Raw genomic sequence first — 57,671 nt, 5'->3', positions numbered from 1 at the left:
TGCGGTACAGGACCGCCGCCGGGTCGCCGGTGCCGAACGGCCGCCGTCCGGTCGCCGCGTACGCCAGCACGCAGCCGAGGGAGAACACGTCGCTCGGCGGCCCCACCGCGCCCCCCGAGGTGCGCGCCTGCTCCGGGGAGAGGTAGCCCGGCGTGCCGATGACCGCGTCGGGCGCGGTGAGCGCGGTGGTCCCGGCGCCCTGGGCGATGCCGAAGTCGATCAGCCGGGGCCCGTCCCGGGCGAGCAGGATGTTGCCGGGCTTGACGTCCCGGTGGACCAGTCCCGCCGCGTGCACCTCGGTCAGCGCCGCCGCCAGCCGGACGCCGAGGGTGAGGACGGTGGCCGCGGGCAGCGGACCGTGCCCGTCCACGGCCTCGGTGAGGGCGGGGCCCGGCACGAAGTCGGTGGCGAGCCACGGCTCGCGCGCCTCCGTGTCGGACGCCGTCACCGGCACCACCCAGCGCCCGTCGAGCCCGCTGGCCAGCCGCACCTCACGGCGGAACCGGGCCCGGAACGCCGGGTCGGCCGCGTACTCGGCGCGGATCATCTTCAGCGCCCGCAGCGCACCGTCCGGAGTGCGGGCCAGGTAGACGGTGCCCATGCCGCCCGCGCCGAGCCGGGCCAGCAGCCGGTGCCCGCCCAGCGTCTCGGGGTCGTCGGCCCTCAGCGCGCGCATACCGCTCCCGCCGTCACGTGGCGTTCACCGGGCCGACGTAGCCGAACCGCCCGCCGTCGACGCGGAAGTGGTGGACCGTGTTGGCCTTGAGCCGGTTGCTGTCGTTGAACTCGTAGGTGGCGACCTTCCCTTGGTAGCGGGCCTTGGCGACGGCGTCCGCGATCCGGGCCCGGCTGGGCCGTCCGTCGCCCTCGGCGGCGAGGGCGGAGAGCCGGTTGACGAGCAGCCAGGTGGTGTCGTACGCCTCGGCCGCCCAGACGCCCGGCGCGTCCCCGTAGCGCTTCCGGTAGGCGGCGGCGAAGGCGCGGACGGACTTGGCGTCGGGCGGGATGTACGAGGTCAGGGTCTGCCAGCCGTCCGCCGCGTCGCCCGCCGCGGCGGTGAAGTCGGCGGTGGCGGAGTCCGCGTCGAGGAACCGCGGCCCCGTGAAGCCGCGTTCGGCCAGGGCCCGGGCGACCGTGGCGGCGCGTTCGGCGGTGCCGGTGTAGTAGAAGCCGTCGATGCCGTGGTCCAGCATGTCGTCGAGGACGGACGTCACGTCGGGGGCGGCTGCGGGCACGACCCGGGTGTAGAGGTTCAGCCGCACGGTCGTCGCGGCGCTCCGGGCGATGAGCACGTACTCCATGCCGATGATGCCGCCCGCGCGGTCGACCAGCAGACCGGGGCGGAACGACCCCTGGGTGCCGAGGGTGGTGACGGTGGTGTAGGCGCCGTACGCGGCGACGGGCGCGGTCTGGAAGTAGCGCTTGGTCTGGATCAGGGTCGACACCGTGGCGCTGGTCGAGGTCTCGGAGACGGTCAGCAGGGGCAGTCCGGCGGCGTTGTAGATCTCCAGGGCGGCAGCGGCGGAGTCGTAGCCGGTGGGGCCGATCGCGGCGAGCAGCGCGCGGTCGCCGGTCAGGTCCCGGGCCACCTGCCGGGCGCGGACCGGGTCGCCGCCGTCGTCGGCCACCCGCAGTTCGAGGTCGAAGGCCCTGTCGTCCCGGGCGTTGAACTCCGCCACGGCCAGCCGCGCGGCCCGCTCCTGCGCCTGTCCGGCCCGCCGCCGCGGTCCGCTGAGGTCGGCGTGCAGCCCGATCGTCCAGGGCCGGGCCGCGGGCGGCCCGTCGTCGTCCCCGCTCAGCGCCGCCCACAGTCCCGCGCCGCCGCCCGCCGCCAGCAGCAGCGCGCCGCCCGCGCCGAGCGCGAGCACCCGGCGGCGGCCGGGCGCCTTCGGTCCGTCGTCGGAGAGCTGGGTCGGTTCGATGCCGGGCAGCGCCAGCATCTCGGCGGCCCGCGCGGCGACCATCGCGACCACCGGGTCGGGCAGCCAGCCGATGGACCCCTCGGGGGCGTCCTCCACCAGCGCCTCGTCCACCTCGGCGGCCGAGGGCCGGTCCCCCGGCTCCTTGCTGAGACAGCGCCCGAGCAGCTCCCGCAGTTCCGGGTCGGGTACGGCGTCCAGCTCCGGGTCGTCGTGGACGGTGCGGTACAGCAACGCGTCAACGACGTCGGCCCCCGTGCCGAACGGCGCCTGTCCGGTGGCGGCGTAGGCGAGCACGCAGGCCAGCGAGAACACGTCGCTCTCCGGGCCGACCCGCTGCCCGCGCGCCTGCTCCGGGGAGAGGAAGCCGGGGGTGCCGACCACCAGGCTCTCCGCCGTCAGCGCGGTCTCCTCGGCCGCCGTGGGCCGGGCGATGCCGAAGTCGATCAGCCGGGGGCCGTCGGGGGCGAGCAGGACGTTGCCGGGCTTGACGTCCCGGTGCACGAGTCCCGCCGAGTGCACCGCGGCCAGCGCCCGCGCCAGCACCTTGCCCAGCACCCGCACCGCCCGTCCCGGCAGCGGCCCGCAGGCGACGACCGCCTCGGCGAGCGAGGGTCCGGGCACGAACGCGGTCGCCAGCCACGGCACCTCGGCCTCGGTGTCGGCGCCGAGCACCGGCACCACCCACGGGCTCTCCACGCGCCGCGCGGAGGCGGCCTCACGCCGGAACCTGGCCCGGAACTCCCGCTGGTCGGCGTACTCGGGCTGGATCGCCTTGACGGCGGCGAGGTCCCCGCCGTCCTCCGTGCGGGCGAGGTACACCACGCCCATCCCGCCCGCGCCGAGCCGCCCCAGCAGCCGGTGGCCGCCGAGCCGCGAGGGATCGCTGGGAAGCAGCCGCTCCATCAGGCGCCCCCGTCCCCGGCGGCCGAGGAGTCCCCGGCGTCCTTGGTGGCCTCGGCGTCCTTGGACTCCGTCGACCCCGTCGACCCCGTCGACCCCGTCGACTTCTCCGACTTCTCCGACTTCTTGGAGTCCTCCCCCGGGTCCTCGACCGGCCGTCCGATCGCGTCCTGCACCCGGACCATCATCATCGGCCCGGCCGTCCCGGCGAGGGTGTTCAGCTCGTCCTCGTCCTGCCCCCGGCCCCCGCACACCGAGGTGCTGACCACCACCGGCCCCAGCTGCAACTGGTTCCACCAGTACGGATACGGCCCGCCGCGGGTGTCACTGACGCACTCGCCGGTCTCGTACAGCATGTCGTCGCTGTGGTTGTTGGCCCCCTCGCCGCCCGCCTGCGCCTGCGACGTGAGCCCGGTCAGCCGCTCCCCCTCGCGCAGGGTCTGCTCCTCGCAGCCGAGGGCCTCCTCCAGCATCCCGGCCTGCTCCCACGCCGCGTCCAGCGCCGTGCGGTGCACCGTGACGGTGGCCGACATCCGGGCCTCCCCCTTCTTCCCCGCGGCGGGCACGACGTAGTGCCGGGTCAGGGTGGCGAGTACGTCGTCGGGCAGTTCCTCGCGCTGCCACACGCAGTCCTCGCCCAGCACCGCCCAACGGCTCGGATCGCTCTCGTACGGTGTCCCGCGCACCGCCTTGGAACCGAACATCTCCGGCCCGCCCAGCACCTTCCGGATGAGCGCCCGCGCCTCGGCCGCGGTGCCGGGCAGCTTGGCCGGATCGGCCTCGACGGTGGGCGCCGTGACGGGCCGCGGCTCGGCCTCGGCGCCGGGTGCCGCGGACGCGCTCGCCCGTGGGGACCCGCTGGCCGTGCCGCTGGACCCGCCCTTGGCACCGTCCCCGTCCGTGCACCCCGCCGTCAGCGCCCCGCACACCGCCAAGGCGCAGCAGACGCCGAGCACCCGTGTGCGCTCCACGTCCTCACCCCCTCTTCCGGTTCCCCGACGACCGCGGTCGGCAGCCGCCCCATGCCGGTACCGATGCCCCGGGGGTCCCCCGCGGTTCCGCCCCCCCGGACGCCAGTACGGCCCAACTCTCGCTGAGCGCAGGTGAGTTCGGAAGACACGGGGAGATGAAGGGGGGCCAACCGCGCGGCCGTCGCCCCTCCCGTCCCACCCGTCTCTCACGTCACGGTTTGATCACGTGACGTTTTCTTTACATGTCCATGGCAAATGTTGCCCCGAGCAAAAGTTGTGGTGGGGACTTCGTGAACTCTGGGGTGGGGTCGTGGGCGTGAGACGGGTGCGCCGCTTCGGCGGCGGACGGGGCGGACGGATACGGGCACTGGTGTCCACGGCGACCGCGGCGGCGGTCCTGGTGGGGCTGCCCGCCTGGGCGCCCCTCGCCCAGGCCGCGGCGGCGGACGAGGTCAAACCGCCGCTGTCGGAGGGGCAGAAGGCGCTCGCCGAGGCCGCCGAGTCGGGCCAGCGGGTCGAGGTCGTCGGGGAGCGGTCGGAACGCACGACCGTCTACGCCAACCCGGACGGGTTCACCTTCACCCTGGAGGAGTCGGCGGTCCCGGTACGGGTCCCGACGCCCGACGGCGGCTGGCGGGCACCCGACGCCACCCTGGAGGTCCGCGCCGACGGGACCGTGGCGCCGAGGGCCGCCGCCGTCGACATGGAGTTCTCCGGCGGGGGCAGCGGCACGCCGCTGGCGAGGATCACAGCCGAGGGCCGGTCCCTGGAGCTGGGCTGGCCGGGCAGGCTGCCCGCGCCCGAACTCGACGGCACCAGCGCGCTGTACCCGGAGGTGCTGCCCGGCGTCGACCTCAGGGTCACGGCGTCGGTGGAGGGCTTCCGCCACGTGCTGGTGGTCAAGACGCCCGAGGCCGCCGCGGCACCGGAGCTGAAGGAGATCGACTACGCCCTGGGGACCACCGGTCTGGACGTCGTCAAGGGCGCGGCGGGCAACCTGACCGCGGTCGACGACGACGGCAACCGGGTCTTCCGGGCACCGCCCGCGCAGATGTGGGACTCGGCGGGCACCGAGGCACCGGAGACTTCCGGCACCCGGACCACGTCCCTCACCGAGGCACCGGAGACCCCCGGCACCCGGACCATGTCCCTGAGCGAGGCCAGCGAGGCACCCACCGCCACGGAGGAGGCCGACCTCGCGGCGGAGACCGAACCCACCGCGGGCGACAACGTCACCACCATGGACGTCAAGGTCTCCGAGTCCGCGCTGACGGTGGTCCCGGACGCGGAGATGCTCACCGGCACCGGCGCCGCCGACTTCCCGCTCTACATCGACCCGACCGTGACCTGGGGCGAGTCCGAGCGCACCCTGCTGCGCAGCGACGGCTACGAGTCGTACGGGTGGAGCAACGGCGACGACGGCCTCGGCAAGGGCGTCGGCAAGTGCGGGAGCTGGTCGGGCTACTACTGCGGTCCTGGCTACGTGCAGCGGCTGTACTTCGAGTTCTCGCCCGCCAGCCTGAAGGGCAAGCAGGTGCTGGACGCCACCTTCCGGGTGACCGAGCCGTGGGCGTTCCAGTGCGACCCGCGGTGGGTGGACCTGGTCCGCACCAACAACATCTCCTCCTCCACCACCTGGTCGTCGCGGCCCACGCACCTGGACCTGATGGGTGACCGGCACGTCTCGGCGGGCCGTGGCTCGCTGTGCGACCCGGACTCCCCGGACGCGCCGATCGAGTTCAACGACAACCCCGAGGAGACCGACGAGAACCTCACCCCCACCGTGCGGAGCTTCGCGGCGGGCAAGTTCTCCCGGCTGACGCTGATGCTGAAGGCCCACGACGAGACGGACACCGCGGCGTGGAAGCGGTTCAGGAACGACGCCGTGCTCGCCGTCGACTACGTGGGTCTGCCCGCCAAGCCCACCGGCATCGGCCTGGTGACCGGCACCGGCACGGTGTGCGAGACGGCCGAGTCGGACCCGGCGGTCGTCTCGGACCCGACCCCGAGCCTCACGGCCACCACCCAGACCGCGTCCGGCGGCGAGAAGGACGCCCAGCTTCGGATCTACTTCGACGTCGACCACAAGAACACCGACGGCACCTGGTCGGACACCACCGCGGGCAACGGCGACCTGCGCCCCTCCAGCGGCTATGTGGGCGACGGGGTGAAACTGTCCATGTCCTGGTCGACGCTGACCGAGGGCAAGCTCTACCGGTACCGGGCGTGGGTGCGCTCGTACTACGACAACGGCGGCAGCTACCTGTCGGGGCCGTCGAACGCCTCGACGACCGGCTGGTGCTACTTCAAGGTCGACCCGACCGCGCCGAAGGCGCCGAAGATCACCCTGGCCAGCCCGTACTCCGTGTGCACGGACACCGCGTGCGCGCCGGGCGGCGGCCCCGGCCAGAAGGCCACGCTCACCTTCGCGCCCGCCACCGGCGACACCAACAACGTCGCCTACCAGTACAAGCTCTCCTCGGCGGACGCCTGGTCCACGGCGGTCAACGGCTCGACGGTGACCCAGGGCGTCACCCCGGCCCGCTCGGGCACCTACAGCGTGTACGTCCGCGCCAAGGACAACGTGGGCCGCTGGGGCGCCCAGGGCGTGGTGGACTTCCTGGTCGCCTCGGGTGAGGGACCGGTCGGCCGCTGGCACTTCGCCGAGGCGAGCGGCGTCGCCGTCGACGCGGCCACCGCGGACGGCAACGACGACGCGACCCTGTACGGCGGCGCCGTACGCGACGACCGGGGACGGCGCGGACTGCTCACCCACGACGCCGAGGGCCAGCCCCTGCCGGAGCTGGTCACCGACAAGGGCCTGGCCCTGAACGGCACCACCGGCTACGCGGAGACCAGCGCGCCCGCGCTGGAGACCCGCTCCGCCTACACGGTCTCGGCGTGGGCGCGGCTGGACCGGGGCGACACCAACGCCTCCGTGCTCGCGCAGCCGGGCGCGAACGGCAACACGTTCATGCTCTGGTACCTGGCCGACGTCAAGCAGTGGTTCTTCGGCGTGCTCGACCCGGACGGCTCGACCGTGCGCGGGCGGTACTCGGTCTTCCCGGCCCAGACCGGCGTGTGGACCCACCTCGCGGCCAGCTACGACCCGTCCTCGGGCGAGCTGATCTTCTACGTGGACGGCCGTCGGCAGGGCCAGCCCCTGACGGTCACCAGCTCCTGGGCGTCCAACGGCGGCCTCCAGATCGGCCGTTACAAGTTCCCGAGCGGCAACTCCACGTACTACTTCCCCGGTTCGATCGACGAGGTCGCCGTCTGGCAGCGGGTGCTGACGCACGAGGAGGTCGCGGACGAGACCCGGCTGCTGGTGTCGGAGAACTACGCGGGCGTCGAGCTGGTGGCCGACTGGAGCGCGGCCCGGGGCAGCGGGACGACCGTCGCGGACACCACGTCCGGTTACGGCCGCTCCCTGACCCTGACCGGCGGAGCGTCCCTCGCGGACGAGGCCATCGTCCTGGACGGCGTGGACGACGCCGCCACGACACCGGGCCCCCTGGTGTACGACCACGCGCCGTTCACCGTGACCACCCTCGTCGAGCTGGACTCGGCGAAGCTGCTGGCCAAGGACGTCGGCTACACCGGCCAGGTGCTGGGCCAGCGCACGGCGGACGGGTCGGCCTGGGGCTTCTGGTACGAGCTGACCGGCAAGGACACCGTCCTCGACGAGGAGACGCTGGAGGAGCGCACGGTCCCGGTCGGCCTGTGGCACTTCGGTCGGCGCAACGCCGACGGCACCTGGTCGTCGGTGGTCTCCGACGAGGTGGCGGCGCTGGACAGCCCGGTTCGGCTGACCGGGATCTACGACTCGGTCTACGGCACGATCAGCCTCTACCTGGGCTACGGGCGCAACGGTGAGCCGAAGGCGTACACCGTGCAGCTCGGCACCGGGGACTTCGCCCTCGGCAAGGGCTTCACGGGCGGTGCGTGGAAGCACTTCCTGCCCGCCCGGATCTCCGAGGTCCGGCTGTGGGCGGGGGCGATGGCGAGCCCGGAGCAGATCGAGACCCGCGTGGGCGACTGAGGACGCCGGTGCGGCGCCGCCTCGTACCGGCGGCGCCGCACCCACCACGGGCTCACCTTCACGGACTACGGGACCACGGGACCACGGGACCACGGGACCACGGGGCAGGGACGGACGGCTGGCATGGCTTTTGGCATAGGCACATCAACCCGACGCATCAGACGACGAGACGACGGCATCCGGCGAGACGGCAGACGGGGCGTCACGGCGACCGTGGCCGTCCTCGCCCTGTCCGTCCTCGTCCCGACCGGCCTCGTGGCCCCGGCCGCGCAGGCCGCGCAGCAGGCCCTCGGCCGCCCCGACCTGCCCGACCAGCGCGTCAGCGAGGTCAGGGCGGTCGAGGGACCCGGCGCCAGGAAGGCCCGCGCCAAGGTCGCCAAGGAACGGAAGGCGGACGCCGAGCGTGCCCGCGAGGCCCGTACGGAACGCGAGGCGTCCTGGCCGGGTCCGGGCGCCGCCCGTCTGGAACTGACCGCCACCGACCGCACCCGCGCCACCCCCGGCGGCCTCCCCGTCACCCTCGCCCCCGCCAAGGGCGCCCGCGCCGCCGACCCCGGCACCACGGCCCGCGTCACCGTCCTCGACCAGCGGGCCGCACGCGAGGCGGGCGTCACCGGCGTCCTCCTCACCGCCGAGGCGGACGAGTCGGGCCGGGCACAACTCACCGTCGACTACGGCGACTTCGCCTCCGCGGTCGGCGGCGGCTGGGCCTCCCGGCTGCGCCTGGTGAGCCTGCCCTCCTGCGTCCTGGACAGCCCCGGCACGTCCGCGTGCCGCACGGCGACCCCGCTGCCGTCCTCGCACAACGACCTCGCCGACCAGACCGTCACCGCCACCGTCTCCCTGGCCGACGCCGCGGTGTTCGCGGTCACCGCCACCGACCCCGGCGCGGGCGAGTCCCCGTCCGGCTCCGGCGACTACTCCGCCACCGAGCTGTCGGAGTCCGCGTCCTGGGAGGCGGGCGACAACTCCGGCACGTTCACCTGGAGCCACGACTTCACCATGCCGCCCGCCGCGGCCGGACCGACGCCCGAGCTGACCCTGAACTACGACTCGGGCAGCGTCGACGGCCGTACCGCCGCCACCAACAACCAGGGCAGCGCGGTCGGTGAGGGCTTCAGCGTCACGGAGTCGTACATCGAACGCTCGTACAACTCCTGTGACGACGACGGCCACGACGGCGTCTTCGACACCTGCTGGAAGTACGACAACGCCCAGCTCGTGCTGAACGGCAAGGCGAGCCGTCTGGTGAAGGTGTCCGGCACCTGGGACAGCACCTGGCGGCTGGCCAACGACGACGCCTCCGTGGTGACCCGCTCCACCGGCGCCGACAACGGCGACGGCAACGGCGAGTACTGGACCGTCGTCACCGGCGACGGCACCAAGTACGTCTTCGGCCTGAACAAGCTGGACGGCGCCACCGACCAGCGCACCGACTCCACCTGGACCGTCCCCGTCTTCGGCGACGACTCCGGCGACCCCGGCTACGGCAACGGCGACTCCTTCGGCGACCGCGCCGTCACCCAGGCGTGGCGGTGGAACCTCGACTACGTCGAGGACACCCACGGCAACGCGTCGACGTACTGGTACGCCAAGGAGACGAACTACTACAAGAAGAACAAGGCGACCACCGCCAACGCCGCCTACACGCGCGGCGGCTACCTCAAGGAGATCAAGTACGGGCTGCGCAAGGGCGCCCTGTTCACCGACACCGCCGACGCCAGGGTGACCTTCGGCCACGCCGAGCGCTGCACCGCCGCCGACTGCTCCTCGCTGACCAAGGACACCGCGAAGAACTGGCCCGACGTGCCGTTCGACGCGCTGTGCACCGACGGCGACACCGACTGCCTGGCGTCCGGACCGTCGTTCTTCTCCCGCAAGCGGCTGACCAGCGTCGCCACCTCCTCCTGGAACGCCACCACCAGCGCCTACGACCCGGTGGACTCCTGGACGCTCACCCAGGAGTACCAGGACGGCGGCGACATCGGGGACACCTCCGACCACGTCCTGACGCTGCAGTCGATCCGCCGCACCGGCAAGGCCGACGACACCGCCATCACCCTGAACCCGATCACGTTCACCTACCAGTGGCGGGAGAACCGCGTCGACGGCACCGACGACATCCTGCCGCTGACCCGCCCCCGGATCTCCACGGTCACCTCGGAGACCGGCTCCATCACCACCGTCACCCTCTCCTCGCCGGAGTGCGTGCGCGGTGAGGTGACGGGCGCCGCCGAGGACACCAACACCCGCTCCTGCTACCCGAGGTACTGGAACATCAACGGCTCCTCCGAGGCGTCGGTGGACTGGTTCCACAAGTACCGGGTGCTGGCCGTCGTCGTCTCCGACCCGGCGGGGCACAACGACGCCGTCGAGTACGCCTACGAGTACAAGGGCGCCGCCTGGCACCACAACGACGACCCGCTCACCCCGAAGGCGGAGCGCACCTGGTCCGACTGGCGCGGCTACCGCGAGGTGACCGTCCTGACCGGCGCCGTCGGCACCACCCGCTCCAGGACCGTCTCCCTCTACATGCAGGGCATGGACGGCGACAAGAAGAAGGACGGCACCACCCGCTCGGTCTCCCTCGCCCCGCTGGCGTCCCCGGCGGTCGGCGCGGCGAGCATCACCGACAGCGACCAGTACGCGGGCACCCGCCGCGAGCACGTCACCTACGACGGTGCGACGCCGATCACGGTGGAGGTCAACGAGCCGTGGTCGAAGGAGACGGCACGGCAGACCGCGCCCGACGCCCCCGACCACGTGGCCCGCTACGTACGCTCCGCGAAGTCCACCACCCACACCTATCTGACCGGCTCGCAGACCTGGCGCGCCCGCACGGTCGCCACGACCTTCGACGACTACGGGATGCCGGTCACCGTCGACGACTCGGGCGAGGTCGGCAAGGGCGGCGACCAGACCTGCACCCGCACCTGGTACGCCCGCAACGCCACGGCCGGGATCACCGACCTGGTCTCCCGCACCCGTACCGTCGGCCAGTCCTGCTCGGTCGCCGACACCAGCCTGGACCTCCCGGCGTCCTCGGGTTCCCGCGGTGACGTCCTCACCGACACCGCCACCGTCTACGACGACCCGTCCGCCACCACCTGGACGGCGGCCCAGACCCCGACCAGGGGCGCGGCGACCTGGACCGGCCGGGTCTCCGGCTACTCCGCCACCGCGGGCGCGGACGGCCTGCGCCCGGCCACCGGCTGGCAGCGCACCACGGCCACCACGTACGACGCCCTGGGCCGCCCCGTCGACGTCACCGACGCCGAGGGCAACACCACCAACACCGCCTACACCCCGGCCACCGCGGGCCCGCTGACCAAGACGGTCGTCACCAACCCGCTCGGCCACAAGATCACCACCTTCCTGGACCCCCGGCACGGCCAGGAACTGCGGGTGTACGACGCCAACCTGAAGAAGACCGAGACCACCTACGACGCCCTCGGACGGCTCACCGCTGTCTGGCAGCCCAACCGCAACCGGGCCGCGGGCTACGGCGCCAGCACCAAGTACGCGTACCGCGTCAGCGCCACCGAACCGTCGTACGTCTCCACCGCGACCCTCAAGCGCGACGGCGAGACGTACAACACCACCTACGAGTTCTACGACTCGATGATGCGCCCGATCCAGACCCAGTCCCCCACCCCGGTCGGCGGCCGCGTCCTCACCGACACCCGCTATGACACGCGCGGTCTGGAGTACGAGAAGTACGAGGACATCTTCGACAGCACCAGCGCACCGAACGGCACGTACACGCGTGAGGAGTACGGCGAGGCGCCCCGGCAGACCGAGACCGTCTTCGACGGCGCCGAGCGGGAGATCAGCAGCACCCTGTACGTGTACGGGGTGAGGAAGTGGTCGACGACCACCACCCACACCGGTGACTCCACCGCCACCAGCGCCGTCCAGGGCGGCTCCGCGACCCGCACCATCACCGACGCCCGGGACCGGACCGTGGAGACCCGCGAGTACGCGGGCCCGAGCCCGGCCGACCCGCAGTACGGCGGCGGCGCGGGCACGGCCTCGTACACCAGCACCCGCTTCCAGTACACGCTGGACGACATGCAGACCCAGGTCACCGGCCCCGACGGCGCCAAGTGGACCTACGGCTACGACCTGTTCGGCCGCAAGACCACCGCCGACGACCCCGACAAGGGCCTCACCGAGATGGCCTACGACAAGATGGACCGCCCCACCCGGACCACCGACTCCCGGGGCCGGTCCGTCATCACCGGCTACGACGCCCTCGGCCGCACCACCGGCACCTGGAAGGGCTCGAAGACCGACGCCAACCAGCTCACCGCCTACACCTACGACGGGCTCCTCAAGGGCGAGGCGGACGCCAGCATCCGCTACGTCGGCGGCAAGGCGGGCAAGGCGTACACCGAGACCGTCACCGCCTACGACAGCATGAACCGCCCCACCACCACCGAACTGACCCTGCCCGCCTCCGACCCGCTCGCCGGGGCGGGCGCGGCCACCGTCCAGTTCGAGACCACCTACAACATCGACGGCAGCCTGCAGAGCGCCAGGGAACCCGCCCTCGGCGGCCTGCCCTCGGAGATCATCGACTACGGCTACACCGGCACCGGTCAGCTCACCTCGCTGGGCGGCAGCACCGGCTACCTCCTGGACGTCGACTACTCCCCCCTCGGCGAGGCCCGGCAGGTCGTCCTCGGCACCGCCAACACCGAGGACCACAAGAAGGCGTACGTCACCAACACCTGGGAGGAGGGCACCGGACGGCTCCTCGGCAGCCACGTCACCGACCAGACCCACCCCTACAAGCTCCAGAACCTCCTCTACACCTACGACCAGTCCGGCAACGTCACCTCCATCGCCGACACCAGCACCCTCGGCGGCACCGCCGCGCCGGAGACCCAGTGCTTCACCCATGACGGCCACCGCCGTCTGACCGCGGCGTGGACGCCCGCGTCCCAGAACTGCTCCGACGCCCCGAGCGCCAGCACCCTCGGCGGCCGGGCCCCGTACTGGACCAGCTACACCTACAACGACGCTGGCCAGCGCACCTCGGAGACCGCCCACACCAGCGCCGCCACCACCAGGACGACGTACTGCTACACCAAGACGGCCCAGCCGCACGCCCTGACCGGCACCAGCAAGACCGCCAACTGCACCACCCCGGACCGCGCCTACGACGTCGACAGCGCGGGCAACACCACCACCCGGGCCGACGGCACGACACCCCAGTCCCTGACCTGGTCGGACGAGAACCGCCTGGCGACCCTCACCGAGAACTCCAAGACCACCGACTACCTCTACGGCGCCGACGGCACCCTCCTGATCCGCGCCACCGCGGGCGGCGAACGCGTCCTGTACGCGGGCGCCACCGAACTCCACCTGCGCGCCGACGGCACCACCTGGGCGCAGCGCCACTACGGCTCCGACGATCTGACGGTGGCCGTCCGCTCCAACGAGGGCGGCGGCAGCCAGCTCAGCTACCTGGTCGCCGACGAGCACGGCACCGCGTCCCTCGCCATCGACGCCACCGACCAGGCGTACTCCCGCCGCTACCTGACGCCGTTCGGCGCCGAGCGCGGCACCGCCACCGGCACGGCCTGGCCCGACGACAAGGGGTTCCTGGGCAAGACCACCGACCCCGGCACCGGCCTCACCTCGGTCGGCGCCCGCCAGTACGACCCGGTGATCGGCCAGTTCATCAGCGTCGACCCGCTCCTCCAGACGGGCGTGAACCAGACCCTCAACGGCTACAGCTACGCCGTCCAGAACCCGGCGACGGTCGCCGACCCGTCCGGGCTCGGCGTCCCCGAGTGCCAGCAGCCGCAGAAGTACGGCATCACGTGCCGGGGCGGCATCCCGGTCAGCACCAGCAAGAAGAAGTCCGGCAACTCCGAGGGCCCGGTCCGCGCCTGCCGCTGCGGCAGCCGACCCCCGCTGGTCAAGGGCAACACCAGGCCCACCGGCCTCGGCGGCATCCCCGGCCGCCGCAACATCCAGCTCCCGTCGACGCCCGCCCCGAAGGGCTGGCTCAAGACGGTTCCGCCGACCAACCCCGGCCCCGCGCCGAAGAAGGACGACGGCTTCTGGGGCAAGCTCAAGGGCGCGGCACGCGGCACGGGCGGCTGGCTGAAGGAGACGTTCACCACCTGGGACGGCTGGAAGAACAGGGTCATCCCAGGGCTGGCGTTCGGCACCTGCGTGGTGGTGTCGGCGGGCGTCTGCACGGTGGCGGGCGTGGTCGGCGTGGGCGCCACCTTCGTCGGCGACGGCCTGACCACCGGGAGCTGGAACTACGCCGCGGCGGGCAAGAGCCTCGCGTGGACGTTGGCGGGCGGCGGCGTGGCCCGCGGCCTGGCGGGCAGTTGGCGCGGCTCGGCCTTCGTGACCCGGACCCGGGTCAAGACCGTCTCGGAGATGGAGAACGTCACGATCTACGGCTACCGCAAGACCGTCGACTGGGGCGCCACCCAGGCCAACATGACCCTCAACGTCGGCAACTCGCTCACGTTCTGCGGGGTGGGCGCGTCCAGTCCGGGGGTGGCGGCGGGCTGGTGCTGAACACGACCGTGAGAGCCTGAGGCGCCGTCGAGGGCCGGGAACGGAGGAGAGCGACGATGACGAGAACACCAGCACCAGGTCGGGGCCACACCGTGCTCCGCCGCCGTTCGTGGCCCGTCCTGTGCGGGATCGCCCTGGTGGCCCTCGGCATAGGCATGGCGGCGGCCGTCCTCAAGGTCACCTCGGTGAACGGCTTCCGCGGCGGCTGGCAGGGCATCCCCGTCTACCTGGCCCTGGCGGGCGTCCTCGGCAGGATCGCCAACTGCAAGGTGGTCCTGCGCGAGGACGACGTCCTCGTCGTCAACCCCCTGCGCTCCCACACCCTCCCGAGGTCCGCCATCACCGCCGCCGAGGTCGACGACCACGGAACCCTGGAGCTACGGCTCGACGAGGACCACACGGTCGGGGCGTTCGCGTTCGGCGGCTCGCTGGTCGACCGCGTCAGGGGCACGAGCGAGCAGGCGGCCCGCACCGTCACCGCCTGGCTCGACGCCCCCCACTCCCCACCCCCCACCGCCACACCCCGGGCCCACTGGACCCGCGCCCCCTACGCCGACGCCGCCCTCACCGCGTGCGCGGTGACGGCCGCGGTGGGCGCGGTGTGGATGGGGCTCAGCGGGTGACGTACGGGACTTACGGAAGGACGGGAGGCCGCGTCAGCTCGGCCAACAGCTCCCGGTAGGCGGCGGGATCCCGTGCGAAGTCCGTCGCGCCCGCGAGGGCGGCCTCGTCGTCGCCCTGCCCGCGGAGCAGGTCGACCGAGGTCTGCGCGAACCGCTCGCGCAGGCCGCCGCGGTCCGCCTCGGCCAGCAGCGGGCGCAGCGCGGCCACCGCCTCGGCGGCGTCGCGCCGGGCGACCGGGCCAGCCCGCAGCATGGTCCGCAGCCCGGCGGCGGGGGCGGCGGCCTCCAGCAGTCCGTCCAGCCGGTGCGTGAGCTTGCGCGCGAGTGCCGCCGTCTCGCGTGCGCCCGGCCCCGCCTCGCGCAGCACCCACAGGGCGGTGACCAGCTCGGAACCAAGACCACGGTCGGCACGCAGCGGGTCGTCGCCGCCCCGCGCTTCCCGCACCGCCGAGACGGCCCGCGCGTAGTCCTCGGCCGTCCGCGCGGCGGCCTGCGACAACTCGGTCGCACGACGGACGAGCCGGGCCTGTACGCCGATGACCCGGGGGACGGCCCGGAGGTTCCCGCCGACCAGCCCGACGGCGACGAGCAGCGTCCCCGCCAGCAGGAAGGCGTCCGACAGCTTGAGGTCCTGATCGTCGGCGAGCTCCTCCAGGTTCCCCCGCTCCGGCCCCTCGGTGAGCATGTACGCGGTGTCCCAGCCGTAGGGACTGCCGTCCCACCGCGGCGCCTTGAGCCGGTCGGACCGACCTGCGTCGCACTGGTAGGAGGCTTCCCTGGACCGCCCCAGGTACGGATCGTGCCAGCGAACCCGACACGCCCCGTCGGGCTCCTCCTCCAGCACCATCAGGTCGATCTGACGCGCCTCGGGCAGCTCCGACCCGGCGGCGTACAGCCCCACCGAACACGCGAAGAGCACGAACCCGACCGTCAACACCCACCGAAAGAAAGGCACATGCCTCATCCCGCTCCCCCTCCCGTGTGCCCCCCAGGGTTCCAGGAACCCGCGGGGAGCGCGAGGGGCACCCCCGCCACCCGGTAGACCGCCGCCGTGGGACCGCGGTAGTGCGTACGCACCAGGACAGCCAGGGATCTGGTCCCCCCGCACCACACCAAGACGGCGGCAGCGGACGATGCCCCGCCCCGGTGCCGGAAGGAAGGGTGAAGGGCGCGGCGGAAACCCGCCCTTCCCATCCCGCCCCCTTCCCGCCCCCGGCGTCTGGAGTGATCAGTACATGGCGACAATTCTCTACCGGCTAGGACGGTGGGCGTTCCGGCGCCGTCGACTCGTGGGAGGTGTGTGGCTGACGGCCCTGCTGCTGGCCGTGGTCGCCGCCGCCGTGGCCCCCGCCGCGGAGGACGAGGACCTCTCCATGCCCGGCACCGAGTCACAGCGGGCGTTCGACCTGCTGGACGAGCGCTTCCCCCAGGCCAACGCCCAGGGCGCCGAGGCCCGCCTGGTGTTCCAGGCCCCGGACGGCCAGCGGATGACGGCCGCACAGCACCGGACGGTCGTCGAGGACACCCTCGACTCGCTCGCCGACGGCGACCAGGTCGCGTCGGCCACCGACCCCTACGACACCGGCGCGGTCAGCGCGGACGGCACCATCGCCTACTCCACGATCACCTACACCGCGGACGCCGTGGACCTCACGGAGCCGACGAAGACCGCCCTGGAGGACGCCGCGGACCAGGCCCGGGACGCCGGTCTGACCGTGGAGATCGGAGGCTCGGCCCTCGACGCCGACGAGGCGCTGGGCGGCACGACCGAACTGGTCGGCGTGGCCGTCGCGGCGGTGGTGCTGGTCCTCGCCCTCGGCTCCCTGGTCGCCGCCGGACTGTCGCTGCTGACCGCCTTCGTGGGCGTCGCCATCGCCTTCGGCCTGGTCTCCGCGCTGGCCGCCCCGCTGGGCCTGACGTCCACCGTCGCCATCCTGACCCTGATGCTGGGCCTCGCGGTCGGCATCGACTACGCCCTCTTCATCACCTCCCGCTTCCGCGACGAACGCGCCCGGGGCCGCGACCCGGAGGACGCCGCCGGCCGGGCGGTGGGCACGGCCGGGTCCGCGGTCGTCTTCGCCGGTGCGACCGTGTTCATCGCCCTGGTGGGGCTGGGCGTCGTCGGCATCCCGGAACTCACCAAGATGGGCCTCGGCGGCGCGGGCGCCGTCGCCCTCGCCGTACTCGTCGCGCTGACCCTCGTCCCCGCGCTGTTCGGCTTCTTCGGCCGCCGGGTCCTGTCCCGCGCCGCCCGCAAGGCCACCGGGCACCCCACGCCCACCGCCGCCGACCGCCCCGGAGGGCTGGGCGCCCGCTGGGCCCGCTTCGTACTCCGCCGCCCCGCCGCCGTACTCCTGACCGCGGGACTCGGCCTCGGCGTCGTCGCCGCACCCGCCCTGGGCCTCGAACTCGGTCTCCCCGGGGACGAGTCCAAGTCGACGCAGACCACCCAGCGCCGCGCCTACGACCTGCTGTCGGAGGGCTTCGGCCCCGGCTTCAACGGCCCGCTGACCGTCGTAGTGGACATGTCGGCGGCGGCGAAGCCGTCCGACCCCCGCGCCACGACGGACCTGGTCGCCAGGACCGTACGGGAACTGGACGGCGTGGCGTCGGTCGGCGACCCGGTGCTCAGCCGGACCGGGGACACGGCCGTGCTCACCGCCGTCCCGCGCACCGCCCCGAACAGCGGAGCGACCAAGGACCTGGTCCACACGATCCGCGACACGGTCTCCGGCGTCGAGGCCGACACGGGCGCCGCCGTCCTGGTCACCGGCACCACCGCGATGAACATCGACATCTCCGAGGCCATGTCCGACGCCCTGGTCCCGTACCTGACGGTGGTCATCGGGCTGGCGGTGCTGCTGCTGACGGTGGTCTTCCGCTCGCTGCTCGTCCCGGTCAAGGCCGCGCTCGGCTTCCTGCTGTCGGTGGGCGCCGCCTTCGGCGTCCTGGTCGCCGTCTTCCAGTGGGGCTGGGCGGCGGACCTGCTCGGCATCGAGCAGACCGGACCGGTGATGTCCCTCATGCCGATCCTCATCATCGGCATCGTGTTCGGCCTCGCCATGGACTACGAGGTGTTCCTCGTCAGCCGGATGCGGGAGGCGTACGTCCACGGCGCGTCCCCCGGCGAGGCGGTCGTCAGCGGGTTCCGGCACAGCGGACGCGTGGTGGCCGCCGCGGCGATCATCATGATCAGCGTGTTCGCCGGGTTCGTCGGGATGAGCAACCCGACCATCCAGACGATGGGCGTCGGCCTGGCCTCCGCCGTCGCCTTCGACGCCTTCGTGGTCCGGATGGCGATCGCCCCCGCGGTCCTGGCCCTGCTGGGACGCCGGGCCTGGTGGCTGCCTCGTATCCTGAACCGTGTGCTGCCGAACGTGGACATCGAGGGTGAGGCACTGAGCGGGCGCGTCCCGGGCCCCGCGACCGAACGGGACGCGGCGGTGCCGCGGCTCCCGCTCGGCCGCCGCTGAGCCGCCATGACGTACGAGGACGGCCGCGCCCCCTCCTGGTGGCGGGAGGTGGCGCTCACGGCGACGGCGTTCGCGTTCTGCCTGTTCGGCGGCGCGCTCAAGGAAGACGGCGACGGGCTGTCCGCGCCCTCCACCGCCGCCTACCTCATCGCCGTGGTCTCCTGCGCCGTACTCCCCGTACGCCACCGGGCGCCGCTCACCGCGATGGCGGTCACGACCGCGACCGGCGTCCTGGTGCCGTTCGTCGGCCTGCTGCTGAGCCCGCTCATGGTCGCCCCGGCCGTGATCGCCGCCTACTCGATCACCGCGCGTCCCCCGCGCCGGGAACGGCAGGCGGCGAGCGCGGTGGCGCTCACCTCGCTGGCGCTGCTGGTCGCGTTCACGCCCGTGATCGGCGCACTGTCCTGGAAGGACGCCAGCAGGATGGGCGCGGTGGCGGCGTTCCCGCTGGTGGCGGGCGTCCTCGGGCACTCGGTGCGGAACCGGCGGGCCTATCTGGCGGCGGTGGAGGAGCGGGCGCGGCGGGCCGAGGAGAGCCGGGACCGGGAGGCGCGCCGCCGGGTGGCCGAGGAACGGGTGCGCATCGCCCGCGAACTCCACGACCTGGTCGCCCACCAGATCACCCTCGCCAACGCGCAGGCCACGGTCGCCGCGCACCTCTTCGACACCCGCCCCGAGCAGACCCGCAGGAGCCTCAGCGAACTCGTCGAGACCACCGGCCACGCCCTCGACGAACTCCGCGCCACGGTCGGCCTGTTGCGCCAGTCGGGCGACGCGACCGCACCGGCCGAGCCCGCCCCCGGCCTGTCCCGTCTCCCCACCCTCCTCGAATCCTTCCGCCGCGCGGGACTGGAGGTGTCGCTGACCCACGAGGGCACGGCCCGCCCGCTGCCACCGGGCGTGGACCTCACCGCCTACCGCATCGTCCAGGAGGCCCTGACCAACGTGACCAAGCACGCCGGTACCGGCACCGCCCGGGTCCACCTCGCCTGGAGCCGCGACCGGGTGACCCTCACGGTCACCGACGACGGCGGAGGCACGGCCACCCCGCCCCCGAGGGACCACACACCCGGCTACGGCCTGATCGGGATGCGCGAGCGCGCCACCGCGGTGGGCGGCCACCTCTCCGCGGGCGCCCGCCCGGAGGGCGGCTTCCGGGTCACCACGGACCTTCCCGTCCCGCCCCCGCGAACGCGGGACGCGGAGCCCGGCCGGAAGGAGGCCCCATGACCCTCAGGGTGCTGCTGGCGGACGACCAGGCCCTCCTCCGGAGCGCCTTCCGCCTGCTCCTCGACAGCGCCGACGACATCACCGTGGTCGGGGAGGCCGCCGACGGCCGGGAAGCGGTGCGCCTCACCCGCCAACTCCAGCCCGACGTGGTGGTCATGGACATCCGGATGCCCGAGATGGACGGCCTGGCCGCCACCACGCGGATCTGCGCGGACCCGGACCTCCGCGCCACCCGCATCCTGATCCTCACCACCTACGAGACCGACGAGTACGTCGCTCAGGCGCTGCGCGCGGGCGCCAGCGGGTTCATCGGCAAGGGCATCGGGGCCGAGGCCCTCCTGGACGCGGTCCGCACGATCGCCGACGGCGACACCCTGCTGTCGCCCGCCGCGACCCGCTCCCTGGTCACCCGCTTCCTGGCCACCCCGGACGCCCCCTCACCCCACGCCCCGCCGGAACTCGCGACCCTCACGCCCCGCGAACGCGAGATGGTGGCCCTGGTGGCGACGGGCCTGTCCAACCAGGAGATCGCCGACCGCATGTACCTCAGCCCCTTCACGGTCCGCGCCCACGTCCAACGCGCCATGACGAAGCTGAACGCCCGCGACCGCGCCCAACTGGTGGTCATCGCCTACCAGTCGGGCCTGGCCCACCCCACCCCCGGCACCGACCCTCCGCACTAGCGCCCCAACCGCGCCTGCTCCTCCTCCACGATCCGCCGGGCCATCGCCGTGTCCGAGACGTCGACCGCGTCCGGCGTCGACTCGGCGACGGCGCTGCGCCGCGCGTACGCGTCGAACAGCCGGGTCTTGTTGTTGAGCATCTCCACCAGCCGCTCGTCCACCCCCCGGGTGGCGAGCAGCCGGTGCACCTGGACGGACCGCACCTGCCCCATCCGGTGCACCCGGGCCACCGCCTGGTGCTCCAGGGTCGGTTTGACCTGCGGCTCACAGAGGACCACGACGGACGCGGCCTGCATGTTGAGCCCCACCCCCGCCGACTCGATCTGCGCCACCAGCACCGCGTGACCCGACACGGCGGCGAAGTCGTCCACCAGCCGCTGCCGCCGCGCGGGCGGCAGGCTCCCGGAGATCGGCCCGAACACCGCGCCGTGCGCCTCCTCCAGCGCCTGCTTCACCACCCCCAGCACCTCCCGGAACTGGGAGAAGACCACCACCTTCAACCCGTTCCCGGCGGCGTCCTCGACGATCTCGCACAGCCGGTTCAGCTTGGCCGACTTCTCGGGACGCGCGTACGCCGCCCTGCGCATCGCCATGAAGTTGCCCGCACGCACGGCCTCCCGGTAGACGTCCTCGTCCGACGCGCTCAGCTCCTCCCACTCGTCGGTCTGCTGAAGGCCGGGCAGTTCAGCGAGCACGTCCACTTGGTTACGGCGCAGGTAGACGGGCGCGACGGCTTTCCGGAACGCCTTGGACCCGGCCACCCCGTCCCGGTCCCCGACAGCTTCCGCCACCTCCGGCTGCAGAATCCGCACGAGGTTGCGGAACTCGGCGACCCGGTTCTCCATGGGCGTACCGGTCATGAAGAGAACGCGCTCACACCGCCCAGCCCACTCGGTCACGACCTGCGATCGACGCGTCTGCGGATTCTTCACGTAGTGCGCCTCGTCCACGACGAGCATCCCCAGCTCCCCACCCCCGGGGACCGGAAACCCGGCCAGCACGTCGAAGGTCGTCACCCCGACCCCACCCCGCCCCTTCCAGTCGGCGTACGCCTCCTGCCGCTCCGGCCCGTGCAACGGAACAACCCGCAGCCTGCTACGGGCCTCGATCTCCCGAGTCCAGTTGATCAGCACGCTGGCCGGACAGACGACGAGGAAGTGACTCTCCCCTTGGGCAGCGAGGTGACTGATCGCGGCGATGGCCTGGATGGTCTTGCCGAGCCCCATCTCGTCACCGAGGATCACCTTGCGCTGCGCGAGCGCGAAGCGCGCCCCGAACGCCTGGTACCCACGCAACGACACCCGTCGCCGACTGTCGTCCAACCCCTGCTCACGCACCCGCCCGGCGACCTCGTCCGGCAGGAACCCCTCGGCCGCGGCGGTATCGGGCCGACGCCCGGAGATCTCCGCGAGCAGGCTGTAGTACTCGGCGGACCGCAACTCGAAGTCAACCCAGGCCGCGGCCTCGTTCGAAACCCCCCGCAACAGATCCACCGACGCCTGCGCGAACAACTCCGGTACGCCGTCCCGCACGGCGTCCTCCGTCAACCGACGCACCTCGGCGACGGCCGCCAACGCCCGCTCCCTCCGCGCCCGCCCGGCCAGCAGCATCCGCACCACCCCACCGGCGGGCCTGGCCTCCTCCACCAACGGCCCGAGCCGCTCCGCCAGCTCCCGCGCGACATCAACGGCCCGCCGCGCGTCGGGCCCCGCCTCCACCAGCACCTGGAGCGCCATGACCAGCGAGGTGGTACGCGGCTCCGGCCGGTCCACGTCAATGTGCACGGCAACGGTCTCCCGCACGGCGTCAGCTATCTGCCGCGCCGCCGCGACCACTTGATCAGCGGTCCGCTGCCCCACCCCGGGAATCTGCCGCAGCCGATAGGCTCCGGCCTCCAACACCTCCCGAACCGTCCGCAGCCCACCCCGCTCCACCTCCCCCACCCTGAGCCGCCCCTCGGTGACCTCCTTCAACCGCCCCACGGCGATCCCGCCGAGCGCCTCCTCCACCGCCGCGTCACATATCGGCTCCAGGGCCCCCCGAACCACCTCAACGGCCCGCTCGTAGTCCCCCACCACCCCCCGCGCCGCCTCAACCAGCCGCCCACCCCCAACGACCACCTCCCGCTCACCGCGACCCATCCCCACCCCGCCTCTCTCCTTGCGTCCCCCGCATACTGCCACCGCGGACAGCACGACGGCCTGCCCTGCTTTGGGCAAGTCAGGCCGCCTTCCCAGGGCGAGGACCGCGCGAACAGCGGGCGGTTGTCCGTACGGTCCGGCACGCGCCGAGACGTCTCGCCGACTGCGCCGGCCGGAGATCAACACCTGTTGGGGCCCGTGGGAGCAGATCCCCGACCAGGCCAGGTTGGGGCCACTGATCTCTCAGTGGACAGCGCATCCAACAAGCTGCCCCAGACACCTGCCCGAGCCGATAGTGATAGCGCGCTGCGAGGATCACGATCTCCTTGTCGGTGACCAGGTAGCCAAGTCGGCGCTCATCGTCGATCCGCCTCGACCACGCCCCAGGCAAGTGGTACTTGAGTGGCTCAGGCTTGCTGCAACACCCTCATGTGCAACGTCCAGCGAGTCCGGGTCGATCAGCTCTCGCTCCGACGCGTTGGGGCTTGCGGGCTTCGCTCCCGAGGGAGCTGATCCCTTCTGACCTGCACGTTCAACCACGCTGCCCGATGGTCGGTCAGCGTGACAAAGCACGAACGGCTGGGCCCTGCTCGCGGTGCACGACAGCCACCACATGTGATGCGCTGCTTACAGCGGCCAGGCGGTCAGCAGATCGTCGGGGCCGTAGGTGGCATCGAGCCCCGGACAGTCGACCCCGCTGCGCGAGACCGCCACGACCGGGACGGGTTCGGTGGTGAGCGCAGCCCGGTGGCGGTGGAGGGCTGCCAGATCGTGCCGGTCGAAAGGTGATTTCTCCAGCCACTTGATGGAACCGACGAACAGCAGTTCCTTGGCGATCGGGGCGCGGTCGGCCCCGACGATGTCGATCTCGACGTGGTTCGTACGGGTCCAGTAGCCGCCCACCGCGGGGGCCGCGGGTAGCTGGTCGTCGGGCAGTATCCGGGCGAGTGCCTCGCGAATGAGCGGCTCGACAGCCCGACCGCGCCAGCTGGTCCAGTTCTCCCGGATTCGTGACAGCGTCAGGTCACCCCGTCCCCGCTCGATCTCCTGCATGGAAGGGCCGAGAAGGTGCAGCCAGAACCGCAGGTAGGGATCCGTCACCCGGTAGCGGCGGTCCTTTGACGGTCGCAGGGACACGGGCAGCTCCGCGGCGACGATCCGCTTGTCCGTGAGCAGCTCCAGCGCCCGCTGCAGCGGTGTGGCACCGATCCCACCGGCCGCGCGGGCGATGTTGGTGAAGGTCCGCTCACCGCTGCCGATCGCCGCCAGCACCGCACGGACCTGGGCCCGTGGCGGGAATTCCGCGGCCAGCGAGCGCTCAGCGGACACCAGCAGTGCCGAGACGGGATCGTTCAGCGCCTCGCCGAGGAAGTCCCACACTCCCGCGCCGTGCGGCCACTCCGCGCAGATCAACGGCAGCCCACCCGTGACCAGCGCGGCATCGAAGGCTTCGGCCGAATCCAGTCCCAGCATCCGCCCGACCTCGGCAGGGTTCAGCGGGCCGAGCACCATCTCCCGGCCACGTTGATGGAAAGGGCGTCCGTAGCTGTTCAGAGCCTCCATCATCGACAGATCCGAGCCAATGAGGACCAGCAGCACCGGCTTGTGCTCCAGCACCCGGTCCCAGGCCCGCTGCAGCATCCCCTCGAAGGCCCCACCAGCGTCCATCAGGTACGGCACCTCATCAATGACCAGCACGCTCGCCCGGTCGGCGGGCAGCGCCGCGGCCAGCACATCGAACGCGGCATCCCAGCTCTCCGGCCGTGCCGCGGCCACGAGCTGCGCCAGCGGCAGCGTCGATGCCTGAGCGTCCCGGACCAGCCGCGCCAGATCATCCGCAGGAGACGCGCCGGTGGCCGCGTAGAACAGGAACGGTGCCCCGGAGCGCTCCACGAACCGCTCGACCAACCGCGACTTGCCCACCCGGCGCCGCCCGCGCAGCATCACGCACCGCCCAGGTCGCTCCCCGCCAACCCCTGCCGCCACCTTCTGCAGCTCTCGTTCCAAGGTCGCCAGTTCCTGCCGACGACCCACGAAGTCCACCATGTCGCCGACCTCCATGCCTGACACTAACCGCAACGTTACTAACCTAGATGTTAGTAGGTTGCCTCGCTAGTTGCCACTCGTGATCACGCGCCATCGCATCCCGAGCGCGGCCGACCCCAGTCACAGCAAGGAGAGACGGAGAACAGAAGAGGCAACGGGCAACCCCGCCGAACCGCGATTCTCGGGGCGCACCTCGTGCCAGACTCGCTCTCGGCTGCGAAGCGAGACGGCTTGGTCACGAAGGGCGTTCGCCGCCGGTCTTCGCGTCGGCCCGTGAACGCCGAACGAAAGTTCCCTGTGAGGGCTCACGGCTCTCACGGTCACTGTTCAAGGGAAGGTTAATGGTGAGTACGACTTTATGTTTCGGCCCAGAGCTGCGCCGTTTACGACAGGAAGTGGGGCTTACTCTGACCGAGTTCTCCATGGCGCTCAACTACGACAAGGGGCACCTCAGCAAGGTCGAGCGCGGGGAGCGTTCCGCGTCTCCCGAACTTGCCCGTCGGTGCGACGCCTTCCTCGGCGCGAACGGCGAGTTGGAGCGCCTGGTGGTCCGCCCCGAGACCGACTCGGACACCGCCGAAGCCCTCGCCACCCCGAGCAACTGGCGCGTCGGGCGCCGGGCAGTCCTCTCGGCGGGCACGGGTGCGCTGATCGACCTCGGCCTGAAGCTCGGCGGTCAGACGTCCTCTGCTGCCGACCCCCTTCTTCCCTCCTTCCGCGCGCAGTTCCACCAGCTACGCAAGCTCGGCCAGTCCACCGCGCCGAAGGTCCTGCTTCCTCTGCTGGAGACGCAGACGCGCACGGTCGCCGGGCTGGCCACCGGCACCCCGTCCGCCACCCAGGCCCCCGCGCTCCTGCTCGCGTCACGGGTCGCGGAGTTCACCGGCTGGATGGCCCAGGAGGCCGGAGACAGCGACGCGGCGCTCGGCTGGACCGGTGAGGCCGCCGAACTGGCGCGCGTCGGCGGCGATCCGTACCTCAGTTCCTATGCGCTCGTGCGTCGCGCCCTGATCACGCTCTACGGCGGGGACGCCGCGTGGACCGTCGCCCTGGCCCGCCGGGCCCAGTGCGACGGACTCCCGCCGCGCATCCGGGGACTCGCGGCCCAGCGGGAGGCTCAGGGACACGCGCTCGTCGGCGACGAACGCGACTGCCTCCGCAGCCTCGACAGGGCGCGGGAGCTACTCGACAGCGACGATGCCCGCAACGGCGCCGAGCCCGTGATCGGCACCACCAACGTGAGCGATCCGGCAGCGATGACGACCGGCTGGTGCCTGCACGACCTCGGTCGCCCCAAGGCCGCCGCCGAGGTCCTTGACCGGGAGTGCCGCCGCCTCCCCCCGCACGCGCTGCGAACCCGCGCCCGGTACGGCTTCCGCAGGTCCTTGGCCCACGCCGCCTCCGGAGAGGTCGAGCACGCGTGCACGATCGCCGGGGAGCTCCTGGGGGTGATGCCGGCCGTGCCCTCGGCGACAGTGAACAGCGACGTCCGGCGTCTCGCTCGGGAACTCTCCCGGTTCCGGAGCAACCGGGCCGTACGCGACCTGCAACCGGCACTGGCACAGGTACTCGCCCCCGTGCACGACTGACACCGGCTTGAGCCGCCCGGCTCGCCGAACCACCCGGTCCTCCGCCCCTCTGAAGTCCCACGATCCCCAACGGGGCCCTCTGAGCCCGCCCGACGCGTCGCATCGCGCCCCCGGCTTCTTCGGGCCGCCCGCGACCAGTGACGCACGGGGCGGCGCACCTCCATCCGTACACCCTCCCGTGGACGCGCCATGTCGTCACACGGTCGGGACCTCACGGCCCGAGTGAACCGGAGCCTCGGAGTCCCGGTACGTAGCCCCCGCGCTCGCACCCTTTCCCCCGTCTTCCTCTCAGAAGGGAATCTTCATGCCCGACGTCTTCGTCAACTACCGCACAGGCGACGAGGAATCCGCAGCGACGATGATCGCTCGGGAGCTCGCCCGGCGATTCGGCAGCGAGCGGATCTTCTTCGCCAGCAACTCGATCGAGCTCGGACACCGTTTCCCGGCAAAACTGCTCAGGGCGGTGGAGGAGTGCCAGGCGCTCCTCGCCGTGATCGGCCCGCGCTGGACGGAGGTGCGGGGGGCCGACGGCCGCCCCGCCCTTGAAGCCGATCAGGACTGGACTCGTCGTGAGCTCCAGACCGCGCTCGACCGCGGGATCCTGGTGATCCCCGTCCTCGTCGGAAAAGCTACGCGGATCGACCGGGCCGTCCTTCCGGACGATCTGCGGGAGCTGGCGGACTGCCAGTACAGGCGGTTCGATCACCGCAACGCCGAATCGGATCTGACGGCACTCGGCGATGCCCTCGCCCGACTCCTGCCGGAGCTGGCTGCGGCGGACGGCGACGCCGGTGCGGCGCGGGAGCGTGCGGAGACGAAGTCCCGCAAGAAGTCAGCCAAGGAAGCCGGACACCCCAGGATGCGGACGCGCGATGTCGAGCAGCGCGTGCGTGGCGGTATCGGAAACCTCAACGGAGACCTGTCCGGCACCTTCGTCAACGAGCCGCAAGGACCCGTGAACACGGGCCCGGGCCACCAGTACAACGCTCCCCACTTCCAGGGCGACAACACCGGGGTCCAGTTCACCGCGGGCGACAATAGCGGTACGGTCCACCAGCGCTTCGAGCACGAGCGCCGGCGCTCGGACGACGGACGATGACCGAACAAGGCCGCGTCACCGTCAACGATCCGCGTGGCGCGGTGAACAACGGCTCGGGCCCTCAGACCATCTACTACGGTGTCGGCCCGGACTGGATGATCCGCAAAGGGGTCGAGTCGCTTCGGATCGTCCGCGAGGACCGGCTGCGCCTGGCTGACCGGTTCGTTCCGCCGCTGGGCTACCGCATAGCCGCCGACCTCCTGGAGAAGCCCGGATCGGTGGTGCTCCTGGAGGCTCCTCCGGGCAGCGGACGCCGCGCCGCGGCGATCAGGCTGCTGCACGGGCTCGGGGAGGACGGGAGCGCCAACGAGGAGAGGGCCCGGTTCGAGGAGCTTTCCTCCACGGACAGGGACGAGGTCGCTCTCGCCCCCGGCGAGGGGGACCGTTTCCTCCTCGACCTCTCCGGGATCACCGACGAGGAGTCGTACGCCAAGGCCCAGCACCACCTGGCCGTGCACCGGTCACAGGTCCAGGAGGCGGGGGCCCACATGGTCGTCGTGCTGCCGTCGGGCATGGAGCACGCCCACGCGCCGGACCTCGAACCGCACACGGTGACGTTGGGGCGCCCCCGAGGCATCGCGGTGGTCACCCGGTACCTCCGCATGGACCGGCTGGCCTTCCGGCCCGCGGACTTGGGAAGCGCCGACCTCCAGCCCTTGTTCGAACGCTCCCCCATGCGGGACCTGGTCCGCCTCGCGGGTCTCATCCGGAGCGCTCGTGACAGCGGCCGGTTCGGCACCGAGTTCACGGGATGGCTCAACCAGGCGACGCACGCGGTGACCGACCGTGCCGGTGACGTGGGCCGACAGGTGGCCACCGTGCGCACCGCACCCGAGCGAGCCCTGCTGCTCGCGACGGCGGTGTTCGAGGAGGCCCGCGCCGACACCGTCTACGAGGCATGGCACAGCCTGATGAGGACGGTGAGGCACGAGGAAGAGGCGACGACCGAGCTCGCGCGGACGGACTTCAGGGAGCGCTTGGTGGCGCTCGGGATCGAGCGGGACCCGGACGGACGGCTCCACTTCGAGCGCCTGGCCTACGCCGACGCGGTACGGGCCTACTTCTGGGCGAACTTCCCCGGCCTGCGCGGCCACCTCAGGGACTGGATCGGCGATGCGGCCGGCCTCCGCGGTCTCACCACCGACGACCGGGTGAACGTCGTCATCCGCTTCGGCGAGCGGTCCCTGGCCGTCGGTCGGCCCGACCACCTCTTCGGGCTTGTGGAGCTCTGGGCGCGCGAGGCAGGCGGGGCGTCGTGCGATCCGCGGGCCGTCGCAGCCCTCGAACTCGGCCTGAGTCACGAGAGGTTCGGGGGATGGTTCCGCAAGCGGATGTACGAGTGCGCGACGTCCGGCACCTCGTCGGACGGTCTCGCCCGCGCCCTGACCGCCGCCTGCGTCCAGAGCCTCGGCGCGACGCACCCGGATCAGGCGCTGGTGCGGCTCCATCATCTCGCCGTACGGAAGGGGGAGGCGGCGCGCTCGGCCCGGAACGCGCTTCTCGACCTCGCCGGCCGTGACCGTCGGCTCTACCGGCTGCTGATTGACCGCCTGCGGGGCCGGACGCGGCGGGGTCCGAGCGGGGCGGAGCCCCATCTTTCGCTGCTCACGGAGCTGTTGAGGAGCGCCCGGGCGCCGGAGCCGCCGCCTTGGCCGGACCTGTTCCTGGGCTGGGAGGCGGTCTTCTCCCAGCGGCCGACGGAGCTCTGGAACCCGCTGGTGAGGAGTTGGCTGGACGCCGCGGCAAGCGACAGTACGCGGGAGATGGCACTGGGCGTGATGGTCGGGGCGGCACGCGGCCGCCCCGCCGCTCTGCACCGCCTGTACGCCATCGCCTGCGACTGGGCGGGTCCCACGCGCCGCCCGTCCCAGGCGGCTGTCGCCGCCCTCTTCTGGCAGCACATCGATCATGCGCAGTACGCCCGCACGGAGAGTACGGAGCGTGCGGACGCCGGACCACGGACCATGGAAGAGGCACGATGAAACACCGCTTTCCCAGCCTGCTGTTCGTCGCTCTCTGCGGCCTCGCACCGGCTGTGATCGGAAACCTCATGCACTGGTCGGCGGTGCTGTGGGGCTTCCTGTCCATGGTCACGGCCTCGGGCTCCCTGCTGCTCGTGATGACGGTCCTCAGCGGTGTCCGCGCGTCGGTCGGTCCGTACGAGCCCAGCGAACCCGAGCCACCCGCGGCGCCGACGGAGCAGCCGTACCAGGAGACGCGGGTGGTGGACGCGCCGCTGCCGAGCGCGGCGGACGGCTACGACTTCCTCTTCTCCGCCACCGTGTGGTGGAGGCCGACCCCCGGCCATACTGACCGGCACGACGGGGCCTTCCCGGCCCTCGCCGTCTCCTCGATCGTCAGCCGGGCCCTAGAGGTCGTCTGTCACGAGGAGCCCGGCCGGGCGAGCTTCGCACGGTATCTCCTGGAAGGGGAGCTCGGCGTCCCTCTCCAGGACAGGAGTGGACGGGTGGAGGCCCAAGCGGCCGATGTGACGCTGCGCCTCGCCCCCGCCGACCGCGAGCGCCTGCGGAAGTTGAACGAACTTCGCAAGGACGAGGAGATCTGGGGGTACGAGCGTCAGCACGAACGCAACAAGCGGCGCTACCTCGGTGACGACGTGCTGAAGAGCGCAGGAAGCGCGGTGGTGTGGTGGCTGGCCCGTCACGAGGATGAGATCGAGAAGGCGGTCGACATGATCGGTCCGCTCGCCCAGATCGCGGCGGCGGCCAACGACGAGGAGGTCCCCGAACTCTTCCGCCACCTGCTCGTCCCGCCCGTGAGCGCGCGGAGCGAAGCGACCGTCGGGGGACCGTTGTCGGACGGACCCGGCCCGGGAGGAGGGACGTTCGACCGCGAGGAACCAGGGGCCTCGGACCGGCTGCTCCTGTTGCTCGCGGCGGTGGGCCTGAAGCCGGACATGGACGAGTACACGGTGTTCGTGCACCGGGTGGTGCGGAGCCTGGAAGCGGCCGGGCTGGACGAGGCCGCCGAGGAGATCAGGCGGACCCTTCTCTCGGCGCCCAACGAAGGCGGGGGCGAGGGGCCGGAGGGTGGGCCTTCGGGTGAGGGGGACACCACGGACACCACGGGGCCCTGGTCGCCGCGCTTCCCAGCCTCTGAGGGCTCGTTGCCCACCGACACGGGCACGGCCACGTTCAGGCCGGAGGCTGCGGAGGGCAGCGCGGGCGAACGGAACCTAGGCGGGCGGGAGACGAGCGAGAACGACATGGCACCTCCGTACTCCTGGGACACCTCGCACAGCCCGCACCGGCCCGCCACGCCCCGCCCACCGGACGAGGACGGGAGCTGATCAGGTAGGTGGTCGCCTCTCCGAGGCTCCCCTCCTGGGCAAGACCACCACTCGCTGGAAGGCGCGAGCGCAGGCCATTCGGCCGCCCCCGCAGCCCTTCCTAGCAAGGGAACCCACCAGGGGGCTGACTTGAAAAGATCGGACCCTCCTGACCTGCTTGTTTGTCAGGTCAGTCACGTGGTGCCACGTCACGCCCTACACGTTGAAGCGGAATCTGTAGTGCAGGGCTCCCACCTGCGGAAACACACCTTGCGAAGATCGTATCCAGCACAGATCCAGCACGGTGGCGGTTTATCCAGCACGTTCGAGCGATCCAGAGCCATTGTGTACACATGAGACACTCGGTACCCTTGAGCGCATGACGCAGCCACAGCCTATAGAGTCCATCCGCGATGTCCGGGCACACCTCGCCGAGGTCGTGGAGCGAGCCGATCGGGACGACGTGCCCACCGTCATCACTCGCCGCGGCAAGCAGGTCGCCGCCGTAGTGTCCATCGAGGTGCTGCGCAAATACCAGGAGTGGGAAGAGCGCGAGATCAACCGGATCATCGACGAGCGCATGGCCAACCCGGCACCCGGCATCCCGATCGAGGACGTCATGAGGGAGACGCTGGCGCGCAGTGAGTGAGTACCGCACCGTCTTCCGACCCGAGGCTCAGGCCGAGCTGCGCAAGGTCCCGCGAGACATGGCCCTCCGCATTCTGGCCAAGCTGACTGAGCTGGAGAGCGACCCGCTGGGGTTCAACACGACGGCCCTCGTCTCCCAGCCCGACCGGCGCCGCCTACGGGTGGGCGACTACCGCGTGATCTACACGATCGACAACGGTGAGTTGGTGGTGTGGGTCGTGCACGTCGGGCATCGCTCCACCGTCTACGACACCTGAGCGTTCCTGACATCAGGTCAGGAACTCCAGCACCGATCCAGCACGGGATCAGCGAAGCGGCCGGTCCCTGACGAGCCCGGCCCCTTCTGACCTGCATGTTTGCCGCGTTGAGCGACGTGGTGTTATTTCATCCGCTCACACATTGAAGCGGAATTCCACCACGTCCCCGTCCTGCATCACATAGTCCTTGCCCTCCATGCGGGCCTTGCCCTTGGCGCGGGCCTCGGCTACTGAGCCTGCTTCGACGAGGTCGTGGAAGGAGATGACCTCCGCCTTGATGAAGCCCTTCTGGAAGTCGGTGTGGATGACTCCGGCGGCCTCGGGGGCGGTGGCGCCGCGCTTGATGGTCCAGGCCCGGGACTCCTTGGGGCCCGCCGTGAGGTAGGTCTGGAGGCCGAGGGTGTTGAAGCCGACGCGGGCGAGGGTGGCGAGGCCGGGTTCCTCGGCGCCGACGGATTCGAGGAGTTCCATGGCGTCCTCCTCGTCCAGCTCGGCCAGGTCCGCCTCCAGCTTGGCGTTCAGGAAGATCGCCTCGGCGGGGGCGACCAACGCGCGCTGTTCGGCCTTGAACGCGTCGTCCGTCAGTTCGTCCTCGTCGACGTTGAAGACGTAGAGGAAGGGCTTCGTCGTCAGCAGGTGCAGGTCGTGGAGGAGTTCCGCGCGCTCGCTGCCCTGCACGATGCCGTGGGCGAAGAGGGTCTCGCCCTGGTCGAGGATCTCCTTGGCCTCCTCCACCGCCTTGACCTTCGCGGCCAGGTCCTTCTTGATCCTCGACTCCTTCTGGAGGCGCGGGAGGACCTTCTCGATGGTCTGGAGGTCGGCCAGGATCAGCTCGGTGTTGATCGTCTCGATGTCGTCCTTCGGCGAGACCTTGCCGTCGACGTGGACGACGTTCTCGTCCTTGAAGGCGCGGATGACCTGGCAGATCGCGTCGGACTCGCGGATGTTCGCGAGGAACTTGTTGCCCAGGCCCTCGCCCTCGGAGGCGCCGCGGACGATGCCCGCGATGTCCACGAAGTCCACCGTCGCCGGAAGGATGCGCTCCGACTTGAAGATCGACGCAAGCTGCGCGAGGCGGGCGTCGGGGACGCCGACCACGCCGACGTTGGGCTCGATCGTGGCGAACGGGTAGTTGGCCGCGAGCACGTCGTTCTTGGTCAGGGCGTTGAACAGGGTCGACTTGCCGACATTCGGCAGACCGACGATTCCGATCGTGAGCGACACGTTCTCGACTTCCCGTGCGTGAGGAGGGGCCCAGAGGGTCAAGGGGCGGGCAGGGGCCAGGGCTGGCCGATCCCCCAGTCTACGGGGTGGCCGCACCGGACTCCGCGATCAGTCGAACGTCTGGCCAAGGTTGCGGCACCGGCGTGTCCGAGAGCCGATTCGGCATATTGAACGACCTAAGTTGGTCGGGTGGAGCAACACAGGACGCGACCTGCCCAGCACGGACCGCGACGCGGGACGGCTCCGCTGCCGCCACAGATGGGGCGGGGTGGGGTCCGGCCCGCACGGCCGGTGGGGAGATCCGCGGTGGCCAGGGCCGGGTCATCCGGCTCCGCGAGGGGCGAGCGGGTGCCCCGGTCCGCCCCGACCGCGGTCCGCGCCGCGCGTCGGCTGCCCGGCCCCCGGCTCACCGGGCTCGGCTGCGGGCTGTTCTGCGCGGCGGTGATGCTGCTGCTCGGGTCTCTGGTGCGGCTGCTCTTCGGGACCTCCCCCACCCTCTACGGCGTCCTCTTCCTGCCGGTGTGCCTGCTGGGCGCGCTGTGGGTGCGCGACGGGGACCTGACCAGCGCGCCCGTCGTCGTGCCCATCGCCTTCGCCGCCGGGCTGCTCTTCGTCGCCGACGGCGGTGACGGCGGCTTCGGCGGGCGGGTCGTCGGGCTCGCCACCGCCCTGGCCACCGAGGCGGGGTGGCTGTACGGCGGGACGCTCGTCGCCGGGGTGATCGTCACCGTGCGGAAGGTGCGGCTGATGGGGCGCGCGCGGCGCCGGGTTCCCGTCGACCGGCGCCCCCCGGGCTGAGTCCGTCTCCAGCGGGGTCGGGTCCGGCCTCAGGCCGCGCCCGACGCCGCCCGCATCGCCGCGCCCACGATCCCCGCGTTGTTCTGGAGCTGGGCCGGGACGATCTCCGCCTTGACGCCGTCGATGTAGTGGAGGAACTTCTCCGACTTGCGGCTCACCCCGCCGCCGATGATGAACAGCTCCGGTGAGAACAGCATCTCCACGTGGGCCAGATACCTCTGCACGCGGTGCGCCCAGTGCTCCCACGTCAGGTCGTGGTCGTCCTTCGCCTTGCTGGAGGCGCGCTTCTCCGCGTCGTGCCCGTGCAGTTCCAGGTGGCCCAGTTCCGTGTTGGGCACCAGGACGCCGTCCGTGAAGACGGCGCTGCCGATGCCCGTGCCGAAGGTCAGCAGGATGACCGTGCCCTTGCGGTCGCGCCCGGCGCCGAAGGCCATCTCCGCGACGCCCGCCGCGTCCGCGTCGTTGACCACCGTGACCGGCAGGCCGCCGAGCCGGTCGCCCAGGAGGGTGCGGGCGTCGGTGTCGATCCAGCTCTTGTCGACGTTGGCCGCGGTGCGGATCGTGGCGCCGCCGGTGACGACTCCGGGGAAGGTGATGCCGACCGGGCCCTTCCAGCCGAAGTGGTCGACGACCTGCCGTACGCCGTCGGCCACCGCGTCCGGCGTCGCCGGTTGCGGGGTCAGCACCTTGCACCGCTCAGCGGCCAGGTCGCCCCTGTCCAGGTCCACAGGGGCGCCCTTGATCCCTGACCCGCCGATGTCCACACCGAAGATCTGCATGGCCCTACGTTACGACGGAGGACTGACAGTCACGCCTGGGCGGTGCCGGTCCGCTCCGCGATCAGCGCCGCCGCCTCCTCGCGCAGGTCCCTGCGCAGTTCCTTCGGGAGGGAGAAGGTGATCGACTCCTCGGCCGCCTTCACGATCTCCACGTCCGCGTAGCCGCGCTGCCCGAGCCACTCGAGGACCTGCTCGACCAGGACCTCCGGCACGGACGCGCCCGACGTGACGCCGACCGTGGTCACGCCTTCCAGCCACGCCTCGTCGATCTCGTCCGCGAAGTCCACCAGGTACGCCTCGCGCGCGCCCGCGAGCTTGGCGACCTCGACCAGCCGCTTGGAGTTGGAGGAGTTCCGGGAGCCGACGACGATCACCAGCTCCGCCTCCGCGCCCATCTGCTTCACGGCGAGCTGGCGGTTCTGCGTGGCATAGCAGATGTCGTCGCTCGGCGGGGAGATGAGCTGCGGGAACTTCTCCTTCAGGGCGTCGACGGTCTCCATCGTCTCGTCCACGCTCAGCGTGGTCTGGGAGAGCCAGACGACCTTGGAGGGGTCGCGGACCTCGACCTTCGCCACGTCGTCGGGACCGTCGACGAGCTGGATGTGGTCGGGTGCCTCGCCGGAGGTGCCGATGACCTCCTCGTGGCCCTCGTGGCCGATCAGCAGGATGTCGTAGTCCTCACTCGCGAACCGGACGGCTTCCTTGTGGACCTTGGTGACCAGCGGGCAGGTGGCGTCGATGGTGGCGAGGCGGCCTTCGCGGGCCTCGTCGTGGACGGTCGGGGCGACGCCGTGCGCGGAGAACATCACGATGTTGCCCGGCGGGACCTCCTCCGTCCGCTCGACGAAGACGGCGCCCTTCCGCTCCAGGGTCTGCACGACGTACTTGTTGTGGACGATCTCGTGGCGGACGTAGACCGGGGCCCCGTACTGTTCGAGCGCCTTCTCGACGGCGATCACGGCGCGGTCCACACCGGCGCAGTAGCCACGGGGGGCGGCGAGCAGGACACGGCGGCCAGGCGAAGCAGTCATGGCACCCATCGTAAGGCCGCACCCCCTGGCTCCGGGTCGACCGCCCCGGGCTGTCGGTGACTGTCAGTGGCTGCGACTACGCTCGCGGGCATGGCTGCCAACACGTCCGCGCAATCCCCCCTGCCCGTCGGTGAGGTGTCGCGGCTCATCGGGGGGTGGATCGACCGGCTCGGCGCCGTGTGGGTCGAGGGGCAGATCACGCAGTTGTCGCGGCGGCCGGGCGCGGGGGTCGTGTTCCTGACGCTGCGCGACCCGTCGTACGACATCTCGGTGAGCGTCACCTGCTACCGGCAGGTGTTCGACGCCGTGGCCGACGTGGTGAGCGAGGGCGCGCGGGTCGTCGTCCACGCGAAACCGGAGTGGTACGCGCCGCGTGGGCAGCTCTCGCTGCGCGCCGCGGAGATACGGCCGGTGGGGGTCGGGGAGCTGCTCGCGCGGCTTGAGCGGCTGAAGAAGGCGCTGGCGGCGGAGGGGCTGTTCGCGCCGGAGCGCAAGAAGCCGCTGCCGTTCCTGCCGCAGTTGGTCGGGCTGGTCTGCGGCCGGGCCTCGGCGGCCGAGCGGGACGTGCTGGAGAACGCCCGGCACCGCTGGCCCGCCGTCCGCTTCGAGGTGCGCAACGTGGCGGTGCAGGGCGTGCACGCGGTGCCGCAGGTGGTGCAGGCGGTGAAGGAGCTGGACGACCTCGACGACGTGGACGTGATCATCGTCGCGCGCGGCGGCGGCAGCGTGGAGGACCTGCTGCCGTTCTCCGACGAGCAGTTGGTGCGGGCGGTGGCGGCCTGCCGTACGCCGGTGGTGTCCGCGATCGGGCACGAGCCGGACAACCCGCTGCTCGACCACGTCGCCGACCTGCGGGCCTCGACGCCGACCGACGCGGCGAAGAAGGTCGTACCGGACGTCGGCGAGGAGTACGAGCGGGTACGGCTGCTGCGCGACCGCGCGCGGCGGTGTGTGCGGGCGTACGTCGACCGGGAGGAGCGCGGGCTGGCCCACGCGCTCGCCCGGCCGTCCATAGAGGACCCGCACCGGATGGTCGACGAGCGTGCCGAGCAGGTCACGGCGCTGCTCGACCGGGCGCGGCGTTCCTTCGGGCACCAGCTCGACCGCGCCCACTCGGATCTCACGCACACGCACGCGCGCGTGGTGGCCCTCTCCCCCGCGGCCACCCTGAAGCGGGGCTACGCGGTGCTCCAGAAGGCGGACGGCCATGTCGTCCGCGCCCCCGACGAGGTCACCGGCGAGGAGCCGCTGCGGGCGCGGGTGGCCGAGGGCGAGTTCTCGGTACGAGTCGACACCAAGGTGAGCGAATGAGTGGCAGGGTGGGCGAATGATGAGCAAGGTGGGCGAATGAGCAGCAGGGTGGACGAGGCACTCGGGTACGAGCAGGCGCGTGACGAGCTGATCGAGGTCGTACGGCGCCTGGAGGCGGGCGGTACGACGCTGGAGGAGTCGCTGGCGCTCTGGGAGCGGGGCGAGGAGCTGGCCAAGGTCTGCCGACGCTGGCTGGACGGCGCGCGGGCGCGGCTGGACGCGGCACTGGCGGAGGAGGAGGCCGCCGCGGGCGACGACTCCGAAGGCGACGGCGTCGACGAGTAGGGCGGCCCGCAGGCGAGCAGGGCGGTCCGGCCGAGGGCGAGCCGGGCGGTCCGGAGGCGAGCCGGGCGGTCCGGCGGCGGCAAGCAGGGCGATCCAGCGACGGCCCGGCTGTGAAGCGGATCACCGTCTCCCACTTTTGGTTGAACGTTGAACTTCCACGGCGTAGTGTCGGTGTCACGTCAGCCACTCCCCCGGGCTGGCGACCGCAGACACGAGAAAGCCGAACCATGTCCCTCGTTCTTGACCCCGCCGCTCAGGACCTGCTGTTCCGTGAGGCCCGCACCGCGAACACCTTCACCGACGAGCCCGTCACCGACGAGCAGCTCAAGGCCGTCTACGACCTGGTCAAGTACGGCCCCACGTCGATGAACCAGTCCCCGCTGCGCGTCACGCTGGTCCGCTCGGCCGAGGCCCGTGAGCGCCTGGTGACCCTGATGGCCGACGGCAACAAGGAGAAGACCGCCAAGGCCCCGCTGGTCGCGATCCTCTCCGCGGACAACGAGTTCCACCACGAGCTGCCGACCCTCTTCCCGCACTTCGAGGGCGCCAGGGACATGTTCGAGGGCTTCGGCCGCGAGGCCCGCGAGGGCAGCGCCACCCTGAACGCCGCCCTCCAGGCCGCCTACTTCATCATCGGCCTGCGCTCCGCCGGGCTGGCCGCCGGTCCGATGACCGGTGCCGACATGGACGCCGTGCGCAAGGAGTTCCTGGACGACGACCACACCCCGCTGATGATCGTCAACATCGGCAAGCCGGGCGAGAACGCCTGGTTCCCGCGCTCCCCGCGACTGGCGTACGACGAGGTCGTCACCACCGTGTGAGACCCGCCCGCGCACACCGAGAGGCCCCCGGCATCCGCCGGGGGCCTCTCCCGTTCCCGTGGTCCCCGCGCTACGACATCTTCAGCGCACCGGCCATCTGCGCGAGCTGCTCGAACGAGCCCGTGCCCGCCACCACCGTCGTCGCGCCCTTGCCGTCGGCGGAGTCCTCCAGCACCAGGGCGTCGTACCGGCCGCCGGTGTACCGGGTCCAGGTGCGGCCGTCTATCCGCTCGGTGGTCTCGGTCGCGGTGGCGCCCTGGCTGGCCTCCTTGATGAACCGCTTCCGCTGCTCGGTCGACTGCCCGATGGCCACGTACTCCCCGTCGGGGGCGTGGTAGCCGAGGTGCCAGGTGGCGTACGGCTCGCCCTTGAAGCGGACGGAGGTGGGCTTCCAGCTCTCCGGCAGCCCCTCGGGGGCGGCCACCGGGTAGTCGGCGGCGCGGCGTGCCGTGAGCAGTTCGATGCGGTAGTCCACCCGGGGGAGGTCGGGCTCCTTGTCGTCGTGCGGGGTGAAGAGGTAGATCACCCCGGCCGCCAGCAGGCACACCAGGAGGGAGAGCACCATGCCGCGGATCGTCTTCTGCTTGCCATTCGTCCCTGCCACGCCCCCTATCGTCGCAGGTGGCCCACTCCGCTCATCCGTGGGGTGCCCTGCTCATTTTGTCGACCTACGGCTAGAGTCATCGCCAACACCCTCATCCGGCCGTCGTCGTATCAGAAAGGTGCGCTCCGATGACCGAGCATCATCTGCCGTCCGAACTCGATGTCCCCTCCGAGGCCCCCGACCGCAACCTCGCCCTGGAACTCGTCCGGGTCACCGAGGCCGCGGCGATGGCCGCCGGCCGCTGGGTCGGCCGCGGCGACAAGAACGGCGCCGACGGCGCGGCGGTACGCGCCATGCGCACCCTCGTCTCGACCGTCTCCATGAACGGTGTCGTCGTCATCGGGGAGGGCGAGAAGGACGAGGCCCCGATGCTCTTCAACGGGGAGCGGGTCGGTGACGGCACCGGCCCCGAGTGCGACATCGCCGTCGACCCGATCGACGGGACCACCCTGACCGCCAAGGGGATGCCGAACGCGATCGCCGTGCTGGCGGCGGCCGAGCGGGGCTCGATGTTCGACCCGTCGGCCGTCTTCTACATGGACAAGCTGGTCACCGGCCCCGACGCCGCCGACTTCGTCGACATCAACGCGCCCGTGTCGGTCAACATCCGCCGGGTCGCCAAGGCCAAGCGGGCCACGCCCGAGGACGTCACCGTCGTCATCCTGGACCGGCCGCGGCACCAGGGCATCATCGAGGAGATCCGGGAGACCGGCGCCCGCATCAAGCTGATCTCCGACGGTGACGTGGCGGGCTCCATCCTCGCGCTGCGCGAGGGCACCGGCATCGACCTGCTGCTCGGTATCGGTGGTACGCCGGAGGGCATCATCTCCGCCTGCGCCGTGAAGTGCCTCGGCGGCACCATCCAGGGCAAGCTGTGGCCCAAGGACGACGAGGAGCGGCAGCGGGCGATCGACGCGGGGCACGATCTCGACCGGGTGCTGACCACCGAGGACCTGGTGACCGGGGAGAACGTGTTCTTCGTCGCCACCGGGATCACGGACGGGGAGCTGCTGCGCGGGGTGCGGTACCGGTCGGAGACCGCCACGACCGACTCGATCGTGATGCGGTCGAAGTCGGGGACGGTGCGGAGGATCGACTCCGAGCACCGGTTGAGCAAGTTGCGGGCGTACAGCGCGATTGACTTCGACCGGGCGAAGTGAGGGCGCGGTAGGGGGTGGGGGCTGTCCGACGCTGGCGGGGGCGGGTACGTCGTGGTTGGTCGCGCAGTTCCCCGCGCCCCTTCAGGTGGGGACAGACCCCCTGCGTTCCCTGAGAGTCCTCAGCCCGCTGCCGCTATGCGGTTGGTGGCGCGGGCCGCCTTCTTCAGTTCCAGGTCGCGACGGCGGCGGCGGGCGAGGACCACGCGGCGTTCGGCGGCGGTGAGGCCGCCCCAGACGCCGTACGGCTCGGGCTGGAGCAGGGCGTGCTCGCGGCACTCGACCATGACCGGGCAGCGGGCGCAGACGCGCTTGGCCGCCTCCTCCCGGGAGAGCCGGGCGGCGGTGGGTTCCTTGGAGGGGGCGAAGAACAGGCCAGCCTCGTCGCGGCGGCACACCGCCTCGGTGTGCCAGGGTGCGTCTTGGTCCCTGTCCCGCACTGGCACCCGCTGGGCCGGAGCGGCAGCTACCTGCGGGGACGAATGCGGCGGTTGCAGCACGGTCTACTCCTGACGACGGCTTCGCGAGCGAGAGACGATGCAGCAAGGTCTACCCGCTGTGCGCGCGCCTATGCAGGGAGTCCCCAACCACCCGGTCCACAGGGGCAGTTGAACGCCCCTGTGGACCTACGCGCCCCGGGTGCCTCCCCAGCCCCGGGGCTGGACTCACGCCAGCGCGCACTCCTTGCCGTTGAGCGCGAAGCCGGTCGGCGTGCCCGCCGGGGTGCCCGTGCCCTGGAAGCCGAAGCCGACCGTGCCGCCCGCCGGGATCGCGCCGTTGTGGGCGACGTTGGTGGCCGTCACGGTGGCGCCGCTCTGGGACGTGGTCGCGTTCCAGGCGCTGGAGACCTTCTCGGAGCCCTTGAAGGTGAAGCCCAGCTTCCAGCCGTCGATCGCGGTGCCGCCGGTGTTCCTCACCGCGACGTCGGCGGTGAACCCGCCCGACCAGGACGCCGTGACCTTGTAGGTCACGGCACACGAGCCCGCCGGACTCGGCGTGGGGGTGGGAGTCGGAGTCGGCGTGGGGGTCGGAGTCGGCGTCGGGGTGGGCGTGGGCGTCGTGCCGTCGGGGGTCGAGCCCCACTGCTTCTCCGTGCCCTCCATCAGGACGATGCGGGGCGCGTCCACCGGCGTCGTGCCCGGCGTCGTCGCCGACGTGGGGTACGACCAGTCGTTCGACGGGTCCCAGGCCCCGGACGAGCTGATCCGGAACTGCACCTCCTTGCGGTACGCCGACTGCCCCGCCGGGGCGATGGTCGTGTTCGAGCAGTCCACCGTCACGTAGTAGACGCCGTCCCCGTACTCCGCCGCCCGGGTGGGCCCGGAGACCGTCCCGCACTGGTTGTAGTTGGTGGAGTGGCTGATCTGGTCCGGGGTGACCCCCGGCTCCAGCGTGAAGTAGTACCGCAGCGAGGCGTGGGTCAGCGCCCGCGCGGGCCACGCCGACTTGTTGACCAGGTACGCCTTGATCTCCGTGAAGCCCGGCCCGGTGGCGTTCACCGACGCCTGGACGGAGATCTCCGGCCCGTCCGGCTGCTCGGCCCTCGGGAAGTCGGCGAGCGGGCTGCCGCCGTACTCCCCGTAGAGGCGGGCCAGCGCGCCGGTGAAGGCCGCGTTGTAGTCGGTGGCGACCTCGTTGTTCACGTAGTTCGACCGGTCGTCGGTGTAGCTGTCGTCCGGCGCGCTCGGTCCGCCGACCAGGGCGCCGTACAGCGTGTGCCGGGAGTCGGCCGGGCTGTTGAGCTGGTCCGTCCACGAGCCGTGGGCGGTCCGGTGGTGCGGCTTCGTCGGCGGGTTGGCGCCGAAGCCGACGACGTAGCTCGACTTCCGGGGGTTGTCGCCGAGCGCGTAGTTGATCTGCCGGACGGCGAAGTCGTGGTAGCGGCTCTTGCGCTCGCTGTCGCCGCTGAGCCAGTCCGCGTACTGGAGCGCCACGAAGGCCGTGTTGGCGGCGTACCGCAGGGACCCCCAACTGTCGAGCACGGCCTGTCCGCCCGGCGAGTACCGCACCCGCTGGCCGTTCACGCCGACCGTCCACCAGTCGAGCCAGCGGTTGGTGTCGTCGACGTACCTCTGCTTGCCGGTGAGCTGCGCCAGCAGCGCGTACGCCCCGTACGAGCTGTCGTCCCACGACAGCGTCCAGCGGTAGGACCGGGTGCTGGTCTGGGGCTCGGTGGAGAGGTTGTCGTAGTACGACTCCGCCTTCGCCAGGTAGGCCGCGTCGCCGGTCGCCTTGTACAGCCAGACCGCGCCCCAGACCAGCTCGTCCTGGTAGCCGCTCCAGGAGTTGTAGTACGACTTCGCGTCGGTGATGCAGTCGCTGTACTTGCCCCGGTACTGGTCCGCGAAGGCGTACAACTGCTTGGCGTGCGTGACCAGTTTGGCGGCGTACGCCGGGTCGCTGTCCGCGAACACCAGCGACGACGACGCCATGGCCGCGGCGGTCTGGCCCGCGAGGTCGGAGCCGGGGCAGGACGCGTCGATCTTGTACGCGGGCCGTGCCATCGGCATGACCTCGGCCGGTCCCCACCACTTGTGGTCGTCCGCGCCGTTGCCGACCTGCCCGTACAGGACGTTCGGGGCGGGGTGCGCGTTGATGAAGTAGTCGTTGACGAAGCGGAGGTTGTTCTTCAGGTGGGTGAGCTGCCCCGAGGAGGTGTACGCCGCCTTCTCCTCCACGCCGCCCCAGGCCAGCATGGTCGCGGAGAACGCCATCGGCAGGCCGAACTTGACGTGGTCCCCGGCGTCGTACCAGCCACCGGTCAGGTCGAGGCCGACGTCCTTGCCGTCGTTCAGGCCGGAGTCGCCGCGCCAGCCGACGCGGTTGAAGTCGGGGATCTCGCCCGACTGCTGGGCCTCGTAGAACGCGATGGACTTCTGGAGCGCCTCGCCGTAGTTGAAGGCCGGTGCCGCGGATGCGGTGGTCGACTGCGCCAGCGGGAGGAGCAGCCCGGCGGCGACGGTGCCCGCCACGGCGTACGCGGTGGTGCGGCGGGAGCGCCGCGGGGGCCTGTGGTCTCTTCGGGGTTTCAGGAGGGTGATCGCGCGCACGGAACGTCCCTTCCGACGGTCGGCTGGGGTGGGGGGATGGGTGCGGTGGTGCGGGTGGTACGGCCTTCCGCCCGGCGCCGTCGAGGGGCGCCGGGCGGTCCAGGGGGTGCCCGTCAGGACGGCGGCGTGCCCCAGGCCAGGGCCGTGCCCGTGTACGCCGGGATCTTCGGGGCGTCCGTGTACGCCGTGGCCGTCGAGCGGCTGTAGTCGTCGGCCTCGTTGAAGTTCGACCAGTCCGACTTGCTCATCCGTAGCTGGATGTCCCCGGTGTCCCGCCCGGCCGCGAGCGAGCCCCCGGCGAACGACACCTCCAGGTAGGCGTCCGCGCCCGCGACCGGCGTGGGCAGGGTGACGACCCTCAGCTTCACCTGTGCGCACCCGACCACCGCGTGGTCGCACCACGCGCTGACCGACGAGGCACCGTCACGGGTGAAGTAGTAGCGCGCCGACACCGTGCTCAGGTCGACGGACGTGGAGCCCGGGTTGGCGATCACGAGGGACGGGCGGATGGCGTTGTCCGTCGCGGAGGAGTCGCTGTTCTTGTAGCGGACCTTCACCGCGCCGGACGGGTCGCCGCCACCGCCGTCCGCCTCGGTCGTCACGCTCAGCGCCGTGGACGCGGCCGACACGTTGCCGGCGGCGTCGCGCGCCCGCACGGTGTAGCGGTACGCGGTCGAGGGCGTGAGGCCGGTGTCCGTGAACGACGTGCCGGTCACCGCCGTGGTGTTCACCTTCGTCGTGCCCCGGTAGACGTCGTACCCGGTCACGCGCACGTTGTCGGTCGAGGCGGACCACGAGAGGGACACGCTGTTCGCGGTCTTCGCGGTGGCCGTGAGGCCGGTCGGCACGCTGGGCGCGACGGTGTCGTCGGGGTCGGGGGTCCCGCCGCCGTACACGTCGGCCAGGCTGACGCCCGTGGTGCTCCCGGCGCCGCCCAGCGGCACCTCGTGGTCGAGGCTGACGAACTTGCCGCCGTGCTGCCACAGGGCGGGCTTCAGCAGGGCGTACTTCGCCTCGTCCCAGGTCTTCCAGTCGTAGCCCAGCAGACCGCCCGTGTCGCCGGAGTTGGGGTTGATGCACCAGAAGGTCTGGTGGATGCGGTTCTCGGTGATGAGGTCGCGCAGCGCCGTCATCCACTTCTGGTTGGGGCCGCCGTCGAGGAAGCCGCCCCATTCGCCGATGAGCAGCGGCGACTTGTTCTCCTTGTGCAGGTACAGCCAGTTGGGGTCCCAGACGTCCCGTTCGAGGGTCGTACGGTCCCAGGTGCCGGTGAACCAGGGCTGGGCGAAGACGAGCGGGCCGTAGTCGTGCGGCGAGTAGACGAGTTGGTCGCTGTTGGCGCCGAGGTCGACCGGGTGGTCGCGCACGCCGCGCAGGTTGCCGCCCCACCAGGTGGAGTAGTAGTCCGTCGGCGTGGTGGAGGTCCAGCTCACCCCGGCCCTGGGGTACACCTCGATGCCCTCGCACAGCACCAGGACGTTCGGGTTGATCGCCAGGATGCGCTTGCCCGCGGTCTCGCAGGCGTACTTGAAGTTGTCCTGGTCGGTCGAGCCGTCCCACTTGGCGCGCGGGGTCTCGTTCGCCTTGCCGTGCGGCTCGTTCTCGATGTCCATGGCGACGAGCGTGTCGTCGGACTTGTAGCGGGCCGCCACCCACTCCCACGCGCTGTAGAACTGCTCGGTGGTGATGGAGCCCTTCCACCACACCGGGTACACGTGCCCGGAGTTGTCGGCCTCCGCGCTGTGCACGTCCAGCAGGACCTTGATGCCGTACCGCTTGCACAGCAGCAGCCAGTAGTCGAAGACCTCCAGCGAGGTCTTGTTCGCGATCTCGGGGTTGGCGTAGGCGTTGACGCCGGACGGGACGGTCGCCTGGCCCGCCTTCCACTCCAGCAGGAGCTGCGTCGAGATCGGCACCCGGACGATGTTGATGCCGCGGTCGGCCATCGACTTGGTGAGTTCGGTGATGTTGGCGGACCACAGGCCGTGGAAGACCCGCTCGGCGGCGTTGAAGCCGAACCAGTTGGCTCCGGTGAGCCAGACCTCGTTGCCGTTCGCGTCGACGATCTTGTTGCCCCGGGTGTGCAGCCAGTCGTCACCCGCCGCGGCGGCGCTGTTGGTCGCGTCCTCGGCCGTCCTGGCGTCCGCCGCCGGGGCGGCCTGGGCCACCGCCCCGCCCGCGAGGCCGCCCACCGCGACGAGCGCCGCGGTCAGCACCGCGGCCAGGAGCCGCCTCGGGTGCCGACCGTCTCGTCGCCTCGGGTGCCGACTGTCTCTTCGAAACTGCCTCACTGTGCGCTGACCTTTCCGTCTGGTGCGGGAGAACGGGAGGTGCACGTGCATGGAGCCGGATCGCGAGAGCGTCGCGTCGGGAGCGCTCCCAGGGGACAAAGCCATGGGAGCGCTCCCATAGCTTGCTTCGGCCAGGACTGTAGGGCTGTTGCGCCCCCTTGGCAAGACAAGTCGCACGGCTCGCATCCACCTCTCGGTAGAGTCGAGTTGAGGGACGAAACGGGCCGATCGCTGTCCGACGTCTTGACGCCGCATCACTCACTCCCGACATTGGGAGCGCTCCCATCTCTGTGTGCGCTCCCGTACCTCAGAGCCGTCGCACACCCCTACTCCCCGCAGAGGACCATGGCGTGTCGCCTCATCAGCTTCCACCTCCGCACCGTCGGCGCGGTCGCCTCGCGCTGACCGTCACCGCCCTCACCGGCCTGCTCGCCGGGGCCCTGGCCAGCACCCCCGTCTCCGCCGCCGAACCGGCGGCCGACGAACCACCCGAGCTGATCGTCAACGGCGACTTCAGCGCGGGCACCGCCCCGTGGTGGTGGACCGAGAACAGCCCCGGCGCCGTGGTCGACGGACGCCTGTGCGCCGACGTCCCGGCGGGCACGGCCAACCCGTGGGACGCCATCATCGGGCAGAACGGGCTCTCCCTCATGGCCGGTGAGGGATACACGCTCAGCTACACGGCGACGTCGACGGTGCCGGTCACCATCCGCACCAACGTCCAGATGGCCGTCGAGCCCTGGACGACGGAACTCTCGGCCGCACAGCGGGTCGGGACGAGCGCCGAGCGCGTGACCCACACCTTCACGGCGGCGGCCGACCACGACGCCGCCCAGCTCGCCTTCCAGATCGGCGGCAGCGCCGAGGCGTTCACCTTCTGCGTCGACGACGTCTCCCTGCGCGGCGGCACCGCGCCGCCCCCGTACGAGCCGGACACCGGCTCACCCGTGCGCGTCAACCAGGTCGGCTACCTCACCAACGGCCCGAAGAACGGCACCGTGGTCACCGACGCCACCGAGCCGCTGACGTGGACGGTCAACGCCGCCGACGGGACCCGGCGGGCGAGCGGCACGACCACACCGGCCGGGGTGGACCCCACCTCGCGCCAGCACGTCCACACCTTCGACTTCAGCTCCGTGACCACCCCCGGGGACGGCTACACCGTCACGGTCGGGGAGGACGAGAGCGAGCCGTTCTCGATCGGCGACAACCTCTACGACGCGCTGCGCACGGACGCGCTCGCGTACTTCTACCACAACCGCAGCGGCATCGAGATCGACGCGGACATCGTCGGCGAGAAGTACGCGCGCCCCGCCGGGCACGTGGGCGTGAGCCCCAACCAGGGCGACAAGGACGTGCCCTGCCAGCCCGGCGTCTGCGACTACCGCCTGGACGCGTCCGGCGGCTGGTACGACGCCGGTGACCACGGCAAGTACGTCGTCAACGGCGGCATCTCCGTGGCCCAGTTGATGTCCACCTACGAGCGGACCCTGACGGCGCGGAACGCCGACGGCGCCCCGCTCGGGGACGGCAGGCTGCGGCTGCCCGAGCACGGCAACGCCACGCCCGACATCCTGGACGAGGCCCGCTGGCAGCTCGACTTCCTGATGCGGATGATGGTGCCGCAGGGCCAGCCGCTGGCCGGTATGGCGCACCACAAGCTCCACGACCGGGCGTGGACCGGTCTGCCGCTGCGCCCCGACCAGGACCCGCAGCCCCGTGAGCTGCACCCGCCGTCCACCGCGGCGACCCTCAACGTGGCCGCCACCGCCGCCCAGTGCGCCCGCCTCTTCGCGCCCTACGACGCCGACTTCGCGGCCAGGTGCCGTACGGCGGCGGTCACCGCGTGGAACGCGGCCAAGGCCCACCCGGCCATATACGCCGACCCCAACGACGGCACGGGCGGCGGCGCGTACTCCGACAACGACGTGCGGGACGAGTTCTACTGGGCCGCGGCGGAGCTGTTCCTCACCACCGGCCAGGACACCTACCGCCAGGAGGTGCTGCGCTCGCCGCTGCACGGCCACACCGACCTGGTCTTCCCGGCCGGTGGCATCTCGTGGGGCTCCGTGGCGGGTCTGGGCGCGCTGGACCTGGCGACCGTGCCGGGCAAGCTGACGGCCGAGCAGCTCCGGTCGGTGCGGACCATGGTGACGGGGGCCGCCGACCGGTACGCGGCCGACTCCGCCGACGCCGCGTACGGGCTGCCGTACGCGCCGTCCGACGGCCGCTACGTGTGGGGCTCGAACAGCCAGGTCGCCAACAACATGGTGGTCCTGGGCACGGCCCACGACCTGACCGGCAAGGGCGTGTACCGCGACGCCGTGCTGCGCGGGCTCGACTACCTGCTGGGCCGCAACCCGCTCAACCAGTCGTACGTCACCGGGTACGGCGAGCGGGACTCGCACAACCAGCACCACCGCTTCTGGGCGAACCAGCTCAACCCCGCCCTGCCGAACCCGGCGCCGGGCTCGCTGGCGGGCGGCCCGAACAGCGGCATCGAGGACCCGGTCGCGCAGAGCAAGCTGCAGGGCTGCGCGCCCGCGATGTGCTACATCGACGACATCGAGTCGTGGGCGACGAACGAGATCACCATCAACTGGAACGCCCCGCTCGCGTGGGTGGCCTCCTACGTGGACGACCTCGGGGACGGCGGCGACCGCAGCCCGGCGTGCCAGGTCACCTACACCTCGACCCGGTGGGGCGGCGGCTTCACCAGTCAGGTCGTGGTGAAGAACACCAGCAGCCGGACGGTCGGTCCCTGGCAGCTCTCGTGGACGTTCGGCGACGACCAGCGCGTGCGGGACCCGTGGGGCGCGACCGTCTCCCAGACCGGTCCGCAGGTCGTGGCCAAGTCACTGAGCTGGAACGCCACCCTGGCTCCCGGCGCCGAGACGCGGTTCGGCTTCAACGGCACGTCGAGCGGCCAGGTGTACGACCCGAGGGTCTTCCGGCTGAACGGCGAGCCCTGCGGGGTGACGGGCTAGCCCGTCCTGGCGCGGCCCCTAGGGCGTGCGCTTGCCCGTGACGCGGTCGAGGATGTCCGCGACGAGCTTGCCGCGCCGGGGCCGCGCCTCGATGTTGCCCAGCACCGACCAGCCCTCGACGTAGACGACCGGCGCCCGCGGGTCGCCCGCGTCCAGGCTGTCCACCTCGAAGTTGCCGAGGACGCCGCCGCCGGAGCCGTGCAGCGAGATGTTCGCCGGGACCCTGACCTCGACGTTGCCGAAGACCGAGACCGCCTTGATGACGACCTGCTGGTACTCGAACAGGGCCTCGCTCAGATCGATCTCGACGCTGCCGAAGACCGAGTAGGCGTGGATGCGGCGGCCGACGCGCCAGCGGCCCTTGCGGGAGGCGCTGCTGAAGACCGCGACCACGTTGTCGTCGGGGTCGACGGGTATCGCACCGGCGGCCGGGCGGCCGGGGGCGTGGGCGTAGGACGGCGCGGACGGCCTCGGCTGCCGGTCCTGCCCGCCGGGCAGGTCGCGGACGAGCGGGGCCAGCTCGCCGACCGTCCGCGCCCGGTACACCCCCTCGACCCGCTCGGCGTGCTCCTCGGCCGTCAGACGGCCCTCGGCCAGGGCGTCGCGCAGGATGTCCGCGATCCGGTCCCGGTCGGCGTCGGAGGCGCGCAGCTCCCCGGGCGCGGGGGCGGCAGCGGCAGGAGTGGCGGTCTGCTTCTGAAGGTCCACGGCAGCAGCGTACCGAAACACGATAGATCGCGATAGCCCCCGTCCGGGTGTCCCGGCTCCCCCACGACTGAGCCTTACCTCACAGGTCCGCCGTCTCCCTCAGGTTCTACGCTGGTGAGCGCTCGCCAACGGAGGCGAGTGGCCGTCCGTCGAGTAAGGAATGGGCTGAGATGCCTGAGTTCGCGTACACCGATCTGCTCCCCATGGGAGAGGACACCACCCCCTACCGGCTGGTGACCTCCGAGGGTGTCTCCACCTTCGAGGCCGACGGGCGGACGTTCCTCAAGGTCGAGCCGGAGGCGCTGCGCAAGCTGGCCGAGGAGGCCATCCACGACATCCAGCACTACCTGCGCCCGGCCCACCTGGCGCAGCTCCGCCGCATCATCGACGACCCCGAGGCGTCGAGCAACGACAAGTTCGTCGCGCTCGACCTGCTGAAGAACGCCAACATCGCCGCGGCGGGCGTGCTCCCGATGTGCCAGGACACCGGCACGGCGATCGTGATGGGCAAGCGCGGGCAGAACGTGCTGACGGAGGGCGGCGACGAGGCGGCGCTGAGCCGCGGCATCTACGACGCCTACACCAGGCTGAACCTGCGCTACTCGCAGATGGCCCCGCTGACCATGTGGGAGGAGAGGAACACCGGCTCCAACCTCCCGGCGCAGATCGAGCTGTACGCGACGGACGGCGGCGCGTACAAGTTCCTGTTCATGGCCAAGGGCGGCGGGTCGGCCAACAAGTCGTTCCTGTACCAGGAGACGAAGGCCGTCCTGAACGAGGCCTCCATGATGAGGTTTCTGGAGGAGAAGATCCGTTCGCTGGGCACGGCCGCCTGTCCGCCGTACCACCTGGCGATCGTCGTCGGCGGCACCTCCGCCGAGTACGCGCTGAAGACCGCGAAGTACGCCTCCGCGCACTACCTGGACGAGATCCCGGCCGAGGGCTCGCCGCTCGGGCACGGGTTCCGGGACAAGGAGCTGGAGGAGAAGGTCTTCGAGCTGACGCAGAAGATCGGGATCGGGGCGCAGTTCGGCGGCAAGTACTTCTGCCACGACGTGCGCGTGGTGCGGCTGCCCCGGCACGGGGCGTCCTGCCCGGTCGCCATCGCCGTGTCCTGCTCGGCGGACCGGCAGGCCGTCGCGAAGATCACCGCCGAGGGCGTCTTCCTGGAGCAGTTGGAGACCGACCCGGCGCGGTTCCTGCCGGAGACGACGGACGAGCACCTGGAGTCGGACGGGGACGTCGTCCGGATCGACCTCAACCAGCCGATGGAGTCGGTCCTCGCGGAGCTGACGAAGTACCCCGTGAAGACGCGGCTGTCGCTGTCCGGGCCGCTGGTCGTGGCACGTGACATCGCGCACGCCAAGATCAAGGAGCGGCTGGACGCGGGCGAGGAGATGCCGCGGTACCTGAAGGACCACCCGGTGTACTACGCCGGTCCGGCGAAGACGCCCGAGGGGTACGCGTCGGGTTCCTTCGGGCCGACGACGGCCGGACGGATGGACTCCTACGTGGCGCAGTTCCAGGCGGCTGGCGGGTCGAAGGTGATGCTGGCCAAGGGGAACCGCAGCCAGCAGGTCACGGACGCGTGCGCGGCGCACGGCGGCTTCTACCTGGGCTCCATCGGCGGTCCGGCGGCCCGGCTCGCGCAGGACTGCATCAAGAAGGTCGAGGTCCTGGAGTACGAGGAGCTGGGCATGGAGGCGGTCTGGAAGATCGAGGTGGAGGACTTCCCGGCGTTCATCGTCGTCGACGACAAGGGCAACGACTTCTTCACTTCGCAGGAACCCGCTCAGCCGACCTTCACCAGCATCCCCGTGCGTGGCCCTGGCCTGGCCTGAGCTAGCCCCTGGAAGCCTCCCAGAGCCCTCGGCAACCGGCCGGGGGCTCTCCCCGTTGCGCGCTCCCAGGACGGGCACGCGGGAACTCACCGGCGTTGCCCGCCCTCGGCCCGAGCCCCGGCGTACCCGACTACGCGAATATCAGCGTTGCCGCATAGACGACCATGAACAACCCTCGTACCGTCTGGTGCAGACGCCCCAACGGGGGCCGCTGCAAGGGGGTTTGAGCATGGCTCGCGAGGAACTGACCCGCCTTACCGGCAACGGGAATGGAGAGTGCGGGCAAGGGGATTGCCCGAACGTGTATCGCACTGAAAGCGGATCGTTCATCGTGCAGGGCGACGCGTCCGACGCCTTCACGCCGCCCCAGGGCGAAGGATTGGTAGAGATCCCGGAAAGCGTACTGAGGGAGGCTTTCCGTGCTCTTGGCTGGTGAAGCCTGGCAGGCCAAGTTCCGCGACTTCCAGAGCGAGGCGTGGCGACTGGAAACCCTGCCCGTTTACCGCGTACCGCAAGAGGCCGAAGAGTTCTCCCGCTTCCTGGCCGGTGAACGGTTTCCGGGGCCGTACGAGGATTCCTGGACGGCGATGATCCGGCGCTGTAGGGAATCCGGGGGGAGCGTCGGGCGAGTGCACATCCTGACTCGACCGCTCTCCGATTACCTGCGTTTCGAGTTCGAGAGGTACTACCGCCATCAAGCCCCCATCGGGGAAGACATCCGAATCCTCGACGTGACCGAGCGTGAAAACCCGCTTCCGGGCATTGAGGACTTCTGGATGTTCGACAAAGCAGAAGTAGTCCTCATGCACTATCAGCCGGACGGCACTCAGATCAGCCGCGAACTGTACGAGGGTGACGTGTCACCGTTCCTCGAATATCAGCGCATTGCCCTGGCCGAGTCTGTTCCCTTCGAGGAGTACGTGAAGGGCCTTGACCTTTGAGCCGGAAGAGCTAGGTCAGTCCAGAGCCGACCTAGCCGAGACACTGAAGACGCTTCGCAAGCGGACCGGGATCACTCAGACCCGGCTCGCTCAGCGGTGCGCCATGAGTCAAACGAAAATCAGCAACATTGAAGGGGCGAAGCTAACCCCCACCCTAGTTGACGTTGAGCTGATTCTCAGGGCATTGGATGCGCCCCCAGACCTCGTTTCCCGAGTGGCGGCCCTTGCGCGGAACGCTAACAGTGAATGGCAAGACGCTTGGTCGCAACGCCGCACCGGGTTGGAGAAGAAGCAGAATGAGCTAGCCGGCTTCGAGCAGTCGTCCACAGAGTTCCGGTACTTCCTGCTGTCTATGGTCACCGGGCTACTCGCAACACCCGACTACGTTAAGGCCAGTCTCGCCCACATTCCCGGCGACCACAGCAAGGCCATTGCGAAGAAACTAGAACGCCAATCGGTCCTTTATGACACGTCGAAAAGATTTACATTCATCCTTACCGAGCAAGCCGTTAGGTGGCCATTCCTGCCCCCGGCGGCCATGGCCATGCAGGTTGACCGTTTGGTTTCGCTTAGCCTGCTGCCGAATGTTCAGCTCGGAGTCATCCCCCTGGATGGCCACATGCCGACTGCACCATTGAACACCTTCACCATCTATGACACCCGGATATCCACGGTGGAGACACAGACCGGGGTGATGGTCTTTCGGGATCACCGAGACGTGTCGGCTTACCTGAACGAGTTTGACACCTACGAAGGTTATGCCCTGTTCGGGGAAGAAGGCAGGGAACGGCTGTCCGATTGGGCCAGCCGCTTCCGTTCGTAATTTCTACCCGACAACGCAAATAACCTACGCACTTCACCGCATCCCTGGGCACCATGTCATGACAGACACGGAGCCGAGGGGCGATCGATGCTGGAACACAAGACGCACACCAAATCCCATGCCGAACTGGAACCGGTCGGGGTTGAGGGGTGCATGACGTGCGCCGCACTTTCCCAATCCCGAGAAGACGCCCGTGACGCGGGCGTAACCGGGGCCGTGGCGAGCACCAATCGGGAAATCGCCAACCACCCGCATAGCGCCGTTGGGCGAGGCAGGAAGCTGCCTTCTGTGTCCGTGTGGGGTGTTGCCCTGTGAAGCCGGAAACCTATCCCGGTGAGGCTGTCGACCTGCCCCTAGACAGTTGGCTGTACGAAGCTCGACCGAAAGCCGGTTGCGCCCGGTGTGCGGACGAGAAGACGAAGCTCGACTTGGCCGTGAAGAAGGGTGACGCGAACGCGCGCTTTGAGGCGACCCGGAACATCCGGCAGTGCCCCCACGGGGCCGCCGGGTGACCGTGGCCCCGGAACGGCCCAAGAGACGGCAGAGACAACGCGGCGGCCGCCGGGGGTACGACCTAGGGCGGCCTTCGCTGATTGAGTGGCTGATCAGCGTCTCGGATATCTGCGGTGCGTGCTTCGGTCACCGGGAAGTCTGGTGCCCCGACTGTGCAGGCTTCAACGGTTGCTCGACGTGCGGCTTCCGGGAGAAGGTTCCGTGTCCTGAGTGCGCTTACGGGAAGCTCGACGGCTTCCATTGGTGAAGACCCCCCTGCCATCCGCTTCCCCCGTGGCGGATGGCAGGGGTCTCCCTTGATGCCTTGAGAAACGCCCAATGGCCTCAGCCGGCCTCGGCCTTCAGGCGAATTGCACGGGCCTTTAGACCTTCGGCCAAGAGCAGAGCCTGACGGTCGCGCTTCTTCTCATCCTCGAAACGCTTTCGAGCTATCCAACGGATCAGTTCGTTCACTGCTACCCTCGGTCCCGCTTCGGGGGTAGCGGCTTCCAGTCCACAATCAGCAAGTGCCCCACGGTGATGCACCGCTGGTCCCCGCAAGAGTTCTCGAACACAGGGTAGAAACCCTCACGGTTCCTCTTTCGTTTCGAGGCCGTAAGGTACCTCTTAACCGAGGCAAGGTTTCCGCGAATGCGAACCTTTGGCTCTCCGTAACTGTCCCGCTTGCCGTACCAGATGCGACAGCCCGTTTCCGAGTTCGGTCGAGAAGCGGCCATGATCTTATCGAGTGGCCCCCTGTACTGAGACGTCATCGGGTCACCGCCACCGGCTCAATAACGGAACCGCCCAGCTTTCCGAGCACGTTCAAGGCAGCGTGATTATCGCGAAGGAACGCCTTCCAGTAAGCGTTCCGGGCTCTTCGAGTGTTCTCTTCCCTGGTTACCGCTTCAAGGTGACTCGGGTTCCAGCAAGACGTGTTGCCGCAAAGATGGTCGATCGTGAAACCATCAGGGATGCGACGACCGAACGCCTTAAAAGCCTCTCGGTGAACATATCGAGGCTTTCCTTCGGCGGTGAAACGGCCGTATCCCTCCTTCTCTCGGTAGCCCATCCATTCCCAGCACCCGCCTTCAGCGGCGGGCCATTCAAGGGAACGGGAACGGAGGTAGGAAATAACGGCGGCCTTGTCGGCCAGCTCCAAAGGCTTGCGCTTCATTGGGTTCCTAGCGTTATATCGGGGAGCGGTAAGCGGGGCGGGGTTTCGATAAGAAGTAGCAGTATCGAATAGCCAAAAAAGGGGGATGGCACGGGAACAGGGTGACCAGTCCCATTCCCGTGCCTGTTCGACCTGCCTCCATCGAGGCTCTGACCGGCTACCGCCGATCAGACATCCCCCGGCGGTTCAGACCGGGGGAAGATGAGAGGCACCCCAGGGCAAGTAACTGGGGTGCCAAGTCGTTAGCTAGCGGCGGCCTTGATTACCTGAGCCGAGGTAGCCTCGGCCAGGGAAACGCCAGCCACGCGCATAGTCAGCTTGAAGCCGACCTGATCGGAATCAAAGCGAGCATCCTCGCTAACCCTCACAGTGGCATTGCGCCGAATACCGACAACGATTCGAGAAGCGTCCGCGACGACAACCGTCTTGGCGGGCAGGAACGCACTCGGAAGAATCGGCAGGCCCCAAGCGGTAGAAGCCGGGGTGTCGGTCGGGGAACCGCCCTGATAAATGCCAGACCCCGCAGCCTTCTCCTTACGGAGAGCCGCAGCCATATCGACGGACGCCCAGACGACCGAGGGAGTTCCGTTCGTGGCCTCGATACGGGCAACCGCGTCGGCCAGGTCGTCATAGGTGACGGTGACCTTTCCGGTGCCGAGGGTGGTGGACGTGCCCTGGGAAACGATGCCCTTGATCGGGTTGGTACCCGAACCGGTGAAGGCGTCGGCATCAAACTTCAGGGACGCGTCACGAAGAAGGTTCTCCGCAATCACGCGCCGCTGATCAAGCGCGGAATCCTCCAGAACCTCAGTCGAAGCCCACTGCACTTCGCCGATCTTCTTCGCTGTGAACTTGACCTCACCCCACACCATCTGGCCCTGGGGAATGGTCTGGCCCTCGGCGACGTAATCAGCGCCAGTCGAGGAGACGAGCTGAGGAACCGAGAAAGTGGCCGACGTGAATGGAATGATGCTGCCGGCCGGGAGGCCGCGCAGGAAAGTCGACTTCGCCTTGAGTGCGTCGATGTACTTACCGGAAATCTCCTGCGGGACGGTGTACCCGCCGTCCTGGGGAACGCCTTCAGAGATCAGGGCGCGGTATTCGGTAAGCGACGGCATGAGCGACCGCCACTCGTCAGAGGCAACCGGCCGCCGGTGCTCGGCGTAAGGATGCTGGAGTTGGCAGCAACCAGACTGCGAACCTCGGCCTCTCGGTCGAGCCGCGCCCGCTCCTCGCGGGCATCAGTCGCCCGCATCTCCATGTACTTCAGCGTCTCGGCGATAGCGTCGCGAACCTCCGGAGAGTCCGCCCCGCCCGCGCCATTCACGGCAGCCAGGATCTCAGTACGCGCCATGCGCTCTTCAGCCGGAATCGAGTTGATGACGGCCGCCACTTCGCGGGCCGTCAAGCCACGATCCTCGGACTCGGCAGACTCAAAAATCTTGCGAAGCTCAGGCTTCATTGACAGTTCCTTCTTGGTCGGGGCCAGAAGCGGCCATGCAAAAGCCGCCCGACACCCGGAATGGGTGGGGCGGCCTAAAAGGGGGCGGCGGTTATTTACTTGAGTCGCGTTCAGACTGAGGCGACGTAAGCCATGCGCTGTTGTTCGGCCTGCTCGACATAGCGGACTCTGCGCGCAACCTTGCGCGCCAGTTCCTTGCAATCTGGGGAGCAGTACCGGCGCGGTCGCCCCGTCCGAACTCAGTCGTGAACTCTCGCTCACAAGCCCAGCACTTCAGCTCGACTGTGTTGTTCATGTTCCATATCTCTTCGAGATGGTGAGCGGGGAACGGTCGGCCACTGGTGGTGGATATGCGAAACGGCCCGGCCTCCATGGCCTTCGGAGGCCAGCCATGGAAACCGGGCCGCCGCTACCGCTGCCGCCCATGCCGCGTGTTCCCCCGATCCCGAAGGGACCGAAGTTTCTCTGTCTTGCATGAACCAAAGACCGGTTAAGGCGCGATACTCAACACGAAACGCACATGTGATGCCGGTCACCCTCGGCCGTTAGGTGAGCAGACCCCCGAACGTGTCATCACTTCCGCTCTCGGGGAGCGGCATAGAGAGCCGTTGACGATCCAGCGGATTAAGACCGAAGCGAGCGCCAAAGGTGAGCATGAGCGCGGCAGCATCCCGCGCTATCTGATGAGCGGGAGACTTCTTCACCTGACCCCGGTATCCCTCGGCCATAAGGCCGCCCGTGGCCAGCTCCATAAGAGCGGCCGTGTAAACGGCCCAAGCGGAGCAGTAGACGACCATGAAAGCTCGGTCTAGGGCCGGGTCATAGACCCCCCTGGCGTACAGCTCGGGCACCACACGCGACCACTCCTCGGCGGCCTCGGCGGGAAGGCCGTCAGGGGGCGGCGGAGCGTCCTCCTTCGGCCTGGCCATGGTCTCGGCCTCATGCTTGCTCGCCTGGCCGCGCAGCACGCGTAGAGCGGCCGTGGCGGGAATGTTTCCCCTCGGCATGGGTTGATCTCCAATCCGTAGTTATGTCAGGGATTCCGCGCCCGTTCGGCGCGGTGCGTAGCGGCTGTGCCTTTTCCGGCGTTCACCGCACGCGTGCGAAAAGAGGGAAGGCGGCGGGTGCGGGGAAGAGTGCTCTGGAACTTTTAAACTCCCCCTCCCCGTGGGTTCGGCGCGTCCTTGGCCGCGAGAAGGTCCTGAGCGGCCCTGTGGCCGCCGCAATTGGCTGCTGAGCTACCTCGGCCCACCTAGGCCGAGTGACTTCGGCCTAGGCCGTTCTGTTGCCTCGGCTGAAGTTGCACGGCCCGCAGGCCGGGCGAAGGTTCTCTATGTCATTCGTTCCGCCTCGGCTGAGCGGAACTATGTGATCGGCCGTGGTAGCCGGCCGAGCATTGCAGAGAGAGCAGACAGGGTTAACCGCGAGGATCGCGGCCCTGGCTTTCAGGTATTGAGTGTTGTATCCGCGCGCCCAGGGCGAGGGGCGCGTGTGTCTTCTCTTCTGCTCCCGTCGCTTCGCTCCGGCCGAGGTGCACGGCTCGCAGCGCGTGCCGAGGGGATAGAGCCGCTTACAGCGGCTGCACATCAGGTAAGGCATTGATAGTCCAAACAGAATCGGCACCCTTCGAGGGGTGCCGTTAGTGGTGCTCTCTGCCTGGCCTACGTTCCTTCGGCCAGGGGATGACTTAAATAGATAGAGAGGCAGCGAACGTTTCCGCAGGTCAGGGAAGAATGCGTAACCCTCGCGGGGTTACGCGGTAACCGTGGCAGGGTTACGCAGCAGTCCGCAGGGCGTGAACGCGGCAGGATGCCGACCCGAGCCCGTTCTTCTGGAAGTGGTGCCCAGGCAGTACGAGACACCGTGCGCCCGACTCGGCCGCTATCAGCTCCATGCCCTTGGCCGCCGTGATGCCCTTCTGTACGGCCTGTTTGGTGAGCGCCTGGCCGTTCTCTCCGGCCAGGATGGAAGCTAGGGCACCTTCGGCGAACTCCGCGTGTCCAACCTGATTGCTCCATCCCAGGGCGGCGAAGTACACCCGGAGAGCAAGAGGCTTGATTAGAGGGTTACGGGCTTTCGCTCGGCAGTCGAGCTGAGAAATGGCACCCCATGGGGCACCGGGTCCGAATCCAATGGTCACTATTCCCTCGGTCATGGATGGGGCATGGGCATAAGAAAGCCCCGACTGCCGCCGGGGCCAAGTCAGATGACTTATTCTTAACCCGCCGGGGGTGGCGGAATCAAGGAAGAGCGTTTAAACGGCCAGGGGGCCGAGCGTGGGCATGGAAAAGCCCCCGAAGCGTTTACACGCGACGGGGGCAGGGGTTGGGGGCGTGGGTGACCCTACCTACTTCCGCTTGTAAGCCATCTGCTTCGGCAGAATGTATTCCGCCTCCGGCTCAGTCCACATGTATCCCTCGGGGACGT

General features: G+C 70.3%; 43 protein-coding genes and 1 pseudogene (2 of these 44 cut by a window edge). 22 read left to right on the top strand and 22 right to left on the bottom strand.

The features are described from left to right. The 3 genes in view from ACFQZ6_RS23285 to ACFQZ6_RS23275 are tightly spaced (at most 13 nt apart) and all read right to left on the bottom strand, a layout consistent with a single transcriptional unit that may run on beyond the window. Window positions 1-676: the start of a bifunctional serine/threonine-protein kinase/ABC transporter substrate-binding protein gene (locus ACFQZ6_RS23285; protein ID WP_381612101.1), read on the bottom strand. 1,664 nt of this gene lie to the left of the window's left edge; the window shows 676 of its 2,340 coding nt (coding positions 1-676); the start codon lies at window positions 674-676; the stop codon falls past the left edge of the window. Between the two features lie 13 nt (window positions 677-689). Next, window positions 690-2,825: a protein kinase domain-containing protein gene (locus ACFQZ6_RS23280; RefSeq protein WP_381612099.1), complete on the bottom strand. Its 2,136-nt coding sequence runs from the start codon at window positions 2,823-2,825 to the stop codon at window positions 690-692. Beyond that, window positions 2,825-3,793: a hypothetical protein gene (locus ACFQZ6_RS23275; protein ID WP_381612098.1), complete on the bottom strand. Its 969-nt coding sequence runs from the start codon at window positions 3,791-3,793 to the stop codon at window positions 2,825-2,827. Before ACFQZ6_RS23275 ends, ACFQZ6_RS23280 begins: the two co-directional genes overlap by 1 nt. A gap of 370 nt (window positions 3,794-4,163) precedes the next feature. On the opposite strand from ACFQZ6_RS23275, the gene ACFQZ6_RS23270 reads away from it, so the two are divergent. From ACFQZ6_RS23270 to ACFQZ6_RS23260, 3 genes are all read left to right on the top strand, one after another. Beyond that, window positions 4,164-7,835: a LamG-like jellyroll fold domain-containing protein gene (locus ACFQZ6_RS23270; protein ID WP_381612096.1), complete on the top strand. Its 3,672-nt coding sequence runs from the start codon at window positions 4,164-4,166 to the stop codon at window positions 7,833-7,835. Window positions 7,836-7,958: 123 nt separating this feature from the next. Next, window positions 7,959-14,384, top strand: a complete 6,426-nt coding sequence (locus ACFQZ6_RS23265; protein ID WP_381612094.1) for an RHS repeat domain-containing protein — start codon at window positions 7,959-7,961, stop codon at window positions 14,382-14,384. A gap of 56 nt (window positions 14,385-14,440) precedes the next feature. Then, window positions 14,441-15,007, top strand: a complete 567-nt coding sequence (locus ACFQZ6_RS23260; protein ID WP_381612092.1) for a hypothetical protein — start codon at window positions 14,441-14,443, stop codon at window positions 15,005-15,007. Between the two features lie 10 nt (window positions 15,008-15,017). Here the strand turns inward: ACFQZ6_RS23260 and ACFQZ6_RS23255 are convergent, their stop codons facing one another. Further along, window positions 15,018-15,926: a hypothetical protein gene (locus ACFQZ6_RS23255; RefSeq protein ID WP_381612091.1), complete on the bottom strand. Its 909-nt coding sequence runs from the start codon at window positions 15,924-15,926 to the stop codon at window positions 15,018-15,020. A gap of 316 nt (window positions 15,927-16,242) precedes the next feature. Between ACFQZ6_RS23255 and ACFQZ6_RS23250 the strand changes: the two genes are divergently transcribed. The 3 genes from ACFQZ6_RS23250 to ACFQZ6_RS23240 are packed head-to-tail and all read left to right on the top strand — an operon-like array spanning window position 16,243 to window position 20,393. Further along, window positions 16,243-18,480 (top strand): MMPL family transporter, encoded by a 2,238-nt coding sequence (locus ACFQZ6_RS23250; RefSeq protein WP_381612090.1) that lies wholly within the window; start codon window positions 16,243-16,245, stop codon window positions 18,478-18,480. Between the two features lie 6 nt (window positions 18,481-18,486). Beyond that, entirely contained in the window at window positions 18,487-19,710 is a 1,224-nt protein-coding gene (locus ACFQZ6_RS23245) for a sensor histidine kinase (protein WP_381612088.1), read from the top strand. After that, complete coding sequence (locus tag ACFQZ6_RS23240) at window positions 19,707-20,393, top strand: response regulator transcription factor (RefSeq protein WP_381612086.1); 687 nt, start codon at window positions 19,707-19,709, stop codon at window positions 20,391-20,393. Before ACFQZ6_RS23245 ends, ACFQZ6_RS23240 begins: the two co-directional genes overlap by 4 nt. Here ACFQZ6_RS23240 and ACFQZ6_RS23235 read toward each other — a convergent pair. The 3 genes and pseudogenes from ACFQZ6_RS23235 to ACFQZ6_RS23225 all read right to left on the bottom strand — a co-directional run bounded on the left by ACFQZ6_RS23235 (window position 20,390) and on the right by ACFQZ6_RS23225 (window position 24,580). Further along, window positions 20,390-22,534 carry a DEAD/DEAH box helicase gene (locus ACFQZ6_RS23235; protein WP_381618579.1) on the bottom strand — a complete coding sequence of 715 codons (2,145 nt, stop codon included), beginning with the start codon at window positions 22,532-22,534 and terminating at the stop codon, window positions 20,390-20,392. The two genes, ACFQZ6_RS23240 and ACFQZ6_RS23235, sit on opposite strands and share 4 nt — an antisense overlap. 292 nt (window positions 22,535-22,826) lie before the next feature. Then, a pseudogene (locus tag ACFQZ6_RS23230) lies at window positions 22,827-22,949 on the bottom strand (Txe/YoeB family addiction module toxin); the annotation flags it as partial. A 212-nt stretch (window positions 22,950-23,161) separates the two neighbouring features. Then, on the bottom strand, window positions 23,162-24,580 hold the full coding sequence (locus ACFQZ6_RS23225) for an ATP-binding protein (RefSeq protein ID WP_381618576.1): 1,419 nt from the start codon (window positions 24,578-24,580) through the stop codon (window positions 23,162-23,164). 341 nt (window positions 24,581-24,921) lie between these two features. On the opposite strand from ACFQZ6_RS23225, the gene ACFQZ6_RS23220 reads away from it, so the two are divergent. The 6 genes from ACFQZ6_RS23220 to ACFQZ6_RS23195 all read left to right on the top strand — a co-directional run bounded on the left by ACFQZ6_RS23220 (window position 24,922) and on the right by ACFQZ6_RS23195 (window position 31,462). Further along, on the top strand, window positions 24,922-26,169 hold the full coding sequence (locus tag ACFQZ6_RS23220; RefSeq protein ID WP_381612084.1) for a helix-turn-helix domain-containing protein: 1,248 nt from the start codon (window positions 24,922-24,924) through the stop codon (window positions 26,167-26,169). Between the two features lie 304 nt (window positions 26,170-26,473). After that, the gene (locus ACFQZ6_RS23215) at window positions 26,474-27,268 is read left to right on the top strand and encodes a TIR domain-containing protein (RefSeq protein WP_381612082.1); all 795 of its coding nucleotides are present in this window, start codon (window positions 26,474-26,476) and stop codon (window positions 27,266-27,268) included. Beyond that, window positions 27,265-29,250, top strand: coding sequence for a hypothetical protein (locus tag ACFQZ6_RS23210; RefSeq protein WP_381612080.1), 1,986 nt, complete (start codon window positions 27,265-27,267; stop codon window positions 29,248-29,250). Before ACFQZ6_RS23215 ends, ACFQZ6_RS23210 begins: the two co-directional genes overlap by 4 nt. Then, window positions 29,247-30,578 (top strand): hypothetical protein, encoded by a 1,332-nt coding sequence (locus tag ACFQZ6_RS23205; RefSeq protein ID WP_381612078.1) that lies wholly within the window; start codon window positions 29,247-29,249, stop codon window positions 30,576-30,578. The genes ACFQZ6_RS23210 and ACFQZ6_RS23205 overlap by 4 nt, the downstream gene beginning before the upstream one ends. 358 nt (window positions 30,579-30,936) lie before the next feature. Next, window positions 30,937-31,206, top strand: a complete 270-nt coding sequence (locus ACFQZ6_RS23200) for a type II toxin-antitoxin system Phd/YefM family antitoxin (protein ID WP_381612076.1) — start codon at window positions 30,937-30,939, stop codon at window positions 31,204-31,206. After that, window positions 31,199-31,462 (top strand): type II toxin-antitoxin system RelE family toxin, encoded by a 264-nt coding sequence (locus ACFQZ6_RS23195; RefSeq protein WP_032763468.1) that lies wholly within the window; start codon window positions 31,199-31,201, stop codon window positions 31,460-31,462. Before ACFQZ6_RS23200 ends, ACFQZ6_RS23195 begins: the two co-directional genes overlap by 8 nt. Window positions 31,463-31,597: 135 nt before the next feature. Here ACFQZ6_RS23195 and ychF read toward each other — a convergent pair whose 3' ends face one another. After that, window positions 31,598-32,686, bottom strand: coding sequence for a redox-regulated ATPase YchF (ychF, locus tag ACFQZ6_RS23190; RefSeq protein ID WP_381612074.1), 1,089 nt, complete (start codon window positions 32,684-32,686; stop codon window positions 31,598-31,600). A gap of 348 nt (window positions 32,687-33,034) precedes the next feature. On the opposite strand from ychF, the gene ACFQZ6_RS23185 reads away from it, so the two are divergent. After that, a complete protein-coding gene (locus ACFQZ6_RS23185) occupies window positions 33,035-33,484 on the top strand; it encodes a DUF6542 domain-containing protein (RefSeq protein ID WP_381612072.1) in 450 nt (149 codons plus the stop codon). Window positions 33,485-33,513: 29 nt separating this feature from the next. Here the strand turns inward: ACFQZ6_RS23185 and ppgK are convergent, their stop codons facing one another. Both ppgK and ACFQZ6_RS23175 read right to left on the bottom strand, forming a co-directional pair. Further along, window positions 33,514-34,263: a polyphosphate--glucose phosphotransferase gene (ppgK, locus tag ACFQZ6_RS23180; protein ID WP_381612070.1), complete on the bottom strand. Its 750-nt coding sequence runs from the start codon at window positions 34,261-34,263 to the stop codon at window positions 33,514-33,516. 29 nt (window positions 34,264-34,292) lie between these two features. Further along, a complete protein-coding gene (locus ACFQZ6_RS23175; RefSeq protein WP_381612068.1) occupies window positions 34,293-35,303 on the bottom strand; it encodes a 4-hydroxy-3-methylbut-2-enyl diphosphate reductase in 1,011 nt (336 codons plus the stop codon). An 81-nt stretch (window positions 35,304-35,384) separates the two neighbouring features. Here ACFQZ6_RS23175 and xseA point away from each other — a divergent pair, with 81 nt between their 5' ends. The 3 genes from xseA (at window position 35,385) to ACFQZ6_RS23160 (ending at window position 37,711) form a co-directional block, all read left to right on the top strand. Continuing rightward, window positions 35,385-36,605, top strand: a complete 1,221-nt coding sequence (gene xseA / locus ACFQZ6_RS23170; RefSeq protein WP_381612066.1) for an exodeoxyribonuclease VII large subunit — start codon at window positions 35,385-35,387, stop codon at window positions 36,603-36,605. A 36-nt stretch (window positions 36,606-36,641) separates the two neighbouring features. Next, window positions 36,642-36,890 carry an exodeoxyribonuclease VII small subunit gene (locus ACFQZ6_RS23165; protein ID WP_381612064.1) on the top strand — a complete coding sequence of 83 codons (249 nt, stop codon included), beginning with the start codon at window positions 36,642-36,644 and terminating at the stop codon, window positions 36,888-36,890. 227 nt (window positions 36,891-37,117) lie between these two features. After that, window positions 37,118-37,711 (top strand): malonic semialdehyde reductase, encoded by a 594-nt coding sequence (locus ACFQZ6_RS23160; RefSeq protein WP_381612062.1) that lies wholly within the window; start codon window positions 37,118-37,120, stop codon window positions 37,709-37,711. A gap of 70 nt (window positions 37,712-37,781) precedes the next feature. Here the strand turns inward: ACFQZ6_RS23160 and ACFQZ6_RS23155 are convergent, their stop codons facing one another. Then, window positions 37,782-38,315: a DUF4245 domain-containing protein gene (locus tag ACFQZ6_RS23155; RefSeq protein WP_381612060.1), complete on the bottom strand. Its 534-nt coding sequence runs from the start codon at window positions 38,313-38,315 to the stop codon at window positions 37,782-37,784. 128 nt (window positions 38,316-38,443) lie between these two features. On the opposite strand from ACFQZ6_RS23155, the gene glpX reads away from it, so the two are divergent. After that, window positions 38,444-39,475 (top strand): class II fructose-bisphosphatase, encoded by a 1,032-nt coding sequence (gene glpX / locus ACFQZ6_RS23150; protein WP_381612058.1) that lies wholly within the window; start codon window positions 38,444-38,446, stop codon window positions 39,473-39,475. Between the two features lie 119 nt (window positions 39,476-39,594). On the opposite strand, the gene ACFQZ6_RS23145 is transcribed toward glpX, so the two are convergent. The 3 genes from ACFQZ6_RS23145 to ACFQZ6_RS23135 form a co-directional block, all read right to left on the bottom strand. Then, entirely contained in the window at window positions 39,595-39,972 is a 378-nt protein-coding gene (locus ACFQZ6_RS23145; protein ID WP_381612056.1) for a WhiB family transcriptional regulator, read from the bottom strand. Window positions 39,973-40,137: 165 nt separating this feature from the next. Next, window positions 40,138-42,522: a glycoside hydrolase family 9 protein gene (locus ACFQZ6_RS23140; protein WP_381612055.1), complete on the bottom strand. Its 2,385-nt coding sequence runs from the start codon at window positions 42,520-42,522 to the stop codon at window positions 40,138-40,140. Window positions 42,523-42,635: 113 nt separating this feature from the next. Beyond that, complete coding sequence (locus ACFQZ6_RS23135; RefSeq protein ID WP_381612053.1) at window positions 42,636-44,738, bottom strand: cellulase family glycosylhydrolase; 2,103 nt, start codon at window positions 44,736-44,738, stop codon at window positions 42,636-42,638. Between the two features lie 476 nt (window positions 44,739-45,214). Here ACFQZ6_RS23135 and ACFQZ6_RS23130 point away from each other — a divergent pair, with 476 nt between their 5' ends. Next, window positions 45,215-47,800 carry a glycoside hydrolase family 9 protein gene (locus ACFQZ6_RS23130; protein WP_381618573.1) on the top strand — a complete coding sequence of 862 codons (2,586 nt, stop codon included), beginning with the start codon at window positions 45,215-45,217 and terminating at the stop codon, window positions 47,798-47,800. 18 nt (window positions 47,801-47,818) lie between these two features. On the opposite strand, the gene ACFQZ6_RS23125 is transcribed toward ACFQZ6_RS23130, so the two are convergent. Continuing rightward, window positions 47,819-48,508, bottom strand: coding sequence for a DUF1707 SHOCT-like domain-containing protein (locus tag ACFQZ6_RS23125; RefSeq protein WP_381612051.1), 690 nt, complete (start codon window positions 48,506-48,508; stop codon window positions 47,819-47,821). Between the two features lie 170 nt (window positions 48,509-48,678). Here ACFQZ6_RS23125 and ACFQZ6_RS23120 point away from each other — a divergent pair, with 170 nt between their 5' ends. The 4 genes from ACFQZ6_RS23120 (at window position 48,679) to ACFQZ6_RS23105 (ending at window position 52,113) form a co-directional block, all read left to right on the top strand. Continuing rightward, complete coding sequence (locus ACFQZ6_RS23120; RefSeq protein WP_381612049.1) at window positions 48,679-50,349, top strand: fumarate hydratase; 1,671 nt, start codon at window positions 48,679-48,681, stop codon at window positions 50,347-50,349. 229 nt (window positions 50,350-50,578) lie between these two features. Further along, entirely contained in the window at window positions 50,579-50,785 is a 207-nt protein-coding gene (locus ACFQZ6_RS23115; RefSeq protein ID WP_381612047.1) for a hypothetical protein, read from the top strand. Then, window positions 50,769-51,290 carry a DUF6879 family protein gene (locus ACFQZ6_RS23110; protein ID WP_381612045.1) on the top strand — a complete coding sequence of 174 codons (522 nt, stop codon included), beginning with the start codon at window positions 50,769-50,771 and terminating at the stop codon, window positions 51,288-51,290. The genes ACFQZ6_RS23115 and ACFQZ6_RS23110 overlap by 17 nt, the downstream gene beginning before the upstream one ends. Beyond that, entirely contained in the window at window positions 51,280-52,113 is an 834-nt protein-coding gene (locus tag ACFQZ6_RS23105) for a helix-turn-helix domain-containing protein (RefSeq protein ID WP_381612043.1), read from the top strand. Before ACFQZ6_RS23110 ends, ACFQZ6_RS23105 begins: the two co-directional genes overlap by 11 nt. A gap of 837 nt (window positions 52,114-52,950) precedes the next feature. On the opposite strand, the gene ACFQZ6_RS23100 is transcribed toward ACFQZ6_RS23105, so the two are convergent. The 7 genes from ACFQZ6_RS23100 to ACFQZ6_RS23070 form a co-directional block, all read right to left on the bottom strand. Further along, on the bottom strand, window positions 52,951-53,079 hold the full coding sequence (locus ACFQZ6_RS23100) for a hypothetical protein (RefSeq protein ID WP_381612041.1): 129 nt from the start codon (window positions 53,077-53,079) through the stop codon (window positions 52,951-52,953). 295 nt (window positions 53,080-53,374) lie between these two features. Then, complete coding sequence (locus ACFQZ6_RS23095) at window positions 53,375-53,782, bottom strand: HNH endonuclease signature motif containing protein (protein ID WP_381612039.1); 408 nt, start codon at window positions 53,780-53,782, stop codon at window positions 53,375-53,377. 242 nt (window positions 53,783-54,024) lie between these two features. Then, on the bottom strand, window positions 54,025-54,900 hold the full coding sequence (locus tag ACFQZ6_RS23090; RefSeq protein ID WP_381612037.1) for a phage major capsid protein: 876 nt from the start codon (window positions 54,898-54,900) through the stop codon (window positions 54,025-54,027). Further along, window positions 54,870-55,244, bottom strand: a complete 375-nt coding sequence (locus tag ACFQZ6_RS23085; protein WP_381612035.1) for a hypothetical protein — start codon at window positions 55,242-55,244, stop codon at window positions 54,870-54,872. The genes ACFQZ6_RS23090 and ACFQZ6_RS23085 overlap by 31 nt, the downstream gene beginning before the upstream one ends. A gap of 545 nt (window positions 55,245-55,789) precedes the next feature. Then, the gene (locus tag ACFQZ6_RS23080; protein WP_381618570.1) at window positions 55,790-56,173 is read right to left on the bottom strand and encodes a phage terminase small subunit P27 family; all 384 of its coding nucleotides are present in this window, start codon (window positions 56,171-56,173) and stop codon (window positions 55,790-55,792) included. Between the two features lie 343 nt (window positions 56,174-56,516). Further along, window positions 56,517-56,831: an HNH endonuclease gene (locus tag ACFQZ6_RS23075; protein ID WP_381618567.1), complete on the bottom strand. Its 315-nt coding sequence runs from the start codon at window positions 56,829-56,831 to the stop codon at window positions 56,517-56,519. 760 nt (window positions 56,832-57,591) lie between these two features. Next, window positions 57,592-57,671, bottom strand: partial view of a recombinase family protein gene (locus tag ACFQZ6_RS23070; protein WP_381612033.1) — the final stretch only. 1,489 nt of this gene lie beyond the right edge of the window; 80 of the gene's 1,569 nt are visible here — the last part of the coding sequence; its start codon lies beyond the right edge, outside the window; its stop codon occupies window positions 57,592-57,594.

The sequence above is a fragment of the Streptomyces flavalbus genome, assembly GCF_042674625.1.
Lineage (GTDB): Bacteria > Actinomycetota > Actinomycetes > Streptomycetales > Streptomycetaceae > Streptomyces > Streptomyces flavalbus.
This window is presented reverse-complemented; position numbering and strand designations above follow the sequence as displayed.

What these genes read in the sequence shown, in the direction of transcription:
- ACFQZ6_RS23280 (WP_381612099.1), bottom strand. Translation starts at nt 2,825, where the DNA reads ATGGAGCGGCTGCTTCCCAGCGATCCCTCGCGGCTCGGCGGCCACCGG.
- ACFQZ6_RS23265 (WP_381612094.1), top strand. Translation starts at nt 7,959, where the DNA reads ATGGCTTTTGGCATAGGCACATCAACCCGACGCATCAGACGACGAGAC.
- ACFQZ6_RS23260 (WP_381612092.1), top strand. Translation starts at nt 14,441, where the DNA reads ATGACGAGAACACCAGCACCAGGTCGGGGCCACACCGTGCTCCGCCGC.
- ACFQZ6_RS23250 (WP_381612090.1), top strand. Translation starts at nt 16,243, where the DNA reads ATGGCGACAATTCTCTACCGGCTAGGACGGTGGGCGTTCCGGCGCCGT.
- ACFQZ6_RS23245 (WP_381612088.1), top strand. Translation starts at nt 18,487, where the DNA reads ATGACGTACGAGGACGGCCGCGCCCCCTCCTGGTGGCGGGAGGTGGCG.
- ACFQZ6_RS23240 (WP_381612086.1), top strand. Translation starts at nt 19,707, where the DNA reads ATGACCCTCAGGGTGCTGCTGGCGGACGACCAGGCCCTCCTCCGGAGC.
- ACFQZ6_RS23235 (WP_381618579.1), bottom strand. Translation starts at nt 22,534, where the DNA reads ATGGGTCGCGGTGAGCGGGAGGTGGTCGTTGGGGGTGGGCGGCTGGTT.
- ACFQZ6_RS23225 (WP_381618576.1), bottom strand. Translation starts at nt 24,580, where the DNA reads ATGGTGGACTTCGTGGGTCGTCGGCAGGAACTGGCGACCTTGGAACGA.
- ACFQZ6_RS23220 (WP_381612084.1), top strand. Translation starts at nt 24,922, where the DNA reads ATGGTGAGTACGACTTTATGTTTCGGCCCAGAGCTGCGCCGTTTACGA.
- ACFQZ6_RS23215 (WP_381612082.1), top strand. Translation starts at nt 26,474, where the DNA reads ATGCCCGACGTCTTCGTCAACTACCGCACAGGCGACGAGGAATCCGCA.
- ACFQZ6_RS23210 (WP_381612080.1), top strand. Translation starts at nt 27,265, where the DNA reads ATGACCGAACAAGGCCGCGTCACCGTCAACGATCCGCGTGGCGCGGTG.
- ACFQZ6_RS23205 (WP_381612078.1), top strand. Translation starts at nt 29,247, where the DNA reads ATGAAACACCGCTTTCCCAGCCTGCTGTTCGTCGCTCTCTGCGGCCTC.
- ACFQZ6_RS23200 (WP_381612076.1), top strand. Translation starts at nt 30,937, where the DNA reads ATGACGCAGCCACAGCCTATAGAGTCCATCCGCGATGTCCGGGCACAC.
- ppgK (WP_381612070.1), bottom strand. Translation starts at nt 34,263, where the DNA reads ATGCAGATCTTCGGTGTGGACATCGGCGGGTCAGGGATCAAGGGCGCC.
- ACFQZ6_RS23175 (WP_381612068.1), bottom strand. Translation starts at nt 35,303, where the DNA reads ATGGGTGCCATGACTGCTTCGCCTGGCCGCCGTGTCCTGCTCGCCGCC.
- xseA (WP_381612066.1), top strand. Translation starts at nt 35,385, where the DNA reads ATGGCTGCCAACACGTCCGCGCAATCCCCCCTGCCCGTCGGTGAGGTG.
- ACFQZ6_RS23165 (WP_381612064.1), top strand. Translation starts at nt 36,642, where the DNA reads ATGAGCAGCAGGGTGGACGAGGCACTCGGGTACGAGCAGGCGCGTGAC.
- ACFQZ6_RS23160 (WP_381612062.1), top strand. Translation starts at nt 37,118, where the DNA reads ATGTCCCTCGTTCTTGACCCCGCCGCTCAGGACCTGCTGTTCCGTGAG.
- glpX (WP_381612058.1), top strand. Translation starts at nt 38,444, where the DNA reads ATGACCGAGCATCATCTGCCGTCCGAACTCGATGTCCCCTCCGAGGCC.
- ACFQZ6_RS23120 (WP_381612049.1), top strand. Translation starts at nt 48,679, where the DNA reads ATGCCTGAGTTCGCGTACACCGATCTGCTCCCCATGGGAGAGGACACC.
- ACFQZ6_RS23115 (WP_381612047.1), top strand. Translation starts at nt 50,579, where the DNA reads ATGGCTCGCGAGGAACTGACCCGCCTTACCGGCAACGGGAATGGAGAG.
- ACFQZ6_RS23095 (WP_381612039.1), bottom strand. Translation starts at nt 53,782, where the DNA reads ATGAAGCGCAAGCCTTTGGAGCTGGCCGACAAGGCCGCCGTTATTTCC.
- ACFQZ6_RS23090 (WP_381612037.1), bottom strand. Translation starts at nt 54,900, where the DNA reads ATGCCGTCGCTTACCGAATACCGCGCCCTGATCTCTGAAGGCGTTCCC.
- ACFQZ6_RS23085 (WP_381612035.1), bottom strand. Translation starts at nt 55,244, where the DNA reads ATGAAGCCTGAGCTTCGCAAGATTTTTGAGTCTGCCGAGTCCGAGGAT.
- ACFQZ6_RS23080 (WP_381618570.1), bottom strand. Translation starts at nt 56,173, where the DNA reads ATGGCCAGGCCGAAGGAGGACGCTCCGCCGCCCCCTGACGGCCTTCCC.
- ACFQZ6_RS23075 (WP_381618567.1), bottom strand. Translation starts at nt 56,831, where the DNA reads ATGTGCAGCCGCTGTAAGCGGCTCTATCCCCTCGGCACGCGCTGCGAG.